Below are 55,563 nucleotides of genomic sequence, written 5' to 3'. Positions count from 1 at the left end.
CCATCAGCAGGGTCTGGTGGCTTTCGCGATTTGCGAGAAATGCGGTCAGGTGACGGAATTCTCCGACGCGGCGATCGAGAACCTTGTCAGCGCCTGGAGCCTTCAGAACGGTTTCAAGTCGCGCAAGACGACACTGGAGCTGCGCGGCCTCTGCGAAGCCTGTGGCGAGCACTGACAAACAGGAACCTGTTCAAGGTAACCATGTCCGCAAAATCCCGGTTTAAAAAGTAACGCATCGGCAATCGAAACCTGCTAGATTAGTCTCAGGGGAATAGCAGGTAAGATTTTGATATGGCACGGGTTAAGCCATCCCATGAACGTCGTAGGGAAGAGAGACAGCGTACAAGGCTGCGCTCCGGAAAGATCGTGGGGCTCGATGGGCGTTTCATCATCGAATGCCAGTTCAGCGATATCGCGCCCCATGGCGCCAAGCTGAGAACTGTCGAAGTCCCGACCCTGCCCGAACGCTTCTGGCTGTTTGACGATTATTACGGACGCGCGCTTCTGGCCCGCGTGGCCTGGCGGGATGGTCGTGAAATGGGTGTGGAGCTTGTATCCGACCCGGCCGTCGCACCGCTCGACGACGAGCGCCTCGCCCAGCTTGCAGGAAAATACTATTCGCTGTGACTGACAGGCTCTGCGTTGGCCTGCTTCTCTGACTGCTTGGCCGGTGCCGTCGGTGTCGGCGTGCCGCGCATGTTCATGGCACGGATTTCTTCCGCTGAAATATAGTTGAACTGCTCGACCAGAAGGTCCTTGATGACCGGCTCGGGGAACCGCGCATTGAGATCGGTGATGATCGAGGCACGAACGTCCTCGAAACTCACCTTCTCAACCTCTTTCGTATCCGAATAGCTGCCATAGAATTTACGGAATATCTCATCGTTGATGAAGAATTCGAGCGGCACGGTCAGCTTCTTGCGAATGTTCGAATCGACCGTATAGACAAGCTGCGTCACCACATAACCGGCGACGCCGCCATTCGAGATGATCGGCACGCTCATCACATCTGTCTTGACGTAATCCACGCCGCCAAATCCACTGGTCGCCGCCTGCGCCTCACCCGAAGATGAGACGTTCTGGCGAACCGCCAGGAAAAGCGAGCCGAAAGCGACGGCACAAATCCACAGACCGATGGCAATGATGCGGATCATCGTGCGTGACCGAGCCTCACACTCTGCATGCTGTACGTGCCGTCCGCTTCCTGCGTTTCCAGCGCACCGCGAATGAGATCAGCCAACTCACCGACGGCCCGCAGATGCAGCTGCAGCGCTTCGCAATTCTTCTCGAGCTTCTGCTTCAGGCTGTCGAGCAGCGGCTGAAGCCGCTTCATCGTCGCCGGTTCGGCAGCACTGGCCGCTTTCTTGATCGCCTTGTTGAAATCATAAAGCCCACGGCTCTTGCGGGAGTTGATTTCCGCCAGATCCGGATTGCCGCCCTCCAGAAGAAGACGCGTTTCAGTATCGATGACATCTTCCAGACGTTGGATTGCCCGCACGACCGGCTTCAATGTGGGGTTCTCGGCCGGTTCCTCTGCCAGCGCCTGACCCGGTTCGCTCGTGACAGTGACGATTTGCGAATCCTCTGGCGGCAGGCTGTTTTCAGAGTTTGTCTCGGTCATTTAGGGGTCCTCAATTATGAAGCATGGCGGACGCTATGGTTGCGGGCCAATCAGCCGCGCGCGCTGTCCGTATCGCTGTTGTTGTCGAGTTGCTTTTGAATGAGCTTGCGTTCGAAGCCATGCACAATGTCCTTCGATACGCCGTTCTGGCCCACACTTTCTCCCAGATTATTGATCACGTCTCCTAACGCTATCGTCGTCGGCGCGTCTGCCCGCCCGTTGCGCGCCGCCTGTTCCTCAAGCAACTTGGCAATGCCGACACCGCCGCCATCCGCCATCTTGTTTGCCATGGCTTCCGCCATCATGGACTTCCAGTATTCACCGGCAATCCCCTTCCCGAAGGTCGCCGTCGTGTCACTGGTGAACATCGACTGCACGAAGGATTGCAGCATGAAGGCCTCGAACTTGCGATAAGCCGGACTGGCCGCATTCTGCGCATCCGGTCGCACGCTGACCCCAGCCGCAAGGCTGTCGGAAAAGCTGGCGAAATTATCCCGCGTCAGTCCACCACCGGCGGCGGGTGCCGCCATTGTGGCTGCCCCAGTGGATGCCACCATGGTCCCGGATGCGGACGGCGCTCTCAGCCGTTCCGCCGCCATGCGATAGGCTTGCGGATCGGCGGCACGCGCCACGTCCATCACCAAATCTGACGGCGGGTTGATCGCCATGCATCTCTTCCTTCTTTTAGAGCGCGTTTCGATCTGATTGCATCAGATCGACGCTCTAAGGGCTAATTCTGCCGCGCATCCTATCCAAAAACCGCTTCGCACTTTTTGGGACGCGTTCTGATCGTCCTTGCGCGCATCTTGTCCAAAAATCGCTTCGCACTTTTTGGGATGCGCTTTGTTACTTGCACCATAATGGGTCAAACTTGACTGAAACTTGTGCGTGCGTTCAGCCTCGATTTTGCGCTCAATCAGGGTTTTGCGAGCGATTTGTCGTTTTCCGGCTAATAAATTCCTCGATCAGGCTGGAAAGTTCGCGCCGTTCGCGATCATTTTCAGCATCCGTCAGCCGCTCTTCCAGCAACCCGACACGTCTTTGTTCCTGCAAAAGTGCTTTGCGCTGTGATTCGAGACGCTGCCCGAGCTGCTGCGATTCGGCGGCATTGGTTCCAAGACGCTTGATGAGCAGCGATGGATCGATATCGAGCGTATCGCCATCATAGCGGCGATTCTGCATGGCGATGAGCGCCTCCCGCTCCTCATCCAGCGCGTCCTTGCGTGCATTGGCTGCGGCAAGAGCCTGTTCCAGCCGGGCGCTTCCGAGTTTTTGCAGTTCAATCAGCTTTTTCAGATTGCGTGGATTCGTCATGGCCACCCCTAAAACAGCTCGCGAAGCTGCGTCGCAGTTTCGTTGGTGAAGAAGCGCAGGAGTTCCGGCAGGATGAAATAGACCACCAGCAGCCCTCCCCCCAGCACGAATGGCATCGATACGAAGTAAACCGGTATGGTCGGCGTCAGCTTGTTCACCAGACCGATGGCGAAGTTGACGAGAATCGCAAAAACGATGAACGGCGCTGCAATACGCAGTGTTGCCAGAAAAGCCGCCGAAAGCGCATCGGTGAAATCGATCATCGCCGCATCGGGGCGGAACTGCCCGTCAACCGGAATGGCCACATAGGAATTGAGCAGCGCCCGGAAGATTTCCAGATGCATATCGGTAATGAAGAACAGGAACAGTGCGCTGAAGGTGACGATGGTGGCAAGTGTCGCCTGCGGTTCGCTTTCGGTGATGGCATCGGCAGGCGAGCCGGAATATCCGACTGAAACCGCCATCGTGCTGGCCATGAATTGCAGCGCCCAGAAATAGATATGCGCCAGAATGCCGATCACCGCGCCGACGAACATTTCGCTCGCCATCAGGCGGAACAGGGTCCACGGCTGCCCGGCATCGACAACGGTAACGATACGCTGCAACACCAGCGGCAGGACCGCGAATGAGCAGGCCAGTGCGATGTAGAGCCTGACCTGCAACGGAATGCGCGCACTCGAAAGCCCCGGCATCAGCATCAGGCACGCGCCAATGCGGCAGAACGCCAGAACGGCGGCCAGAATGATTTCGTTGAGCGGCAGTTGCGCGACAGGCACTCAAGGCCCTTCCATTATATGAAGCAATAACTAATCCCCTCGCCCTTCGAGACGCCAAGCCTCGACAAGCTCGGCATGGCTCCTCAGGATGAGGGGTGTGGACGCTAGAACTCTTTCCTCATCCTGAGGAGGTGTCCTGAGCGCGGGCAGGGCGTCTCCAACCCTCGCTCCCTCATCCTGAGGAGGTGTCCTGAGCAAAGCGAAGGGAACCGTCTCGAAGGATCAGAGGATCGACGAACGCTGTCCTCTTACGAAATCGCGCCGAGTGACTTCACCTCCACGCCACGTGCGATTTCGACATGGGACAAGACAGGCAGGGTGGCGAACAAGCGCTCGATAATCATGCGAATGTATGGCCGCGCTTCCGGTGACGAAACCAGCACGAAACGTTCGCCATTGTCGAAATGCTTACGAATGACGGTGGAGGCCTCGGTGCCGAACTGTTCCAGCAGGCGCGGATCGATGTCGAATTCGACGATTTCACCTTTGGCATCACGCTTGAGGCTCTGGTGGAAGACCAGATCCCAGCGATTGCCGAGACGCAGAACGTTCAGCACGCCATTGTCTGAAAGATCGCCGCAAATCTGCTGCGCCATGCGCATACGGACATGTTCCACGATCATTTCCGGGCGGCGAACGAGCGGTGCGATTTCCGCAATGGCTTCAAGGATCAGATGCAGGTTGCGGATAGAAATGCGTTCGGCGAGCAGCAGCTTCAGCACCGCCTGCAGGCCCGAATAGGAAATATGCGTCGGGCAGATATCTTCCAGAAGCTTGCGATATTCAGAGCCGAGACGGTCCAGCAGAATGCGCATATCTTTGTAGGAAAGAAGCTGGGCCAGATTGTTGCGGACGATTTCGCTCAAATGTGTCAGCAGGACTGAGAGATTGTCCACGGTCATATAGCCATCGCGGCGGAGATCGGACGCAAAGGTTTCCGGCACGGAATAGGCGCGCATACCGAAGGCCGGTTCGCGCACTTCCTCACCCGGAATGGATGGGATCGGGCGGTCGCCAAGCACGACAAGCGTTTCACCGACGCGCAGCTCGTGGCTGGCAACGGCCGTACCGTGAATCTTGATGCGATAGCTTTTCGGCGGAAGCGCGATATCGTCCGTGACCTTGATTTCAGGGATGACGAAACCGTATTCCTGCGCGAACTTGCGGCGCATCTTGTTGACGCGATGCGCCAGCTCCTGCTGCGATGCGATCAGGCGGGCGGAAAGCTGCTTGCCGAGGCAAAGCTCGATCTGGTTGGTTTCGAGCGACGCCTTGACGGAATTGCGCTCCTGCTCTTCCGCTTCGCGCTGCTTCTTGCCGGCCTCGTTGGCTTCCGCCTCACGCTGGCGCGCTTGCCGACGGGGTACGGCAATACCGATGAAAGCCATTGCGCCACCGAGCATAAAGAACGGGAAGGCTGGCAGGCCCGGCATGATGCCGAGGACGAAGAGCAGCATCGCCGCAACCAGAAGCGCCTTCGGATAGGCACCCAGCTGACCGAAGATCGCCTGATCGGCGGAGCCGCGTGTGCCGCCCTTCGACACCAGAAGACCGGCGGCAAGCGAGACGATCAGGGCCGGAATCTGCGTTACCAGACCATCGCCGACCGACAGCTTGGTGAAGACATCGGCTGCGTGCGCAATATCCATATCGTGGCGCGTAGCGCCGATGATGATGCCGCCGAAAATATTGACGGCGGTGATGATGAGACCGGCAATCGCATCGCCACGCACGAATTTCGAAGCACCGTCCATGGAGCCGAAGAAGGAGCTTTCCTCTTCCAGTTCGCGACGGCGGCGCTGCGCTTCCTTTTCATCGATCAGGCCGGACGACAGGTCGGCATCGATGGCCATCTGCTTGCCGGGAATGGCATCGAGGGTGAAGCGCGCGCCCACTTCCGCGATACGCGTCGCGCCCTTGGTGATGACGAGGAAGTTGACGATGATGAGAATGCAGAAAACGACCAGACCGATGACGAAGTCGCCGCCCATCACGAATTGCGAGAAACCGTGAATCACGTGTCCTGCGGCGAGATAGCCTTCATTGCCATGGGTGAGAATCACGCGCGTCGTCGCGATATTCAGCGACAATCGCATCATGGTGGCGATCAGCAGTACCGTCGGAAAGGCGGAAAAATCGAGCGGGCGCTGGATCCAGAGCGCAACCATCAGGATCAGAACCGAGAACGCGATCGAAAATGCCAGGCCGATATCCAGCACGACAGCCGGAACAGGCAGGAAAAGCACGGTCAGGATGATGATGATGCCAACCGCCAGCCCCATATCGCTGCCGGTCAGAAGTCCGCTTTTCATCAAGGGTTTAGCCGCTGCCTGCTGCACATCCATCTCCTGTTTCGGGACGGACCTTAGCTCGCGAAGCTTGCGCGAAGGCTACGTGCTAGAACCCCTTCTCGATACGAGAATAGGCCAGCAGCGTGAAGGAGTTGATCTGCGCACCGACGAACGGCGCGGTGAGGGCCAGCACGACGAAAATGACGATGATCTTCGGCACGAAGGTCAGCGTCATTTCCTGAATCTGCGTCAGCGCCTGGAAAAGTGCGATGCCGATGCCTGCAAGCATGGCGGCAAGCACCGCCGGACCGCTTGCCATAAGCACGGTCCAGATCGCAGAATTGACGATATCAAGCGCGTCGGCTTCGTTCACCGCATCGGTCCTAGCTGATCTTGACGCCTGCACCGATCATCAGCGTCTTGCCGTCTTCCAGTTCGGCCAACATGCCGTTTGACTGGATGGTAACGGATTTCACGACGCCCGATATGCTGCCATCGGCATTGGTCAGCGTGCGACCGATCCAGCCTTCGGCCTGTGTCAGAGACGTATTGGCGATCAGCGTTTCAAGCTTGCTGTTCATCTGCACGGCCTGCTCGACATTGGAGAAGGTCGCAAGCTGCGAAACATATTGCGTCGCGTCCATGGGCTGCGTCGGATCCTGATTTTGCATCTGGGTCACCAGAAGTTTCAGGAATGAATTGTAATCGACGCTCGCCTTGTTGGCCGCGGAATTGCTGTTGTTCGTCGTGTTGTTATTCGTCGTATTTGTGCCAATCGGCGGTGTCGTGGTCATGGGTTTGCCTCCGCAGATTTCCGGGTCGCAGCCACGGGCAAAACAGGGCTCTCAAGGCCCATCAGTTCGGCCTCGCGTGGATATTGCGCGCGAATTGTCTTGAGCGCCTCGAAAATGCGCCCGTTATGCACCAGCTCGTCGACCAGCTTCAGCGCATTCAGGATTTCCGCATCCTTGAACGTCGAGAACATGCCTTTCAGCATCTGCGCGAAAGTGGAGTGGGCCTGTTCGCGCATGGCCGGTTCGATCAGCATCATCTGCGCGGCGAAATAGAGCTGGCGCAGCGGCGTGGTTGTGTCTTCCGGCTGGAGAACATGGTTTTCCAGAAGAAAGGTCGCATCGTTCAGGAGTTCGAGCGAGACCTTGCGGTCGGCTCTCAGTACGGCACCGTTGATGAAGATTCGTTCGCCCGCGCGCAGCGAAAGGCGAATGGCCGGTTTTCCGTTTGGGGTCATCTCAAAGCCCATCCCGGATCGATTGTGTGATCTCGATCAGCGTGGCGTAATCATTGCTTTCGCCCTGACGGATGCGCTCGATTTCCTTCAGCACGAAAATACCGACGGAAATGATCGCGGCCTTCAGTTCCTTCGGCAGCACATTTTCCTCGGACCCCAGATCATCGATGATCGTGGTCCAGAGCTTTGTCGTGAAATAGGCCGCGTCAATCGCCTCACGCGAGCCGCTGCCATTTGCCTTCGCTGCCTCGAGCATTGCGATGGAACGGTCGAACAATGCCCGTTCCCGTTCCTTGGCGCTCGCCATATCGTCATTCATGACATCTTCGTAGCGCATCTGATACATGGTTTCTCCGTCTATCAGTTCGGACGGGCTCGCATCATGCTGCGTCCGTCCTCATTTCATCTCAACTATCTGAGATAGTTGAGCAGGCTCATATTCTGCAGCTGAACCGTCAGCGAATAGGACGTTTCAATCTGTGTCTTCAGAGCGTTGACGCGTGTCGCCGCTTCATAAGGATCGACTTCTTCGAGATTGAGCACAGACTGGTTCAGGATTTTTTGCTGTGCCGCGATGCGCGTGGTTGCAGCTTCGGTGCGCGACTGGGCGAGACCGAGCGTCGTCTGTTCCGAGGTGGTTTCGGTGATCGCCGTCGTCGTCGTCTGCATGGCCTGATGCGTCAGGGCTTCAAAAGCCGAGTTATTGAGGCCGATGGTTGCGAATTCGGCCACCATGACCGCCGACATGATGGTCTTGCGGAAACCGTCAGCATTGGCCGAGATCGATGTATCCGCCGTTTCTGTCGGCGAAATACGGCTCTTGATCACCGTGTCCGATGCATCCGACCAGTTTGCGGCCCAGTTGGCATCGTTGAACTCGTCAGCGAAATCACCTTCCAGAAAGGCCTTCATTTCGTCGCCGGTGATGTTCGCCACCTGCGGATCGTCGATGGCAAAACCGAAATGCGTCTGAAACGCCTGGCGCACCGCTGTCTGCGCGGCGCTGCCTTCGGTATAGTCGGCAACCGGCTTCACATCAGTGTTTACACCGGCAAAGATATATTCGCCGTTATAGCTGGTGTTGAGCAGACCGGTGACGGAGTTGAGAATAGACTTTGCCGACTTCGCAATCGTGGAGGCACTTTCGGCGGTATTGTTGGCGCCCGTCAGGTCGCCCAGAAAGTTCTGCGTGTTCTCGATGATCGTGCCGGCAGCGGTCTGCGTCGCATTCATGCGCTGCTGCACCAGCTTGTTCATGTCTGTAAGCACGCTCAGGCGATCATATTCCTTGCGCAACGATACGGTCTGGCCAGACTTGGAGCCAAGCGACAGACCAACATCGAACACGGTTCCCGTGGTCGCTTCCTGCTGCGCCTTCAACATTTCGGCCTTGTTCTTCGCCACAAGGGCTCGCAGGGCTGACGTTGCGCCATAGGTGGAAATCGATTGCGCTTTCATTGGCCTCACACCGCGTTGAGAAGATCGTCGAGCATTGCGCTGATCGTGGTCAGCACCCGGCTCGATGCCTGATAGGAATGTTCAAGATCGAGAAGCAGCGCCATTTCGGTATCCATATCGACACCATTGGCGTTGGAAAGGGCTGCGTCTGCCTGGCTGGCAATCGTCGCATTATAGGAGAATTCGCTGTTGGCCTTCTGGCGCTTGCCTTCAAGCCAGCTGATCGATGATGAGCTGTAGTCCGTCAGGCTGGAGTTTGTCGCCAGACCCGCCACCGAATTGAAAGTCATCGGCTCGGAGAATGCTTCGTTGAGCGCACGCAGGCGATCGCTGAAACCTGCCCCACCTTCGCTATTGTACTTGTAGTCAGCCCCGTTGGCCCCACCGTCGCGCAGAAGAAGTGAGCTGCCGCCTTCCGACGTAACGAAGGCCGACGACACCTTGATAGTGCCTGCAATGCCTGCCGAGACGCCCGCACCGGGAACATCCGGCGAACCGGCCCAGCTGAACAGGCCCGTCTTGTCCGCGCCAACGCCGGTCTGGTCGCTTTCGGCGAACATCGTCACCAGATTGCGCGCAATCTCATCAAGCTGCATCTGATATTGCGGGGCGATCTGGTCACGCAGCTGCAGCAAGCCGCTCAGGCGGCCCGTTCCATAAGGCTGGTCGAATGTCTCGTGGTTGAGCGGAACGCCATCCACCAGTACCGCCTTGCCGGCAATACCCGGCGCCAGCACAGTCGATTGCTCGAAGCTCACCTTGCGCGCCGTGGTCTCAAAGAGTGTCACGCCGTTCTCGGCAAAAATGACCATGTCATTATCGCCGCGCATCATGGTGGTGATGCCGATCTCGCCGGAAAGCTGCTTCAGGATCGAGTCGCGCTGATCCATATAGTCGGAGACATCGCGATTGGCGCGCGTACCCCCGACGATCTCCTGATTGATCTTTTCGAACTTGGCGAGAAGATCATTGATGTTGGCGACGGAATCCGCGATTTCACGGTCCGCATCATTGCGCAGCGACTGAACCTGCTTGGTTCCGGCATTGAGCGCATTGGCAAGCGATTGCGCCGTGGAGACAACACTGTCGCCAAGCGCGCTGTTGGACGGAGAAGCGGCAAAGGTCTGGAGTGCATCGCGCAAATCGCCGATCAGTGCCGATGGCGAACCTGAATAATTATCTGCCGAATAAAGCGACGAAAGGCGGTCAAGCCCGCCTGCGAGAATGGAAGAGGAAGAAGCCGTACTGTTGGACTGGATGAACTTGTTGAACAAGGCTTCATCCGCCGACCGGCTGATGCCCACGTAAAGAGAACCGTAGGGCCCCGATACGAGAGAAGCCGTGCGCCGGGAATAATCCGGATCGTTGGCGCCCGCAATATTGCGAGAGACAACGGAGGTCTGCTTGGACGTTGCCGCAAGCGAACTTTTGGCCGTCAGAAGAGCAGAACTAAGCGACATCTTACCCCATCCTACAAGTGCATCCCCGAAAAGCGCGAAGCGGTCTCGCGTCCGGAAATGCGGCTAAAACAAACACCTGGAAAGCCCCTGATGATTCCGCTGATATCGGAACTGCCCCATGTGCGGACCGTGTCTGTTGCCTGAACGGTCCGTATTCTCAATGCTGCAATTCCGGGGAAGACTTTTTCGCCATCCCCGGAATCGTCTCGATTTATCTCTTCAGATTGACCAGCACGTCCATCAGTTCGGAACCGGTCTGGAATACTTTCGAATTGGCCGTATAACTGCGCTGCGCCTCGATCATGTCGGTCAGTTCCTGCGCAATATCGGCGTTGGATTCCTCCAATGTGCCCGACATGACCTTGCCCATGCCGTCGCTCTGCGGGAAACCGAGGCGGACATCGCCCGAGTCCGCGCTCGGCAGGAACACGTTGCCGCTCACAACCGTCATGCGATCAGGGCTTGCCACATTGGCCAGCGGAATACGCGCCAGAACCTTCTGTGTGCCGTTTTCGTAGATGGCGACGACCGAACCGTCATTGGCCACATCCACGCCCTTGACCGCAGATGGTGCCTGACCGTTAATCTGCGCCTGCGAAATGGTGTAGTCACCTGCGCGCTGCGTGGATGCACCCAGATTGAGATTGAGATTCTGACCGCCATAGGGTCCAAGATCAACCGCAACACCACCGGCAGACGTCATGTCGCCTGTTGTCGGATCGAATGTCAGCGTCGTCGGACCACCGACCACTGCATCGTCGGCAGCATTCTTGACCGTGACGCTCCATTCATCCGCACCGGTCTTGGTGAAATAAACGTCGAGCGTGATCTTCTCGCCCTTGTCATTATAGGAAATCAGCGACGTCTTGTGATTGAACTCACCCGCCGCCGGGATCTGATCGGTAGACGGCAAATTGACCGTGAAATTGCCAGACGTGCTGGCCTCCGGCGGAAGTGCTGCACTGTTGACATTGATGATGTTCAAACCGGCCATTGTCAGCGCGCCAGCCGGGTCGTTCGGGCCCGCGCCCAACAGATAATAGCCGGCTGAGTTGACCAGATTACCGTTCTTGTCGGGAACGAAGGAGCCAGCACGGGTCAGGAAGGTCGAGCCGTCCGCCCCCTGCACCACAAAATAGCCGTTGCCGTCGATGGCAAGGTCTGTCGTGGACGATGTGGAGCGGATGCCGCCCTGGTCGGAAATGCCGTAACGAACATCAGTCAGAACGCTGCCGGAATTATACTGTCCGCCAGTGCTGGGCAGAACGAGCGACGAAAACTGGGTTTCCGCACGCTTGTAACCGACGGTGCTCGCATTCGCGATGTTGTCAGCGACCGCCGACAGGCGGTTCGCCTGCGCGTTCATTCCCGAAACACCGGTCCGCATCATACCGTAGAGGCTCATTGGCAGCTCCTGATTAGTTGTAGCAACCAGCTCAAAGTCCGAAACCATCGGGCTGGAATTCGTGAAACCGAGCGACTGAATCGGCACACCGATCCAATCATCCGCGGTAAAGCTAATGGACCACGCTTGCGTGAAACTGTAGCCTCGGGATTTTCTACGCTTTTACTGAGGGGACCGGCACGATTTCAGAAATCCGCAAATGCGCTCGAAATCGCGATACTGGGGATTATGGAGATGCAGCAATATCATTCGATATTGATGCAGTAGCCGAGGAAGCGCTTGGAATCGATCGGATCGAAACCCATCTGCTCACGCAGCTTCTTCCGCAACTTGCTGATATGGCTTTCAACGACGTTTTCTTCGACTTCACTGTCGAAGATGCCGTAGATCGCGCTGAAAATCTGCGCCTTGTTGAGGCGACGACCGCGATTGGCGATCAAATATTCCAGGATGCGGCGCTCGCGACGCGGCAGTGGAAAATCGATGCCATTGATCTGCGGATCACGACCATCGGAGAAAACACGGATCGGGCCGAGCTCAGTGCCGCTGTCGTTGGAAGCAGCTGATGCACCTGCACGGCGGCGGATCGCATTGATGCGCGCAAGGATTTCACGCACATGCACCGGTTTGCGAACAACATCGTCAACCCCGGATTGAAACAGCTCAAGTGTATGTTCAAGCGAGGGGCGATCGTTGACGGCGATGACGGGCGCCTTGCAGCGTTCACGAATCCGGGCTGGAAGGCGATGCTGATCTGCACATTCGCCGATCAGAAAAGCTTCGACAGCCATAATATCCTGTTGTGGAACGCTCTCGACCCATTCGTCGAAATCGGTAGGGGTAAAACCTGTTGTCGTGATGCCTTCGCGACCGAACCAGGAAGAGTATCCTTCAGTCACTATGTCCCTGTCGTCTACGACAACAATCATCGGCCCGCCTTCCGAATCAATATGTTAGCCCAAGCACGATAGGAATAACTGGCAGGAGGAATCAGCAACAATGGCAATTAGTTGCCCGCAATATATTGGGAGGCAATTTAGTATATTCTAATTTAATGGGAATCGCACTGATTGCAATGCGCCTACCTCTTTAGCCGTAAGAACCTTAACCAGATGTTAACGGCTCACGAACTTTTACGATTCTTTACAAGGGCTTAAAAATCCGCGTGCTAATTTAGCTTCCACCGGACCCGGCAATCACAGGTTGAACATAGACAAACCGGGTGTATCTGACGTTCTGTTACAACCTGTAAAATTCCAAGGGATCCCTGTTCAGCCGAAGCAGAAGCTTCGTGCCTGTGGCGTCCAGTTTCCGAAGCCGGTGGCGACCATATTCGTCATCACGCGACAGACATAACGCTTCTGGGCGGGGTCGTTGTTCGGGCCTGCGTGATAGCGCGCAACCGCCATCGTCCAGTTGCCTTCGCGCTGTCGAAGCTGCCGCAGAAAACGCGCCGCATAATCAACATTGAGGCTCGGCATCAGCATCGCGGCGACCGACGGAAATTCCTTGCCGTGATAATAATAGTTGATCTGCATGCAACCGAGGTCGACCAGCTTCGCACCTTCGGCCCGCACTTCCTCGAAGCGTCTCACCGCCGCCATTTGCGATGGCATAAATTCGGCACGGCCTTCAATATTCATCGCATAAGGTTGCAGCGAGTTCTTACGACCGGTTTCCGTGAGGCCGACCGCGTAGAGTATGCCAAGCGGCACATCGTAGCGGGCGGATGCCCGATGCATTTCACGCTCGCAGATATTTTCGGCGCGGGCCGGGCTGCTATCAGACAACCAGACCGCGGCCGCGGCCATCATTGCGAGAAATACCGTTCCCGTTGTCATGAGCGGTTTGCATGTCTGAACGCTCGCGTCCTGCCTGACCGGATTCGCCATTTTGCCTGCCCTCACCGCCCATAAAACCCGCCTGTGCCTCAGCACCGTTTCGCCCGTCGAAGCCCTGCTGCATGTTGAAAGCTTGCTGCTGGCCCGGTTGCTGGCCACTGGCCTGTTGCTGGCCCGCATTCTGCGATGCCTGTGCCTGCTGCACGGCACCTGCCACGTTGCGGTCGGCGACGGTCACCGAAATTTTCGCATCGTCTGCAATGCCCGCCGCTTTCAGTGCTTTCTCAATCATCGAGCGGTCAGCGGCGAGCGCTTCCGCCGCATGGGTCTTTTCAGCAACGAGATGCACCTCGATACCTTCCGACGCCACACGGATACGCGCCGTCACTGCTCCAAGCTCAACCGGATCGAGCCTGATCTGCAAGGTCTTGACCGTTCCGAAGCTGCGCTCGGAAACAACCTGAATGTCGGCTATCCGGGCTGCTGCCTGCGATGGCGTGGTGGCTGCCTTGATGTCTGCAGGCGCGTTACCCTTTGCGGGTGGCTGCTGCTGGATATCAGTTCTGTCAGGCATTTGACCCGACTGCTGCTGTGCCGACCCCTTATCAGTTTTCAGAAGGCTGGCGAGATCGTCTGGAGCGTTTTCGGCCTGATTGTCGCCGGTAGCCTTCGGTGCGTCCTGATTGATTGCCTGATCCGGTTTGGTGCTGGCCGTTGGGATTGCTGCAGCCTTCGAAGGCACTGTTTCAGGCGTGCGCTTCTTCAGATCGGCCTGCAGCTCGCCCCCCTGCCCCTCGACCTGTTTCGGATCGATGTCTTTAATTAAGGCAGAAAGCGGATCGGGGGCATTTGTGTCGTTTTTCGCAGTATTCGGCGTGGAAAAACTGTGATTTGCCCCTTTCAATTCAGGCGAAGAAGCGTCCAAAGAAAGGAGATTTTGTGGCAGGGCAAACAGAGCGACCGGCTTTGAACCTTCCTCATCCTTCGTATCTGTCTCATCCGAACCCGCATTGGCTTCGCCGTCGCTCTTCTTTTCGACCTTGCCCTGAGGCTTTTCGAGAAGCGAACTGAACAATTTTGCCGGGTCAGCATTATCCTGCGCCTCACCCTCGGCTTTTGCCTGGGAAGGACCTGAATTTCGGGCGAGCGAAGCAAGTCGGCTGGTGGAATTCAGCAAAATATCAATGCTCATTGAACGGTCTTTCCTAGCAAGGCATCGATCTCGGCGAGCTTGCGCCGCGCATCTTCCATCGTTTTCTGCAAGTCGTCTTCCGGCTGGTTCTTGACCGGCTTCATGCTAACCGCCGCCGGGGTCGGCTCAGGTTTTACGGCCTCATGCTCCTGCGAATCCGCCACTGCCATTGGCGGCACATCCCGTTCGGTGAGAGCCGGTTTTGCAGGCGGCAAAGCATCTGGAGTGCGTGTAACCACCGTGCCGACCGCTTCAGCGGCCTTCAACAATTTCCGGTCACGCTCCTGCAATTTGTCGGGTGAAATCTGCGACAGTTCACGCAGCGCGCTGCCCGCCGAATCCGAAGCCACATCGCTTGCAGCAGCATAAAGATTGGCGCGGGTAGGGTCGGCCTTCAGCCTGTCAGCAAGCTTTTTTGCCTCTGCCGACATGAAACGCGCCCGCTCCGTCTGGCCATCTACAAGCGCACCGCGCGCGATTTGTAGATAAAGCGAATATTGCATCACCGGATCGGCAGAGCCGATCAGTTTTGCCAGCTCCGCATTGCCGATACGGTCGTTGAGTTTCACCGCAGCATCGACAAATTGCGCCATGAAATCACGCATATAGGGCGAACGCGGAAAGCGCTGGAGATAGTTTCGCGACAGGAGCCTGATCTTGTCGGCATCGCCGAGCTTGGCCGCAATCGGCATCGAACGGCGGATTGCCGCCTCCTCAAACAAGGTGCCCGGCGCATCGAGTCGCACCTGATCAAGCCGCATCAAGGCCGTCGCTGGGTCGAAGGCGGTCATCTGGCTAGCGGTGACAAGCACGATGGATGCCTTCAGTTCCGCCGGAACATCAGGCGAAAGCGGGACCGAGAAAAGTTTCACCACCTCAATCGTCTGGCCGGAAGCATAGGCCAATGCGCCCTTGACCAGCTCCGGCGGCACCGCATCGGTCTTGAGGTCGGCAAGAACCTTGCGCACCGCTTCCGGATTGCCGCCGTTGAAGAGATAGATGATCGCCGCATAGACATTTTCCGGATTGCTCCAGACGTCATTCGACGCTCGGCCCATATCCGCGCTGACAAAGCCCAGAAGCTTGTTCAGCATCACCACTGCTTCCGGTTTTCCGGCGACGACCTGATCCTGCAGCATGCGCAGCGAACGCACGAGCTTGTAAGGCTCCAGCACCGGCAGCGCGCGGGTCTCAGCCAGTGCCTGCGTTTGCGCAAAGACTGGATAGGCCGCTCCCATCAGGGAGAAGCCTGCAACACATGCCAGCAAAGAGCGCATGGCGAGCTGCATCATGGAGCGGATTTCAGGAAAATATCGATGCGGCGGTTTTCAGCCGCATTCGGATCGCTGGCGTTCTTGGGCTGGCGGTCAGCATAGCCTTCAACGCGCAGCACACGCTTTTCATCGAGCCCGCCGCGAACCAGCATGTAATAAGCCATCTGCGCCCGCGCCGAAGACAGACGCCAGTTATCATAGGTCGCGCTCTTGAACGGGCGCGCATCCGTATGCCCACTGATGATGACTTCACCCGGCTGGCGGGAAATCACCTGCGCTATACGCTCCAGCATCTGCACCACGCGGGCATCCGGCTTGGCCGAGCCGATGGTGAACATGCCATAATCGATCTTGTCGGTGAGCTGGATCATCACACCGCCATCGACCGGGACGACCGTCACATCCGGCATCGGCTCGGCCTTCTTCGCCTCAACCCCGTCTTTCGCGGCTTCGCCCTCAGCCGCCTTCTTCAGGTCGGCAATGAGCTGCTCCTGCGTTTCTGCGGGTTTTGCAGCCTCTTCCGGCTTCGCCTGCGCTGCTTCTGGCTTGGGTGGCGTGGCAGGCGCAGCATCAGGCGGGGTCAGGTCATCGACAGCCTTGCTCGACCAGTAATCCGGGCTGAACGGATCGCGATAGGCTTCACCGCCTTCGGCACCCGTTGCCGGACCGGATTGCGAGGTGCCGCCATCGCCCTTGGCCGACTGGTTCTGCAGAACACCGGTTTCATGAGCCAGTTCCGAGAGGACTGCATAGGGTTCGCGGAAAAGCTGGCGCTCTTCCTGGTCGCTTGGCGGCGCAACCGTCGTATCGTTGATGACCTTCGTGCTGTTTTCGATCTTCTGGTCGCTCTCATAGCGAACCTTGCCGTCTTTTTCCTCGACGTCCTGCACGCCTTTGGAGCTTGAATGCCGGTCCATCAGCTTGACGGGGTTGAAATAGCTGGCAACCGCTGCCTTGGTTTCCTCATTGGCGGCATTGATGAGCCACATGACGAGGAAGAAGGCCATCATTGCAGTCATGAAGTCGGCATAGGCAATCTTCCACACGCCACCATGATGGCTGTCATGATCGTCGTGCCCGCCCCGGCGAACAATGATGATCTCACGTTTGGTTTCGGGATCGATGCTCATTGAACCGCAGCCTTCAATTCTTCAAGAAGCGGCGCGATGCGCGTTTCAAGCTTCCGGTCGCCAAAGGAAAAGGAAAGTTCTTCCGCCCCGGTTTCTGAAAACCGGCAACCTGACGGCAGCAGAGCCGCATGATCGCGAAGCGGCACAATCAGTCGCGCCGGACCGGAGATTTCCGGTGCTTCGCCATCGAGCGCCAGCGCCGCAATGCGCCGCGCAAATTCCGCGACCGCCTCACGCTCCATCTTTTCCGCCAGCAAAGGCATCAGGATTTCGGCGATCTGACCGGAAAAGTTTCGTTCAAGCGCGGTCAGCGCTTCGGTCAGACTACCCGCCAAGAGCAAGGCCTGCTCACGCGAAAATGCAGCGCGCAATGTCTCGATCTCGGCCTCATGCTCGCGCAAAAGCCGCGTCTTTTCAGCGTCGTAAAGCGCCTGGGCTTCCCGGTGGCCGTCCTCGCGCCCTGCTTCGAATGCCAGGCGCTTTTCTTCCTCGATGGCGATGATAGCGGCGACTTCGGCCTGCTCGGCAGCGGCGGCTTTCTCAGCCGAGACGGGGCGCTTCGCTCCATCGCCGCCTGCCTGTGGCGGGGGTGTGTCTTTCAGCGGCATCTGCGGCGCAGGCGCAGCAATGATCTCGATCGCCTCATCCTCAATATGATGGGTCGAAAAATCGGGAAGATAACGGCTGAGGGAAAGCGCGCTCATCGTCAGGCCGCCTCAAGCTCCGGCATGGCCGAAGCCTTTACGGCCGATTCCCTCAATGGTTGGGCTTCGCGGCTCGCGGCGGTTTCGTGAATCCACTGCTTGAGAATGGAGGCGACGCGCTCCTCATCCATGTCGATCATCTGCTCCAGACGTAGCTTGGCAGGCATGCGCATGCGCTGGCGAAGATCGCTGAGGCTGGTCTTCATCTGATCGGCATAGGCCTCCGGCCCACCGATGACAGCCTGCACGCCTTCACCAGCCGCCTGACCGCCGACGAAATTCGGCATTGCCACTTCACTCGTCTCGCGGACGGCCACTTCCGTGCCGGTTGGCTTGGCATTCTGGTCACGCAGCAGCGGACGCAGACCGAACCAGATCAGGAGACCAACGGCGGCAAGGATTGCAAGCGCATTGACATAAGAGCCGCTCTGGCGAAGCACAGTATCGGTCCACGGCGTGGAGACCGGCTCCATATCGGCACCGGCAGGGTCGAGGAAGTTCACCGCCGTCACATTAATGACGTCACCGCGATCCGCATTGAGACCGGCAGCCGTTGCAACGAGGTCGCGGATCTTGGTGATCTGCTGATCGACGAAATTGGCAGGCGGCGGTGTGGTACCCGCAGTTTCCAGAAGGCGCGCCTGATCGATGACCACGGCAATGGACAGCCGCTTGACGGTATAACCATCGCTGACGGTGGAGACAGTCTTGCTGTTCATTTCGTAATTGGTCAGTTCCTCGCGGCGGTCGGTCTTTTCCGTCGAGCTTTCGCCGTTGCGGTTCTGGATTTCTTCCTGCGGAATGTTCTGTTCCACACCGGTTGCATTGTCGTTACGATTGTTGCGGGAATCGCCGCTTTCACGGACAACACGTACGGAACGCTCGACGCGGGATTCAGGATCGTAGGTCGTCTCGTTGATCTGGCGGCGGTCCGTATCGAGCACGGCTTGAACGCTCGTCTGGAAATGGCCAATGCCGAGATAGGGCGCAAGCGCCTTGCGGATGCTGTCGTCTACATTGCCTGCAACCTGCTGTTCCAGCGAGGCGGTCATGAGGGCTGCGCCATTGGCAGCTTCGCCAGCCGATGCCAGCAGACGACCGTTGGTGTCAAGAACAGTGACGGCGGAAGCATCGAGCGATGGAACGGCGGCAGCGACCAGCTGGCGGATGGACTGTGCAGATTCGGCAGCAAAGCCGCCTTCGGCGCGGATGACGACCGAGGCGGACGGCTTCTGGTCGCCACGACGGAACGAGCCTTTTTCTGCCATGACTATGTGAACGCGCGCGGCTTTCACACCACGAATGGCCTGGATGGTGCGGGCGATTTCGCCTTCAAGCGCACGAACGCGGGTGATTTCCTGCATGAACGATGTGAGGCCGAGCGAACCCATATTGTCGAACAGCTCGTAACCGGCATTGTTCGAGGTCGGCAGGCCCTTTTCAGCCAGATACATGCGGGCATTTTCAGCCTTGCCGATGGGCACGAGGATGGACGAGCCGTCAGCCTTCACGTCGAAAGGAATGCCTGCTTCACCGAGCGCAAGGCCCATGCGGTTCACGTCGTCACGCGAAAGGCCGACATAGAGCGTCTCGTAGGATGGGCGGCTCAGATAGATGCTCGTATAGAGGATCGCGCCCATGAGTGCCGCGCCCACCAGTCCGAGCGCGATGAGTTTTCGCGCGCCGAGCTTGCCGAGCGTACCCTTGAGCTGTTCGATCAATTGCTGGAAATTCTGCTGCATCCACACCACCGCCATAATGATGCATGCAAACTAGCCCGCGAAGCTTGCGCGAAAGTGGCGGCTGATGAAGCAAGTGCTTCCGGAAACTGGTATTGAGCGCAAAGAATTGGGGCGCGGAATAAATCCCGCGCCCCGTTTTCCGCCCAAAGACATCCGATCCGATCAGGTCGGTTCGGATGCGAACCCCTGATTTACCTGAGAACTCGCGAGCGCCGGCAACCCGGCGCCCTTGCTGTCTACTCAGATTAGCCGCGGAACAGCGACAGGATGTTCTGGTTCGACGAGTTGGCAATCGACAGAGCCTGAACGCCGAGCTGCTGCTGAACCTGAAGAGCCGACAGACGTGCCGATTCCTTGTTCATGTCAGCGTCAACGAGCTGGCCAACGCCCTTTTCGATCGAGTCCGAAAGGCTCGAAACGAAATCCTTCTGCATGTCGATGCGTGCCTTTGCGGCACCCAATTCAGCAGCAGAAGTTGCCATCGAGCCGAGAGCGGCTTCAATGTCGGTCAGGAGGTTGTCGAATGCCGCGCCTTCGGTCCCAGCCACGTCCGTAGCGTCATAATCCGTAACGCCGGTCAGATCAGCGACATTGATGTCGAGGATCGACTTGGCAGATGCACCGCCGTTCTTGTCGAGAACGCCGGCAGCCGTGCCGGTGCCGGAATCGATAAGGCGCGTCGTGGAGTAATTCACGGAAATCGTGCCGGTCGTTACCTTGCCCGAAGCATCACGGTTGTAAGAGGTGATGACGTTGAGCGAATTGCTTTCAGCTACTGCCGGGGTGGCAGTAGGATCAGCGGTGTCCTTCGACGAATCCGAGGTCAGCAGGTTGGAGCCGGCATAGTTGGCGCCGGAAACATTGTCCTTGAGCTGAGCAACATAGGTTGCGATTTCGCTCTGAATCTTGGCGCGATCTTCCGCACCAGAAGTCTTCGCAAGAAGAACCTTCTGCTTGATCTGGTCAACAACTTCGATGGCCTTGTTCATGGCCGTATAAGCTGTGTCAACCTTGCCAGCACCGAGGCCGAGCGAATCCTGCACAACCGAGTTGGCTTTGTTGTCCGAACGCATGGTCGTTGCGATGGACCAGTAAGCAGCGTTGTCGGATGCACCGGCAACCTTGAGACCGGTCGAGATACGGTTCTGGGTTGATTCCAGTGCCTTGTTGGTCGAAGAAAGCGTCTGGAGAGCGGTCAGAGCCGACGAATTTGTAAGAATGCTAGCCATAGTTTTTTGCCCCTTGGGAAAAACAATCTGAGGGACAGGCCGGATTTTTATATTACCGGCATGGTGGAGCGGCATCATGCCTGTTGCCGCGTAACGCGCGGAAACCCACCATGAGGATCGTCGTAAGCTCGAAATATTAAGAGATTACTAAATAATCCGCTCAAATTCTAATTGAGGTTTTCTTTTTCATCAAGTGGGTTCCTGACAGATCGACGCGACCCACCGGTCCAAACTTATCCCCACTCCATATGTTCGCCTTATGTTCCACAAGTGTTAACTAATGGAAGGAAGATCATGCTTCGTTTTTCAATTCTGGCTGTTTCGCTCGTCGCCGCTTCAGCTGCATTGGCCGACAATCAGATCACAGTGAACTGGATCAACAATGCGGGCAAGTCCATCAATTATACACAAGGCGCCTGTAATCCCGACGGAAAGTGTACACGACCATCGACAATTGCGAATGGTGCAACCGGCGTCCTCACACACAAGGCAGAAGATGATACTTATCTACGTTCGATGATTGCGAGGTACCGCTATTCCGATAACACCGTTTATAAGTCGTGTCAGTTGACGGTTTATGCTGAAGGGCCAAGCTTCACCAATCCTGCACCTGGATGCAAGGCGTCGGGCTATAGTCGGCATTTCATCAAGTCCGACGGTACCGGCAGCAGCCCCACCTGTACTCTTGTGGCCGAAGAGGTCAATCATGACACCTGCGACTATAAGCTGACAGTCCGCATCAACAACTGAACTTTCGGAACGAGCTGCGGTGTGTCAGCTCGTTCCAGTCTCTACGAAAAGGATCGTATGAGGCTTCCGACCAGAATATTCCAGCCGTCGATCAGCACGAAGAACAGAATCTTGAACGGCAGCGAGATCACCGTCGGCGGCAGCATCATCATACCCATCGACATGGTGAGCGTCGCCACGACGAGGTCGATCACCAGAAATGGCAGCACGATCAGGAAGCCGATTTCAAAACCACGCCGCAGTTCCGAGATCATGAAGGCTGGAACCAGCACGCGGAAATCGACGATACCGTCATCGCCGGTGCGGAACGATGGATCAGCGAGATCTTCAAAGAGCCGCAGGTCCTTGTCACGCACCTGCCCCATCATGAATTCACGGAAAGGCTGCGATATTTCACCGAAAGCAGCTTCCTGCGTGATTTCATTGCGCATCAGGGGCTGCACGCCATTGTTCCAGGCCCGGTCGAAGGCGGGCGCCATGACATAGAAGGTCATGAACAGGGCAAGCGAGATCATCACCATGCTGGCAGGCGCGGTCTGGAGGCCAAGCCCCGAACGCAAAAGCGAAAAGGCGATGGCAAAACGCGTGAAGCTCGTCACCATGATGAGCAGGCCCGGCGCAATGGAAAGCACCGTCAGAAGTCCGAACAACTGCACGATCTGACCGCTCGCAGCACCACTGCCTGCAGGCAGCAGATTGTCGAGCGTCAGCGGCTGCTGCGCCTGTGCGGAAACGGTGAGAGCGAGCGTCAGGAGAACGCCAAGACCAAGAAGTTTTTTCATTCTACGACCAATGCCGAAATGAAAACGCGTTCGACAGCGCCTTCCGAACGCAGGCGCGCACGTTCTTCCAAATCGGAGCGCAAATAGGCAAGCCCGGCCGCGCCCTGCAATTGCATGAGGTTGACACTGCGCAGGAAGCTCAGGAAATCATCGCCGACGCTTGCCGCCACCGCCGCCGGAATTTCATGGCCCGGCTTTGCCACCAGCGAGGCTTCGAGACGCACCCAGGTGTTCTGCGGAATGCCGAGATTGGTGATGATCGGCTGCAGGGGCACGACGGTGCCGATGGAACGCGATTCGAAGTCGCCCTGCTTCGGCTTGTCTTCCTTGCCGGAAGGTTTGGCCGATGCCAGCTGATCGGCGGAAATCATGCCGCCCAGATACCAGCCGCCACCGCCCGCGATGACGGTCAGAACCGCGACAGCCGCCAGCAGCCCCGTCAGGGAGCCTTTCGCCTTACCGTCTTTTTCCGTTACCGTCGTATCACTCATGCTCAGCGCCCTAGAACGGAGAAACCTGATCGAGAATCTGCTGGCCGTAAGGCGGCTGCTGAATCTCGCTCAGACGTCCGCGGCCACCATAGGAAATGCGGGCCTCGGCAATCTTGTCGTAGGAAATCGTGTTATTGCCGGAAATATCGCGCGGACGCACGACACCGGCGACATTCAGCACGCGCAGCTCATTGTTGACGCGCACTTCCTGAGACCCGCGGATGATCATGTTTCCATTGGGCAGCGTATCGGTGACGATGGCAGCAACCTGCAGGCGGATATCTTCACTGCGCTCGATGGTGCCCTTACCCTTCGACTTGCTGTCGGAATGGGTGTTGAGCGAAGCATCCATGTCGCCGCCGGCACCGGCACCCGTGCTGCTGCTCGTGGCAAACGAACCACCGGCACCGTAAATGCCCTTCGACACACGCTCGCGATCCGTCTTGTTATCGAGATTGGCGCGGTCGTTGATTGAAATGATGACGGTCAGGACATCACCCGGCGTCGCCGCACGCGGATCCTTGAAGAAATTGGTCGAACGCTGGTCCCAGAGCGAATAGGTCGCCTTGCTCGGACGCGCCGGATAGCCGTTGGACTGCGGATTGTTCTGCATACCAAGATGGGCCGCAACCGGGGACAGATCGGGTGCCCGACCGATTTCCTCCGGCTTGGTGGCACAACCGGCCAGAAGAACCAGTACTGCTGCTGTAAGGGTTGCTTTGTTCATGCTGTTTTTCATTGAACCGTATTCCCGGACTGCGCCGCGGCGCGCTGATCCCTGCCCGACTGATCCTTCACAGCCTGCGGTGCAGTCGTCGTGCGCTGCGAACCGACGATGACGCGTGCCAGCTTGGCGGCCTTTTCCGGCGGCATTTCATTGAGGATGATGCTGGATACGCGCGGGTTGAGCTTGAGGATCAGGGCTGCCGCCGCTTCGTCGCCAATCAGCGCCATCTGCGCCGCCGCTGCATCGGGCTTCATTTTCGAGATGATGTCGACCAGCGAATCCTGCGCCTTGCTGACAAACTCGTCGCGGCGCTTCAGCCACATTTCATATTCCCGGCGCTTTTCCTCAAGCGCACGCATCCGTTCCTCGACATCGGCCTTCAGCTCGGTCAATTGCTTGGCCTGCAGCGCGTAGCGGGCGTCCGCCGCCTGATCGTCGATATTGCCGCAGAACTTGCGGATTTCATCGAGGTTGCCAAGCGGCGGCGAAGAAGCAAGCTGCTGTGCCGCCGATGCCTCTACTGGTGCTTGAGCTGGCGTCACCGCCTGCTGCGCCAATGCCGGAGCGGAGGCAGCCAGAAGCAGCGCTACTGCCGAACCATACCGGATCATTTTATGAGCCATGGTCATTGCACCACCAGTTCCGCATGAAGCGCGCCGGATGTCTTGATAGCTTGCAATATTGCGATGATGCCGGTCGGCTTCACGCCGATCTGGTTCAGGCCCTTCACCAGATTTTCAAGATTTGCGCCGGTCAGAATGCCAATCTTGGCGTTCTGCTGGTTGACGGCGATATCGGTGTTCGGTTCGACAGCCGTTACACCATCGCTGAACGGCTCTGGCTGAACGACCATCGGGGTTTCTGTTACACGAACCGTCAAGCTGCCATGGCTGATCGCCACTTTGGAGATACGCACCTTCTCGCCGATGACGACAGTTCCTGTCCGTTCGTCAACCACCACACGCGCCACTTCGTCAGTCGTGATCGGCAGGCCTTCAAGCTCTGCGAGGAAACGTGCGGCAGGCACGTTCTTCGGACGCGACAGGCGGATCGTCTTGGCGTCGCGCGCAATAGCGACACCGCGACCATAACGGCGCTTGGCGAAGACATTGATCGTGTCGGCAGCGCGCACGGCAGTGGTGAAATCAGGATCGCGCAGCTCGACGATCATTTCGGTTTCCTTGCCGAAATTACCCGCCACTTCGCGTTCGACCAGCGCGCCATTGGGGATGCGACCGGAAGTCGGCACACCCTGCGTCACGCTTGCGGCTTCACCTTCCGCCGCAAAGCCGGACACGATCATGTTGCCCTGCGCAACGGCATAAATCTGATTGTCGGCACCCATGAGCTGGGTCATGACCAGTGTGCCGCCCTGCAGCGACGTCGCATCGCCGAGTGACGATACCGTCACATCGATGCGCGAACCGGCACCGGCAAAGGCGGGCAGGTTCGCTGTCACGATGACCGCAGCCGTGTTTTTAGAGCGGGTGGAGTTGCGCGGCGCGCTGATGCCGAGATTGTCCAGCATGGCGCGCATGGACTGTTCGGTGAACGGCGAATTGCGCAGGCTGTCACCGGTGCCCTTGAGGCCGATGACAAGACCATAGCCCACAAGCTGGTTTTCGCGCACGCCCTGAATGGTGGCGATATCCTTCAGGCGCGCAACCGCGCTTCCCCGGCCAAGTTCGGCATAGGCCATTTTCGACGGATCGCCACCCGAGCCAAGCCAATCGGCATCAGCATCCACTGCGGAACCGAATTCCCGCGCATTCTTCGACGACTCGTCCGCAAATCCTGCAACAGGCTGGAAAACGAGCGCCAGGACGGCGAACAAAGTGGCGATCTGGGCGGCGCAAGTTTTTCTCACTGCATCCCCACCTGAATGCGCCCATTGGCCAGCACCGTGCCGGACACGATGATGCCGCTATCGACGTTACGAACCTTGATGAAGTCGCCAACCGCGCCGGATTCAAGCGGCGTGCCCATGGCGGTTATGGTCAGCGTACCGGCGGTAAAGACCAGCGGCGCCGGTACACCGCGTGTAACCAGAGACGGCTCCCCCAATGCGGAAACGAGGATCGGCTTGCCGGGGAGCAGCGTCTTGCGCGCCACCTTGCCTGCCGCCTGATCCGGGGACAGCACATATTGGGTCGCCGCCGGCGCATTGATGAAGAACTGCTTCTCCAGCAATGCCGTATCGCTTACGATCTGGCCGGGATAGACGGTGGCCTAAGGCACCACAAAGGCGATGCGGTCTGCCGCACTTGCACCAGCCATTGCGGCAAGCAGGAAGCCACCGGCAAGAACCAGCCTTTTCTTTTGAAAGATCGCCTTCACACAGCCCATCGCCATCACCGTCAGCGCAAGTTCTTCGATACGGTTGCCGCCATTTCGTCGGCAGCCTGAATAACCTTGGAATTCATTTCATAGGCACGCTGCGCCGTGATGAGATCGGTGATTTCCTTCACCGGATCGACATTCGACGCTTCGAGATAGCCCTGCTTGATCGAGCCGTAGCCCGGATCGCCTGGCACGCCGACCAGCGGACCGCCGGATGCTTCCGTCTCGCGATAGAGATTGCCGCCGAGCGGCTCCAGACCCGCTTCATTGGTGAAGTTGGCGAGGGTCAGCTGGCCGAGATCGACCTGATTGACCTGATCCTGCAGCTTGGCGAAAACCTGTCCCGTATCGGTGACCGTCACTTCAACGGCGTCTGGCGGAATGGTGATCGCCGGTTCGACAGGATTGCCATCGAGCGTCACAAGCTGGCCATCGGCATTCTTGTTGAACGCGCCAGCGCGCGCATAAAGCGTCTCGCCGGTCGGGCTCTGAATCTGAAACCAGCCCTTGCCGGTCAAAGCCAGATCGAATGGATTGCCGGTCTGGTTGAAACTGCCCTGCATATGGAGATTGCGCACCGCTGCCGTCTGCACGCCAAGGCCAACCAGAGCGCCTTCCGGCACGATGGACTGGTTAGCCTGATTGGGCACGCCTGCCGTACGCTCGGACTGATAAAGAAGATCGGAAAATTCCGCACGCGCGCGCTTGAAGCCCGTTGTGTTGATATTGGCGATGTTGTTGGCAATCACTTCCAGATTGAGCTGCTGGGCGTTCATGCCGGTGGCGGCGATCGTCAGGGCTTTCATGGCTTATTTATCCTTGGCTACCGCAAATCAGATGGGCATACGGCTGATTTCGAGATAGGCCTGCACGATCTTGTCGCGGATCGCGATGGCCGTCTGAAGCGACTGTTCGGCTTCCATGACTGAGCTGACCACATCGCGCACCGGCGCATCGCCCTTGATGCCCTGAATGGACGTCGCTTCAGCCGTCTGCAGCTTCTGGCCGACGGAATCCGTCATCTGAGACAGAACTTCGCCGAACGAGGCACCCGGAGCTGCCGGAACAGCCTGCGGCGCGGAAGTGGAACCCACGCCCTTTTCGGCTACGGTTTCCGAGAGGCGCGACAGGGCATTGCGCGCCGAAATGCTCATGATCGAGTCGTACATTATGTGCTCCTCAAGAGATCGATGGTCATGGAAATCAGCTCACGGGCTTGTTTCACGACCTGCAAATTGGCTTCATAGGAACGATTGGCTTCGCGCATGTCCGCCATTTCGACGACCATGTTGACATTGGGGTAACGGACATAGCCGCGCTCATCCGCTGCGGGATGGCTCGGCTCGTATTGCTCGATAAAGGGCGATGTGTCCTTGCCGACTTCGGCAATGCGAACTTCGGCGGCTCCTGTGCCCTGTTCCAGCTCGGTACGGAAGGACACCGTCTTGCGGCGATAGGGATCGGCGTCGGCAGTCTCGGCGGTGGACTGCGCATTGGCGATGTTTTCGGAAACGATGCGCAGACGCGTCGATTGGGCTGAAAGGCCCGACGCTGCGATCTTCAATGTGCTTTGCAAGGCATCGGAAGACATAACTACCCCTTCGCGACCGAAAGCATCATGCGATGGAACGCTTTGACGATGCTTGTGTTGAGCGAATATTCGCGGGCGATCTCACCGGCCTTCATCATTTCCTGTTCGACATCGACCGTATTGCCGGAATGGGTCTGCTCGGTGATGTCGTCCGGCCGCAGGCGCGCACCGGTAATCCCGTCGGCCCCGGATTCCAGATGCAGGGGGCTGGTGGCAGCCATGGTAAGCTGCGTCTTGTCCAGTACATCCGCGAAAGGCTGCACGTCCCGCGCCCGGAAATCCGGCGTGTTCGCATTAGCGACATTGCCCGCAACAGTGGCTTGTCTCACCGACAACCACTGCGCCTGCCTTGCAGCCAGATCGAAAAGATGAATGGAGCTCATGGAGTTTCCCGCCTTTACAGTTGATTAACTTAAAGGCCGGAACTTGCGTCAAGCTTGCGGGAGGATAGGGCAGGAGGGCCTTATTGCCTTCCCCCTCACCTCCGCATCTCAATCACATCGCCCGACGATGTCGTGAGCTGCCAGGTGCCAGCACCGCGACCGATTGAGACAAGGTGACTGCCATCCGGCAGCAACGAGCCTTTTTCGACGAACCAGTAGCCTGACGTATCCTCGATCATCGCCATGCCGCCGACGACTTCGCGCAGCGCGAAAACCGGCTTCGGGAACGCCTGCCCATCCCCGCTTCCATCGCCGCCATTGCCCATGCCGGTGCCCGGAAGCCCCTTGCCGTTCGACATGACCGAGCCTGTCATCGTGTTGTCCACATCGGCATTCGGCGCAACCTGCTCCGATGGTCGGAAGGACGGAAAACGACGCACCGTTTTCTGTTCCGAACGGTCCAGCGGATCGATGATCTTGCGCTCGGCCTTCTCGGGCGAACCCAGATCGACGCGCTGAAGATAGGTGACGAAAGGCAGCATCGCACTTCCGGCGGCGAGTGTGATGGCCGCGATCTTGAGGTAGCGATCCACCTTGCTCTGCGGCTTCTTCATGCCTTCCTGTCGTGCAGCGGCCTCGACCTCCGCCGTCAGATCTGCAAGGAGTTTCTCTTCCTTTGTCTTGCGAAAGCCCGTCATCATGCGTGTTGCGCCTGTCTGTCGCCGCGCAGTGCTGCGGCAAGGTCGTTATAGGGATCGTCCGATAGGCCGGTTTCCGGCGATTGCTGCAAGGCGTCGTAAATGCGCGGCACAAGATCGACCGCCTGGTCCAGAAGGCCGTCATGGCCTTTCTGGTACGCCCCGATGGCCCGCAGGTCGCGCGTTTCCTCAAAACGGGCAACCATGCCCCGCAATTGGCTGACCAGCTTGCGTTGTTCCGGCGTCCAATTGTGTTTCGCAAGGCGCGAAACCGAGCCCGGAATATCGACCGCCGGAAAGCGTCCCTGCGCTGCAATCGCGCGGTCAAGCACGATGTGGCCGTCCAGCGTGCCGCGGATCGTGTCGGAAACCGGATCATTGTGATCGTCGCCGTCGACCAGTACCGAATAGATGCCGGTGATGCTGCCTCCCGCTTCCGTGATACCCGGCCCCGCGCGCTCCAGAAGACGTGGCAATTGGCTGAAGACGCTTGGCGGATAGCCACGCGAAACCGGCGGTTCCTCAGCGGCAATCGCCACTTCACGCGCTGCATGGGCAAAGCGCGTGACGGAGTCGACGATCAGCAGGACATTCTGACCAAGATCGCGAAAATATTCGGCGATGGCCGTCGCCGTATTGGGCGCGAGGCGGCGCATCATCGGGCTTTCATCGCCCGTTGCAACCACGGTTATCGTTTTGTCCAGGTGACCTGCCATGGTCTCTTCCAGCATCTCGCGCACTTCGCGTCCACGCTCGCCGGTCAAAGCCAGTACCACCGTGTCGAAATCCGCCGCACGCGTCATCATCGCAAGCAGCGTCGATTTGCCGACACCCGATCCTGCAAAGATGCCGATACGCTGGCCGAAGCAAAGCGGCGTGAAAATGTCGATGACATTGACGCCTGTACGCAAGCCGCGATCCACCCGCCCGCGGCGCAAGGCAGCCGGTGCAAGGCTCTCGGATGCCATTGGCCGGGTACCGGGCTGCAACGCGCCCTTCCCGTCAACCGCCTCGCCCAGCGCATTGATGACACGTCCGCGCCATTCGAGTGCCGGGCGGATGCGCATCGGCCCTTCCTCGAAAACCGCAGCGCCAAGCGACGGAATGATGCGGTCATCGAAGGGTTTGACCAGCACCTGCGTGTCAGCCACCCGAATGATTTCGGCAAGGCTCTGGCCGCCTTGCGCGTGGATCGCCACCGCATCGCCCAAATGCGCATCACGCGAAAGCCCGCGCACGGCAATCGCCGAGCGTGACACGTCGCTCACCGTTCCGCCGATACCGGTGAGCGGCTTTGGCGCCACCGATTGCTGACGGGCAAAAGCGGCCAGACGGGAGAGCGGCAGATCAGGCGTCATCCGTTTCTGGAGCCCAGGGTCTTGATGGCTTCAGAGACGGTGCTTTCCTGCTGCGACAAGAGATTGTTGACCTGCTCGAAGGCGCGGCTCACGCTGATGAGGCGGGTCATCTCCGTCATGGCATCAACATTCGATCCCTCGATCATGCCCTGCACGACGCCCACGCTGTTGTCGTCGGCCACCGGCTGGGCAGGCTTGTTCGGGATCACGCCGGATGTGCCTGCATAGGTCAGGTCGGCATCGGCCGGGATAGTGTAAAGACCGATGGCACCGATCTGTGCTCCGTTCTGGTAGATTGCGCCGTCGCTTGAAATCTTCGGTGCGCCGCCGCCGGGATTGAGTACGATGGGGGCACCGCCGACATCGAGAACCGGATGGCCGGTGATGGAAACGAGATCGCCCGTCGGCAGCATGTTCATGCGCCCGTCACGCGTATAAATCTGCCCCTGCGGTGTCGAGACCGACATCCAGACATCGCCCTTGACCGCAACATCCAGCGGATTGTCGGTCTTGATCATAGGGCCTGCTTCGGTACGGATGAAGCTCTTGCCCGCCGTAGCGAAACTCACATCGTCGCTGGCCTTGTTCGAAACGATGGTATCGAACTTGGTGCCCTCGCCCCGGAAACCGACCGTTGAGACATTGGCGACATTATGAGCAATGGCATCCATCCGCCGTTCCAGCGTGATGAGCGACGAAAGCCCGACATAAATCGAATTATTCTGCATCGCCTAACGCCCGCCCGGCTTGAAGTTCTGCAAGGTGCTGAGAATATCCATCGAAATGCCGACGGACGAGGTTCCGCCCAGAAGCAGGGACGCAATCGACGCCGGGCTGCTCGCCGTTGGATTGTTCATCTCATACATGGCGGTAAAGCGCGAAATGAGCTTCGATACGTAATCGGGATCGGACATCTTGGTGAAGTCGATCTTGTCCTCGATCATCTTCGCCTGCTTGTCGACATCGGCGTTGGATATGCTGGATGGCCAGCCGAAGGTCGTCTGGATCATCGACACCAGCGCCTTGTCGCCAAGGATTTCGTAGGCATTGGTGATCGTCGGCGCCTTGCGTGCGAAATAGAGTGCCAGCCGCACGCCTTCGTTCTGGCTTCCGGCTTCCGTTTCCAGCGTCTGACGAAGATATTTGTCCACGACACCTTGTTGGGCCGCAGTGCTCTCAGTCGCCTCTGCGCCCTTGCCTGCAAAGTCGAAGACGGTTGCAAATTCCTTGTAGCGTTTGTCGGTCAGCTTGTTCGCCATGGCATCATCGCTCGTGATGCCTTCGGTCAAAATCTTGCGGACAAACGCCTTGGCGAAGGCCATGTCTTCCAGACCGAACGCCTTCATCGCGTAATTATAAAGGCGGCTATCGGCCATGAAATCATCGATGGATTTCACCTTGCCGATATTCTCCTTGTAGTAGGCGGTTTCCCGCTCCACCATCGGTTCCTTCGAAACACGCTGCAACGACCGCGCCATATCCGACGCGATCAGGCGATAGCTCGTCATCGTATCGACCATGCGCATGACCCCCTTCCGGTATTTCGATCCTTTATGAAAGACCAAGCTTGTCCGAAGCTGGCTTCCGCCCGTGCCAGTTGGCAAGCTTCGCGCAAGCCGCGATCCATAAGGTGCAATGAACGAACTTGTACGCGGGAGTCTCGAGCTTTGGGCATTATCGTCGGTCTTGTCATCACACTGGGTTGTATGCTGGGCGGCTTTATCGCCATGGGCGGACATGTCAGCGTGCTCATTCAGCCCTGGGAATTCGTCATCATTCTGGGTGCGGCACTCGGGACCTTCTTCATCGCCAACCCTTTTTCACTCGTGAAAGACACCGGCCGCGCCTGCATGGAAGCATTCAGCAATGCCGTTCCAAAACAGCGCGACTATCTCGACGTTCTGGGCGTGCTCTACAGCCTGATGCGCGAGCTGCGCGCCAAATCGCGCAACGAAGTGGAAGTCCACATCGACAATCCGAAAGAATCGTCGATTTTTCAGGCCTATCCGAGCGTATTGAAGAAAGAAGACCTCACCCATTTCATCTGCGACTATTGCCGCCTCATCATCGTGGGCAATGTGCGCTCGCATGAAATCGAGGCGCTGATGGACGAGGAAATCCACACCATCGCCCGCGACAAGCTCAAGCCCTACCACGCCATGGTCAGCATTTCCGAAGCCCTTCCGGCACTCGGCATCGTTGCCGCTGTTCTCGGCGTCATCAAAGCCATGGGCGCGCTGGACCAGTCGCCGGAAGTGCTGGGCCATCTGATCGGTGCCGCCCTTGTCGGCACCTTTGCCGGCATCTTCTTCTCTTACGGCGTGGTCGGCCCGATCGCAGCCAAGATCAAATCGACCCGCGAAAAGAACAATCGCCTCTACATCGTCGTGAAGCAGACGCTTCTCGCCTATATGAACGGCTCCCTGCCGCAGATCGCCGTGGAGTATGGCCGCAAGACCATCTCCGCCTATGATCGCCCGACCATCGATGTGGTCGAGCAGGAAACCATGGCGAGCGCGCCGACCCAGCAGGCAGCGTAAGATGACTACCCCCGACACAGCCACATTGGGGCAAAACCGCAAAAGCGATGTTCTGGCCGAGAACCTGCTGCGTGCAGCGGGTCTTTCAGGCGACGACCTGAAATCGCTTGCCCATGTGTTCAAGGATGCCTCGACCCATTTCTGTGACCGGCTGAAACATGGCTGCGCTGCCGCATTCGACGTTGAAGCAGGCCAGGTGGAAAGCACTGACGATGCTGCCTTTGCCGATATTCTCGACAAGGCTGCGATCATCGCACCTTTGAAGGCCGAGCGTTGGGGCAGCACACTTTATCTCACCGCCGATGCGACGCTCGTTTTCTCCGTGATCGAAGCCATGTATGGCGCACAGGGCCATGTCGGCTCTGTCGATGAGGACCGGCCTTTCGGCATGCTGGAACAGAAGATTTCCGCTCTTCTTGCCGGTCATCTCGCCAGTTCTCTCGATCAGGTTTTTGCCGCAAACGGGCAAGCGAACGGGCAGGCGCTTTTTGCCGCCGGTGAATGCACCGACACAGCCGAATTCGACCGTGAGAATTTCGAGCGCTCGCGCCTTTTCGCCTGCCGCATCGATGTTACTGCCGCAGGCAAAACCGGGCAGGTTCATCTGCTGCTGCCGCGCAGCACGCACAAGCCGATGCAGGATGCCGTGGCAGCCTTTTTGCGCCGTCCGATGAACCAGACCGATCCGAGCTGGGCGAAGAAGATGCGGCAGGAAGTCAGCCGTGCCCGCATCGAACTCGAAGCTTTCATCCAGCAGGGATCGATGACGCTGGACGCATTGTCGATGCTCGAAATCGGTCAGGTTCTCAAACTGCCTGTCGATGCCATGGAGCAAGTGCGCCTACGCGCCGGCGATCAGCAGCTTTTCAAGTGCACGCTCGGCAAATCGGGCATTCATTTCACAGTCAAGGTCGGCGACCCGGTCAATCAGGAAGAGGATTTCATCGATGAGCTTGTTGCTGGCTAACGTGCTTTCCACATTGATGGCTCTTGCCTCGCTTGCTGCGCTCATCGTGGTTGGCCGCAAGGCCAACGAGACGATCAAGCTTGGCAAGCTGCTGGCGCTGCGCGTTGCAGCCGCCTCCAACGGTTTGGAGCGCGCCGTCAAGGCGATCCAGAGCGAACGCACCGACCTGACGGACGAAAACAACAAGCTCGAAGCCCGTCTTGCCGAAACGCAGCGCGTGCGCCGCGAAATGGAAGAAGCCATCGAAGAACTGAACAGGCTGCGCAAGGCCCTGACCCGCGACATCCGCCATGCGCGCAACGTCGCTGACAACTCGCCGCGCACCGAAGACAAGATCGCCACTGCCACCGAACAATCGCTCCCGAAGGAAAAGAACGCGCTGCCGGTTTTCGTGCGTCGCGCGGTTCGTAAAGCTACCGTCGAACTTGCGGGGCAGGCATGAGCGCTGACAACAAGGACAAGAACATGCAGCAGGAACTGGACGAAGCCATTGAGGAACTGCGCGAGGAAAAGCCGCGCGGCACGCAGAAGGGCGCATCCAAACCCAATCTCGAACTCATCATGGGCATCCCTGTCGATGTTCAGGTTGTTCTTGGCGGCACGACCATGCCAGTTGCCAATCTGATGAAGCTTGGTCGCGGTGCGGTTATCACCCTCGACAAGCAGATCGGCGATCCGGTCGATATCGTGGTCAATGGCCGCGTCATCGCCCGTGGCGAAGTGATCGTCCTTGAAGACGATTCCTCGCGCTTCGGTGTCAGCCTCACCGAAATCATCGGCAAGTAACGGACGTGACCATGGCCGACAATGAACAGCAAGCCCTCGCGGAAGATCTTGAAGGCGGCGCTACGGGGCTCGTCGATACGCTGACCGGCCCGCAAAAGGCGGCAGCGATCCTCGTCGCCATCGGACGCCCCGCTGCCTCACGTCTTCTGAAGCATTTCAATGCCGAGGACCTGCGCAAGCTTGCCGGTCATGCCCGTACGCTGGAACCGATTTCTCCGCTCGACTTCGAACAGCTGGTCAAGCAGTTCGAGGATTCCTTTGCCGAAGGCGCGCCAGTTTCAGAAGCCGCCCAACGGTTCGAAGGTCTCTTGCGGGAAGCTCTGCCGCAGGAAGAAGTCGATGCAGTTCTGGAAGACCGCGTTCAGCCGCAGCTCGTTCAGGAATCGGTCTGGGTGCAGCTTGGGCGCCTGCCGGTTGATAACCTGCAGGCCTATCTGACCGACCAGCATCCGCAGATCATCGCCTATATCGTGTCGAAGCTGCCATCCGACCTCGCAGCCCGGCTGTTCGTCGTCTTGCCGCCTCAGCTGCGCAATGCCGTCGTGCAGCGCTCGCTTCATATTGGCAATGTGGCACCGGCGGCTGCGGAACTTCTCGAAGACGTGCTGCGGCGCGATCTTCTCGGTCGCAGCGATTCCGGTCCGGTCAAGGCGCATCACGGCCAGATCGCCAACATCTTCAACCAGCTCGACAGAAGCGAGATGGAAGAACTGATGGCGAGCCTGGAAGATCTCAACCGCGACGATCTCAACCGCATCAAGGCCAAGCTCTTCACCTTCGAAGACATCGAGCGCCTGTCGCAGCGCGCGCGCCTGCTGCTCTTCGATGAAGTGCAGACGGAACAGATCGCAACCGCACTTCGTGGAGCAGACACAAGGCTTCAGGAGCTCGTTCTCTCGTCGCTCTCGACCCGTGGTCGCCGCATGGTGGAAACCGAGCTTGGCGCCGAGCAGGGCAACATAACCGCGCAGAACATTGCCGATGCGCGCCGCACGATAGCCCGTATCGCCATCGATCTTTCCGAGCGCGGTATCATCACCCTCGACGCAAGCGAAGCTTCGTCCTGATCCTGTGTGACCCATGGCAGATGATGCTGACAAGGAAAGCAAAACAGAAGAAGCCACCGAGCAGAAGATCCGCGACGCCTTGGAAAAGGGCAATATGCCCTTCTCCCGCGAAACGCCGATCCTCGCCGGTATTGCTTCCTTTCTGATTATCGCGGTCTTTGTCGCAGGGCCTGCCACCACGAAGCTCGCCGTCTTCCTGCGCGAACTAATCGACCGCCCCGAGGACTGGCTCCTCAACAGCGCGGAAGATGCAAGCCGCCTGTTTGGCGTGCTGGCGCTGGCAGTCGGTGCAGCCCTGGTGCCAGTGTTCATCATCATTCCGCTTGCCGGTATTGCAGCCTCCGCATTCCAGAATGCGCCGCGCTTCGTTGGCGAACGCATCCGCCCGCAGGCATCCCGCATATCTCCGCTTAAAGGCTGGCAGCGGATTTTCGGGCGCGCCGGTCAGGTGGAATTCCTCAAATCGCTGGCGAAATTTCTGGCGGCAAGTGTCATCGTCTTTGTCGTCTTCTTCAACGGCAACAGTCTTTTCACAGATGCGGTCGCTTCCGACCCGAGCGCCTTGCCGGAGTTTCTGCGCGAGAACATGGTGCGCCTGCTCGTCGCCAATGTTCTGGCCATTACCGCAATTGCGGCATTCGACCTTGCCTGGTCACGCATTCACTGGCGGCAGGAACTGCGCATGACGCGACAGGAAGTCAAAGACGAACTGAAGCAGTCGGAAGGCGACCCGCTGGTCAAATCGCGCCTGCGTTCGCTTGGCCGCGACCGTGCGCGCCGCCGCATGATCAACACCGTTCCGACGGCAACGCTGATCGTCGCAAATCCGACTCATTTTTCCGTAGCACTGCGCTACAAGCCCGATCAGGATGCAGCCCCGATCGTTGTAGCAAAGGGACAGGATCTCATAGCACTGAAGATAAGAGAGATTGCAGCGCAGCATTCCATCCCGATATTCGAGGACGTTCCGCTGGCGCGCGCGCTCTATAAACAGGTCAATGTCGACCAGATGATCGCGCCCGAATTCTACAAGGCTGTTGCCGAGCTTATCCGGGTGATCAATGCACGGCACGCGATACATTGATGAATAGCCATGATTTTTATATATTTCAGAACAGTGACAGCCTGTTCCCCCAGATCGGCGGTGAAACCATGAAGAGCCTGCAATTCTCGAACGAGCGCGAGGCGATTATTGCCCAGAACCTGGTTGAGGTCGCAACCGATCTTCGTCTGGTCGATCCGGCGGATTACATTGCTTTCATACGCTGCGAGCTTTTTGCCAATATCGCCGATATCGTCAGTTCAGCTACCGAGCTTTATTTCTTTCCCGGCACGCTGGAACTCGGCCATGGCGGCGAATATCTCTGCGACTGGCAGTCGGCTCCAGCCATCGTGCTCGACATGGAATTCCGCAATCAGGGCGTCTATGCCTATTTCCGCCTGACGCTGACCGACAAGACTGCCGGAGTAGAGCTGAACCATATCGCCTTCGAAGATGCGGATGAAGACCCGGCCAAGAATACGGCGAGGCTTGCCAACGCATTCGACGCCGCACGCCTGCCGCTCAGAAAAAGGGCCTGAAGCATTTCCAGCAAAAGTGCGGAGTGGTTTGCGCAAGGCAGATGTGGCGAGAAGAATAAACAAACACCGGATGTCTCAGCATCCGGTGTCGTTATAATCAGGTCTTTATACTGCGGCTGAACTACACCAGATGGTGAACTTCCGGCATTTCGATGATGCCGAGCGACAGCGCCGTCGCGACAGCCGACGTGCGGTTGGAACAGTTGAGCTTGATCTTCGCATTCTGGAGATAGGTCACGACGGTCCAGCGCGCGATACTCAGGATTTCCGCAATCTCTCCGTCCGTCTTGCCGTTCGCGGCCCAACGCAGGCAGTCGACTTCACGCGGGGTGAGAAGGCTTGCGACCGTCGCAACATCCTTGCAGCCGCACAAGGCTGAATGAATGATCCCGGACAGACTCAGCAGGCGCGGTCGAAGCTTGGCCACAAATTGCTCGCGATCCTCGTCGGGGCTCATCTCGAACATGAACAAGGTGCATCCCACAGCACCTTTCTGGCTCCGGGCTGACACGGCGACGAAGATGTTGCCCAGTCCGTGCTTTTCCGCATCCTGCAGCAGTTCAGCAATGGACGGGCACTCATTGGCATCTTCCTGAAGATCGCGAACGATACCGCTGGCATCATTCTGGAAATAAGGCGCGTCTTCCTGAAAGATCGGATCGATGACGAAATAATTCTTGGTGGAATAACGCGCAGTCCAGGAGGTCGGCACGGTCATCACGACTGTCAGATCGGAAGAAGTGGTTTTCGTGCAGTCACCCATGCGCCCGCGATAGGTATGCATGATGTGGCGGCAACCGATCTCATCGCGAATTCGCGTCAGGAGAGCAAGGGTGTCGCTTTGGAAGGCCGTTCCAAAGAAGGTCTTTTTGAAATTCGGAAAATGAATGAGATCGAGTGTCATTTTTACAATATCCTTGGTACGCAAGTCCGAGGGTTACTTTGTTGCCGTCTTGAAATATCAGCGAATCGTGTCCCTAGAACTTTTCAATCGTTTATAAGTGACATAAAAAATGTAGTCTCTGGCAACCCGCAATTAATGGATTGCAATCCTTTACACACAAGAACAGTGCGTAAATTATGGCCCTCAAGCAAAATTTATAGATTGAGCCAAAAATAAAATTTTCTAAATCGATTTGTAAAAATCAACTGTTCTCTTTTTGAACACTTCGCTGCTCCGTGCCATAGGCACGGTAGAAAAAGTCGATGGCGAGCTCAACGTTTTTACGAATCGTTTCCGCCGATGGCGGTTCCGGCAAAACGCCAAACAGGCGAGGCCGATAGAGGCCAGACAGGAACAAATCGGAGAGCTGATAGGCCATTTTCTCGGGATCGAAAGGCTCCAGTTCGCCATTCTTAATCATATCATCGAGATACTCGGCCATGAGAACGAGGCTGCGCTTCGGTCCGCGCTCGTAGAAGCGGGCTGCAAGCTCGGGCTTGCGCTCGCTGACACCCAGAACAATGCGCTGTGCACGCACTGCCGTCGGCGAGGTTATCAGCGTGACCAGCGCCACGCCGAAGTCGGTCAACTGCTGGCGCGAATTAAAACCCTTGTCGAGTTTTTCGATCAGTTCACGAAACATTGTATCGCGGTAATGCTCGCATAGTGCGACGAACAGATCTTCCTTGCTGTTGAAGTAAACGTAGATCGTTCCCTTCGACACGCCAGCCTCGCGCGTGATGTCGTTCATGCTGGCTGCGTCAAACCCCATGCGCAGGAACACATCCTGAGCGCCTTCAAGGATTTGGCGGCGTTTTGCAGGGTCCTGACCGGCGCCGAGCCGCGTGCGACCGCATTCCGTTTCGGAGCAGGACGATTTGCTGTTTCCGGGTCGGCCGACACCTTTTTCATCATGCCGGTTCCGGTCATGCATCATCGTATCCGGTGTTCCTTTGGTGTTGCGATCAGGCTTCATTCTTCGAGACTCTTAACTTTTTTCGAACCAAGCGGTTCGATATCCTCTTGATATGCGCATCTTATTGATCTATGTCAACATCGAACCGAACGGTTCAATCCGAAGGATGTGCAGAAAGTTTCCCCTATGTCCGCCCCGAAGTCCGTTGATAAGGCCGATATTCATCCGTTCCCCAACGCCAAGAACTTCGCCTCGGCAACCCAGCCAGCGACAAGTGAGGCGCCTCTGAACGAGAGATCGCAGCCCCATACCGTACCGACCCCGCAGGAAGCCGCCCCAAAGGAAACTGCCAAAGAACCTGCAAAGAAAAAGGGCTTCGGCAAACGTGTCCTTCTTCCCGGCATTCTGACGGTCGCGGTCGCCGGAGGCCTCTGGTTTGCCTATGACTGGTGGACAGTTGGACGTTTCATGGTTTCAACCGACGACGCTTATGTGCAGGGCGATATTGCGTCCATCGCGCCGAAGGTTACGGGCTATATCGAAAACATCCCGGTGGTCGCGAACCAGCAGGTCAAGGCTGGCGACGTCATCTTCCAGCTTGACGCGGGTGATTACCAGATCGCGCTCGATGAAGCAGAAGCCAAGCTCGCAACCCAGAAGCAGACCCTCATCCGCATCAAGGCTGAGACCGATGCTGCGCAGGCCATTCTTCTGCAGGCCAATGCCGACAAGCAGGCCGCAACAGCAGTCCTGACCAATGCGCAAAACACGATTGCACGCGTGCAGAAGCTGCACGAAACGCGTTTCGTCGCGCAGGCTGATCTCGATACGGCGCAGTCCTCACTGGACCAGGCACGCGCCAAGGTCGCTGGCGGCGATGCGCAGGTCGCTTCCGCCAAGGCCAATATCGAAGTGCTCAACGCTCAATATAGCGAAGCCGACAGCACGATGAAATCGCTGGAACTTGCCCGCGATAAAGCCGCGCGCGATCTTTCCTTCACGTCGCTGCGCGCGCCGTTCGACGGTGTGATCGGTAATCTTGCTGGCAAGAAGGGTGATCTCGTTTCGCCGGGCCAGAAAATCGCGGCACTTGTTCCGGTCAATGAGCTTTATATCGACGCGAACTTCAAGGAAACGCAGCTCGCAAAGATCAGGACCGGTGAAACCGCGCATATCTATGTCGATGCAATCGACGGCACGAAATTCGACGGCAAGGTCGCGTCCATCGCCCCGGCCTCGGGTGCAGTGTTCTCGCTGCTGCCTCCGGAAAATGCAACCGGCAACTTCACCAAGATCGTGCAGCGCGTTCCTGTTCGCATCATGATCCCGAAGGAAGCGCTCGAATCCGGCAAGATTCGCGCGGGCCTGAGTGTCGTGGTTGATATCGATACGCGTACGGCACCCGACGAAAAAGCCGACTGATCGAAATCGGCAGATCCTATTGAAGTAACACATGGCGGCGCGGCGAAACGGATTTCGCGCCGCCTTTCTCTTCCATTCCGGAGTGCGCCGTCATGGCCGCAGATACGACAATGGGGCCAGTAGCCCCGGCGGATGACCGCATCGACCCGAAGAAGGCCGTAGCCTTTCTGGCCATGGTGTTCGGCATGTTCATGGCGATCCTGGACATCCAGATCGTCTCGGCATCGCTTGCTGAAATTCAGGCGGGTCTGAGTGCCAGTTCCGACGAAATATCCTGGGTTCAGACATCCTACCTGATTGCCGAAGTCATCATGATTCCGCTGTCGGGCTTCCTCGGACGCCTGATGTCGACGCGCGTTCTCTTCACCCTTTCGGCGGCAGGCTTTACCCTCGCAAGTATGCTCTGTGCGACAGCGACGAACATCGAGCAGATGATCGTCTACCGCGCCATTCAGGGCTTCATCGGCGGCGGCATGATCCCCAGCGTGTTCGCGGCTGCCTTCACCATCTTCCCGCCTTCCAAGCGCTCGATCGTCTCGCCGATGATTGGCCTTGTGGCAACGCTTGCGCCTACCATCGGCCCCACGGTAGGCGGCTATCTGAGCCACGCCTTCTCCTGGCACTGGCTGTTTCTGGTCAATGTCGGTCCTGGCATTCTGGTCACCATCGCCGCATGGAACCTCATCGACTTCGACGAAGGCGACAGTTCGCTCCTCAGCAAGTTCGACTGGTGGGGCCTTGCCGGCATGGCAGCTTTCCTCGGCTCGATGGAATATGTGCTTGAAGAAGGCCCGCGTAACGACTGGCTGCAGGATGAAGCCATCTTCATTCTGACCGGCGTCATGATCATCGGTGGTATTCTCTTCTTCTTCCGGGCCTTCACGGCTGAAGAACCCATTGTGGACTTGCGCGCCTTCAAGAACGTCAACTTTGCCTTTGGCTCACTGTTTTCGTTCGTGATGGGCGTCGGCCTCTATGGCCTTACCTATCTTTATCCACTCTATCTCAGCAGCATACGCGGCTACGATGCCCTGATGATTGGTGAAGCGCTGTTCGTCAGCGGCCTTGCCATGTTCTTCACCGCGCCATTGGCAGGCTTCCTGTCAAACCGCATGGATCCGCGTCTGATGATGATGATCGGCTTCCTCGGCTTTGCGGCAGGCACATGGATGGTGACCGGCCTCACTGCAGACTGGGATTTCTACGAACTGCTGCTACCGCAGATCCTGCGCGGTTGTTCACTGATGCTTTGCATGGTGCCGATCAACAATCTGGCGCTCGGCACGCTTCCGCCTGCTCTGCTGAAAAATGCGTCGGGTCTTTTCAACCTGACCCGTAATCTGGGTGGCGCTGTTGGCCTTGCCGTGATCAACACGATTCTGACCCGTCGCGGTGACATGCACTATGAGCGTCTGGCGGAGCATGTCCGCTGGGGCAATGCCGAAGCGGAGAAAATGATCGCCAGTCTGACAGCCAAATACAATGCGGCTGGCATGGACGGCGCAACAATCGCCATTGCCAAGCTTTCCGGCATTGTGCGCCAGCAGGCTACCCTGCTCTCCTTCATCGATGTGTTCTTCATTCTCACGATGATGTTCTGCTCGCTTGCTGTCTGCGCCGTTATGCTGCGCAAACCGAAGCAGGTCGCCGGTGGTGGTGGAGGGCATTAAACCTTCCACCTCACAACTTCATACGAAACCCGCAAGGGTTCATTCAACTTTCGGAAGTTTTCGTTTATCCCCGATATCCGACATTGATGCCGCGCTGGGACAAACCCTTGTCGCGCAGGGAAAAGCCTCTCGCAGAATTGTGACAGCGGTGAATTTGCTGTCACATTTCCTGTCATAAAAATGCTGCTCCCGCTAACGGATGAATTGCTAAGTCCCTGAAAACGTGTTTCACTTTCCACCGCTGACAGTTTGTGACAATCCATAAACTGTCATCCAACCGTCATGTAGGGCGGGTATCGGGAATGCGCGAGCACCGGAATCGACCGGGGGCGTTCGCCGGACCTTAAACAGGGGAGTCAAACAATGCTTGCTTACACAGCGCGTCTGCTGTCGCTTTCGACGGCAATCGCCGTTGCCGGGGTTTCCATCGCCGCTGCTGAACCGTCAGCCGAACTGATCGCCGCTGCCAAGGCAGAAGGCGAACTGACCACCATCGCACTCCCGCATGACTGGTGCGGCTATGGCGAAATCATCAAGAGCTTCAAGGACAAGTACGGCCTCAAGGTCAACGAACTGAACCCGGACGCCGGTTCGGGCGATGAAATCGAAGCCATCAAGGCCAACAAGGACAACAAGGGCCCGCAGGCTCCTGACGTCATCGACGTCGGCTTCGCCTTCGGCGCATCGGCCAAGAAGGACGGCCTCATCCAGCCTTACAAGGTTGCAACATGGGACGAAATTCCGGACAGCGCCAAGGATGCTGAAGGCTACTGGTACGGCGATTATTACGGCGTTCTGGCCTTCGAAGTGAACAAGGACATCGTCAAGGACATCCCGCAGGATTGGGAAGACCTTCTCAAGAGCGACTATGCCAACTCTGTTGCGCTTGCAGGCGATCCGCGCGTTTCCGCACAGGCCATCCTCGGCGTTCATGCCGCCGGTATCGCCCGTGGCGGTGAACCGGGCGAAGCTGCAGGCAAGAAGGGCCTTGAATTCTACAAGGAACTGAATGCCAACGGCAACTTCGTTCCGGTCATCGGCAAGGCTGCCTCGCTGGCACAGGGTTCGACCCCGATCGTCGTCCGTTGGGACTATAACGCTCTCGCCGATCGCGACACGCTCAAGGGCAACCCGGAAATCGAAACCGTCATTCCGAAGTCGGGCGTCATCGCTGGCGTGTATGTTCAGGCAATCAGCGCCTACGCACCGCATCCGAACGCTGCGAAACTGTGGATGGAACACATCTATTCGGATGAAGGCCAGCTCGGCTATCTGAAGGGCTACTGCCACCCGATCCGCTTCAATGCAATGGCGAAGGCTGGCAAGATCCCGCAGGAACTGCTCGACAAGCTGCCGCCGGCAGAAGCCTATGAAAAGGCTATCTTCCCGACCCTGGAACAGATTGAGGCCGCACAGACCACGATCACCAAGGAATGGGACAGCGTCGTGGGCGCAAACGTTCAGTAAGGACCTGTAAGCGCCAAGTACACACTTGTCGCATCGAACACATATCGCGTCGGCCTTAGAGCGCATCCCGAAAAGTGTGAAACGGTTTTCGGAAAAGATGCGCGGTGCAGAACAAAAGTTGAGATACATTGATCTGGTTTATTCAGATCGGCGTATCTCAACGGTCGGCGCGATATCAAAGCGGCTTTCATCTGAGCCGCCGGTCCTCTTTTCCAAACAGCGTCTCGCTCTTTGGCAAACAGGATGCGCAGTTCAAAAAGAATACTAGCTATTTCCGGCAGGGGCGAATGGCAGCCTGCCGATCGCAAAAAACAAGAACAAAAGTCGAAACGGTTCTGTCAGTTCCGTTCTGGCGGGAACCGGTCTAAAGAAAGAACGTATGAGTTCAATAGCCGAAACATCAGCCCCCAGCGGAGTGCGCAAGCGCCGACTTCCGTTGTCATGGCTTGGCGTGACACCGTTTTTCATCTTCGCCATTTTGTTCCTGATCTGGCCGACGATGTATCTCATCATCGGTGCATTTCAGGACCCGGCCGGAAACTTCACGCTCCAGAACATCCACGATCTGTTCCAGCCGCAAATCATGAGCGCGTACTGGGTATCGATCAAGGTCAGTCTCGCATCGGCCATTGGCGGCGCGATCATCGGCTTCTTTCTGGCCTGGGCGGTCGTTCTCGGCAACCTGCCTTCGTGGCTGCGCCCGACGGTATTGACCTTTTCAGGCGTAGCATCGAACTTTGCAGGCGTGCCGCTTGCCTTCGCCTTTCTGGCGACACTGGGGCGAACCGGCTTTGTGACGATCCTGCTCAGGGAGTGGTTCGGTTTCAATCTCTATTCGACAGGTTTCAACCTGCTCTCCTTCTTCGGCCTGACGCTGACCTATCTGTTCTTCCAGATACCGCTGATGGTGCTCATCCTGACGCCCGCGCTCGACGGTCTGAAAAAGGAATGGCGGGAAGCCTCATCCATTCTGGGTGCGACTACCGCGCAATACTGGCGCATGGTGGCCTTCCCGATCCTGTGGCCGAGCCTGCTCGGCACGACGCTTCTGCTGTTCGCCAATGCCTTCGGCGCAATCGCAACCGCCTACGCTCTGACGGGTTCCTCGCTCAACATCGTGCCGATTCTGCTCTATGCGCAGATCCGCGGCGACGTTCTGCATAACCAGAACCTCGGCTACGCGCTGGCACTTGGCATGATCGTCATTACGGGTGTTTCGAACCTCATCTATATCTGGCTGCGCATTCGCGCCGAGAGGTGGCAGCGATGAAAAAGAAAGGCATTAATGCCCAGAAGATTGGGGCCTGGATCGCCTTCCTGATCGGCGCAATCTACTTCCTCGTCCCACTGATCGGCACGTTCGAATTCTCGCTGCGTATGCGGCGCGGCGAATATTCCTTCGATGCCTATCGGGTCGTGTTCTCCGATCCGAACTTCCAGGCCACCTTCGGCTATTCGATTCTGCTTGGCTTGCTCACCATCGTTTTCGGTGTTCTCCTGGTGGTGCCTACGGCCTATTGGGTGCGCCTGCGCCTGCCGCAACTGCGCCCGGTGATGGAATTCATCACGCTGATGCCATTGGTCATTCCGGCCATCGTCATCGTGTTCGGTTACTTGCGCATCTACAACTCGTCATCGTGGCTGCCGTTCACGGCATCCACCCGCGCGACCGACCTGCTCCTGATGTTCGGCTATATGACGCTGTCGCTGCCCTATATGTATCGCGCTGTCGACACAGCGATGCGCACGATTGATGTTCGCACGCTGACCGAAGCAGCCCAGAGCCTCGGCGCGGGCTGGGGCCGCATCATGTTCAAGGTGATTTTCCCGAACGTCATCTCCGGTGTGATGAGCGGTGCCTTCATCACATTCGCCATCGTCATCGGCGAATTCACGCTAGCTTCGCTTCTGAACCGTCCGGCCTTCGGTCCCTACCTGCAGCTGGTCGGCGCAAACCGCGCCTACGAACCGTCAGCGCTGGCGATCATTTCGTTCGGCATCACGTGGCTCAGCATCATCATGCTGCAGCTCGTCTCGCGCCTCAATAAATTCAAGACAACCGCCGGGTAACATTCATGGCTTTTCTCAACATCAAAAACCTGAAAAAGAGCTTCGGCGCCAATACCGTCGTCCACGATTTCAACCTCGCCGTGAAAAAGGGCGAATTCGTTTCTTTCCTCGGTCCATCGGGCTGCGGCAAGACAACCGTTCTTCGCATGATCGCCGGTTTCGAAGCACCCGATAACGGTGCCATCGAAATCGACGGCAAGGATGTGGTCGATCTCAAGCCCAACCAGCGCAATATCGGCATGGTGTTTCAGGCCTATGCGCTCTTCCCGAATATGACGGTGGCGCAGAATGTTTCGTTCGGCCTGCGCGTTGCCGGAAAGCCGAAGGCGGAAATCGACGCCACCGTGCAGGAGATGCTCGGCCTCATCCGTCTCGACCATCTGGCGGATCGTTATCCCTATCAGATGTCCGGTGGCCAGCAGCAGCGCGTGGCACTGGCCCGCGCGCTTGCCACCAAGCCGCAGGTTCTTCTGCTCGACGAGCCTCTATCGGCGCTGGATGCGAAAATCCGTATATCCTTGCGCGAAGAAATCCGTGCCATCCAGCAGAAGCTTGGCATTACCACCGTCTTCGTCACCCACGATCAGGAAGAAGCGCTGTCGATTTCCGACCGCATCGTGGTCATGCACGAAGGCCGCGCCGACCAGATCGGCTCGCCGTTCGACATCTATAACCGCCCTGCCTCACGCTTCGTGGCATCTTTCGTCGGCACACTCAACATGCTGGAAGCCTCGGTTAGCGAACCCGGCAAGAACAGCATCGAACTCGACGGCCGCACCATCACCGTGCAGGAAAAGCTCGACCATCATCCGAAGGGCAAGCCTGTCACATTGGCCTTGCGCCCGGAAGCTGTCAGCCTCGAAGCACGCAAGAGCCACGATACCTCGCTGGATGCGACGATCGAGGACGTGCACTTCCTCGGCTCTGTCATCCGTACACGTGTGGCACTTGGCAAGAACCGCCTGTCGTTCGACACGTTCAACGACCCCACCCAGCCTCCGCCGCAGCGCGGTGACAAGGTGACGGTGCATTTCGCCTCGCATGATCTGCTCGTGCTGGCAGATTAAAATAAAAAAGCCGCCCGATGGGTGGCTTTTTCAATTATAGCGAATTTTATTCGCCCCAGGGACCGTGGAAATCACCATCCTTATCGATACGCTTGAAGCCGTGCGAACCGAAGAAGTCGCGCTGGCCCTGAATGAGATTGGCCGTGCCGAGCGCCTGCGTGAAGCTGTCGAAATAGCTGAGCGCTGAGCCAAGCGCTGGCAGAGGCAGGCCAGCGAGTGCCGCCTTGGCGACGATCTGGCGAAGGCCCTTGGAAGCCTTGCTCATGCGTTCGACAAAAGCAGGTGCCAAAAGCAGGTTGCGGCTTTCGCTGTCTTCAAAAGCATGGGCGATATCGTCCAGAAGCTGCGAACGAATGATGCAGCCTGCGCGCCAGATGCGCGCCGTTTCGGCAAGCGGAATGTTCCAGCCATGCTCCTGCGAGGCGGCTTCCATCACCGCGAAGCCTTGAGCATAGGCAGCAATTTTGCCAGCAAGCAGGCCCTGCTCCAGATCGGCAAGGAATTTAGCCTGATCGGAAATGTCGAGGCTGCGCGAACCCGGCTTGTAGGCCTTTGCGGCAAGCTCACGCGTAGCCTTCAGCGAGGACAGCGAACGCGCGGCAACAGCGGCTTCGATTGCCGTTGCCGGAACGCCAAGCATCTGCGCTTCGATGGCCGCCCAGCGGCCAGTGCCCTTCTGACCGGCTTCATCGAGGATCATGTCGACCATCGCCTTGCCGGTTTCCGGATCGGTCGCTTTCAGCACCTTGGCGGTGATTTCGATCAGATAGGAGTTGAGCGGGCCTTCGTTCCACTTCTCGAACACATCACCGATGGCCGGAGCCGAAAGCCCGAGGCCGTCCCGCAGGATGCCGTAGATTTCGGCGATCATCTGCATGTCGGCATATTCGATACCATTGTGGATTGTCTTGACGAAATGACCGGCGCCATCCGGGCCGACCAACGCGCAGCAGGGCTCGCCCTTATATTTGGCGGCGGCAGCAAGCAGGATCGGTGCGATGCGCTCATAGGCTTCCTCAGTGCCGCCGACCATCATCGACGGGCCATGGCGTGCGCCTTCCGCACCGCCGGAAACGCCCATGCCGACAAAGGTCGGGTCGTTGGGGCCAAGTGCCTTCAGACGGCGCACCGTATCGCGGTAATCGGAATTACCGGCGTCGATCATGATATCGCCCTTCTCAAGATAAGCCTTGAGGCGGGTGGTTTCGGCATCCACGGGAGCGCCTGCCTTGATGAGGAAGATGATGGGACGCGGCTTGCGGATATTGGCAGCCAGATCCTCGAAAGTGGGGCAAGGGATGATCTTGTCGCGCAGCGGGCCAGCCTTTTCCATGAAGGCTTTGAGCACAGGCTCATCACGGTCATAGACGGCTACCGTGTAGCCTTTCTCGGCTATGTTCAGCGCCAGGTTGGAGCCCATGACGCCAAGGCCGACCATTCCGATATCTGCTTTTTCCATTTTGTGCCCTTCAGAAATGCAACCGACCGGCCGTCGTCTAGACACATGCAGAACATCGAACGCCGACAAGCCGAACCGATAAGAATAGGCTGCAGCCGGATTTCGGCAGCAGCGCATGTCAATCTGTATCCTATTGTGGGATGATCTAGGGCATATGACGCAAAGTTGATAGACCTCCCATGACGAAAATCACCGGTTTTGCCCGTGGAAGCGTCTGGTTAAATCGGTTAGCTCACCCCAAAAACCTGTATTTCACGCACTTCACACCCGTTCCAGCTTGCGATGCGGCAGCGGCGGCAATTCGACAATTATCGCGTCATCCGCCTTCACCGTGCCGCCTGCAAGAACGACGGTCATGATGCCGGACTTGCGAACAAGTTCGCCATCGGGCGTGCGATCCAGCACAGCATCGAGAAGCCCGGTCTGGAAATTCTCTATCTGGGAGCAAGGGTTGCGCAGGCCCGTTGTTTCCAGAACAACCTCGTCGCCAATTCGGATCAAAGCGCCCTGCGGCAGCCCCAGCAGATCGACCCCGCGCGTGGTGACGTTCTCGCCAAGATCTGCGGGCGCGACATCAAAACCCTTTTCCGCAAGCTCGTCGAAAAGCTCAGCATGAATGAGATGCACTTGCCGCAGATTGGGTTGCGTCGGGTCGGCCCGCACGCGTGAACGGTGCTTCACCGTCACGCCTTGATGCGCGTCGCCTTCGACGCCGAGTCCTGTGACGATGCGGATTTCCGGCACAACCTGCTTTGAAAAACGATGCTCGCCATCCCGCGCCACAGCCACGACAAATCCACGCATCACGTCCACCTCCCCTGACAGGATAAACAAACTTCGTTAGCCGCATTAGGGGCTGTCGGGTATTAGGTTTCGGGCGTGGCGTGAGACGGATTTTGTTCCTGAACAGGAGGACAGACCGCGGTGGAGTAATTCTCCACAAGGGCTGTTCGACGCATTCAGGGAGAAAATCCGCCACGTCCCGAAGGGATATGGTGAAAATGGCCCAGTTTCGCGTCGCAAAACCTTGATGGAGAACTACTCCACCTTCGGTTTTGCTCCTAAACCTGTGCAATTTTCATCCATACCGCGCTCCAAAACTAATACTCGACAGCCCCTACATGGGTTATATAGCACCTGTATGAAGCGGTGGGGCAAGCACGTGAATCGCGACAAGCAGGTAAAAACGGATTTCCGCTGGGGCATTTGGGGCACAGGCACGATAGCCGCCGCCTTTGCTGCCGATATTCAGGCAAGTACCGGAATGCGCGTTACCGCAGTCTGCTCGCGAGCATCAGAGACCGCCGGAACATTCCGGCGACGTATCGGCGCCGACAAGGCGTTTGGCGATTCAGGTGAATTTCTTTCCGACGCCGATATCGATGCCGTCTATATCGCGACCCCGAGTGCCATGCATGTGCTGCAGGCCATGCAGGCAATCGCAGCGGGCAAGCCCTGCCTGATCGAAAAGCCGCTCTCGCTGGATGCCGCTGGTGCACGCCAGATCGAAGCTGCGGCAAAAGCAAAAAACGTCTTCGCCATGGAAGCCATGTGGAGCCGTTTTCTGCCAGCGATCCGCGCTGCCAAACAGCATATCGATAATGGTCGCATCGGCACCGTGACGCGCATCGAAGCCGATCTTTCCTATATCCGTGCCTACGACCCGCAAAGCCGCTTCTTCAGCCCGGACCTTGGCGGCGGCGCAGCATTCGATCTGGGTGTGTATCCGGTTTCGCTTGCATTGTATTTTCTCGGTCTGCCGGATCATGTCGATGGCCGCTGGCAGCGCGCCAAAAGCGGCGTGGACATGCGCACCGAGTTCCAGCTTGGCTGGCAGGGTGCCACGGCCAGCCTCTCCTGCGGCTTCGACCGCGACGGCGACAATCGCATGCTGATCGAGGGAACCAGGGGCACGATCCTGATCCACGCGCCGTTTCTGAAAGCCCAGAGGCTGACCCTGTTTTCAGCCTTTGCGGCGCGGTCGTCGCTCGGGCCGAATGGCGGCAAAGGCTTTGTCGGCAAGGTTATGAACCGCCTGTCTCTGCCGGGCCGCACAATCGAAACTTATGCCTTTTCCGGCAACGGGCTGCAGTTTCAGGCCGAAGCGGTCCGCGATGCGGTGCGCAGCGGCCAGATTTCCAATGCGATCATGCCACTCGACCAGAGTGCAGCCGTTGCCGATATCGTCCGCAAGGTGCTGGCTAGAGCATGATTCCGAAAAGTGGGAACCGGTTTTCGGATAAAATCATGCTCAAACAAAAGTTTAGAGCGGGATAACAATTCAACTTAAAAACATCACGCTCTAAAGGCTAGAAGCTGCTTCTCATCCTGTAAGGCTGTGCATTTTCGCCAGCATTGTTCAAGGCAAGTGCGATTTCAGTGATATGCAACGCCACATCACCGGAAAAGAATGCTTTGTCGCCGGTTTGGATAGCCCGAGCCTGATCGGCAATACCGCGCACGAAATCGATCTGCGAAGGATACATCGGCAGCGACCGCTTGTCGGCCTTCGGATAGGAGAGCTTTTGACCGACGGTCGGTTTCCATGACAGGAACTTGCCGATGCGCATTTCCAGAATACCGAACAGGCGCGCCAGAAAACGGCGTTTTTCTTCCGTGCGCTCAAGACGGACAGCCGAGCGATTATCCCAGAGATCATCCACCACAATCGAGCCCTTGTCGGCAACGATTGTCAGGCTGCGATCCTTCGGCATCGCAAGCCCGGATGTGAGGCGTGCCACCAGCCCCGACCTGAAAACAAGACAGCCAACCGAAAAATCGGGCGCCATATGCAGATGTTCGGTCCCCGGCCCCTTGTTGGGAAAGGTTATGGCGGAAAATGCCGAAACGCTCTCGACCGGGCCGAACAGCGACACCAGCCATGACAGCGCATAGCCTGCATGCTCCAGCGTACAACCGATCTCGAACTCGTGCAGGCCCGGCCATGGCGCACCAGACTGCGAACGCCAGGTCGACCATTTGTCACGAAACACCGGGCCATCTTCCATTTCGGCATAAACCAGCCGCGGCATGCCGATGCCGTTGATCACGCTTGCCACCAGACGATAGGCTTCGCTGAGGCCATTTGCCGGGGCTGCCGCCAACGTGAGGCCGGCTTGCCGTGCAAAAGCGACCAACGCTTCCGCATCCTCATAATTCATAGCCAGCGGTTTTTCGGAATAGACATGTTTTCCGGCGGAAAGCGCTGCATGCGAGATTTCAAAATGGCTTTCAGGTGTTGTCAGATTGACGACGATCTGCACGTCTGGATCGGCCAGCACGGCCTCGAAACTTTCATAGGCGCTAACTGAATAGTGCGCGCAGAACGCTTTCAGTCGCTCAGGTGACCGATCATAAACCCCGCGCAGCTTCAGCTCGGGATAATTGCGCAGCGTGGTCATGTAATAGTCGGCAACAAACCCGGTCCCGACGATTGCGATATTCATGAAGTGGCTCCGGCTACCCTTTTAGGAATGATAATTTTCGCAATCAGTCTGAGGCCGAAAATCGCAAAGACGAGCGTAAGCCAGACCGGGTCCATGCGGCGGAAGAAAAAACTTTCCAGCATGGCATTCAGCGTTCCGAAGAACACGATCATCAGGAAGAAATCGGCAAGCAGCAGATTTTCGCGAACCGGACGGCACCGCACATAATTGACCAGCGGCATCACGATGATGACCAAGATCGCGCAGATCAGCGCCGGAATCCCCATCGATACCGCAATATCGAGATAGCCATTGTGTCCATGCACGATGCCGCGCACATCCCAATCCAGATAATAGGGATTCGCCGCCTCTTTCACGATTGGCGTGCCCCAGAAGCTTTCATAGCCGAAACCGGTCCAAGGGCGATGGGAAAGCGCCTCAACGGCAAAGGCCCAGATGGAAGTGCGTCCGGTGAAGGTCGGATCAACATCAAGCTGCAGAACGAGCTGGTGCATCGGCTCGAAAAGAATCGTACCGAAGGTGAACAGCGCGAGCAGAAACTGGATCGTGAAAACTGCCACTGGCGCAAGAAAACGGAGACCAAAAATGCCGGGGCCGATCACGAGCAGCATGGCGAGCGGCACCAGTGCCGCAGTGGTTTTCGATCCGGTCTGCGAAACGAAGATCAATGCAGAAACCGCAATCAGAAAACCGCTTACGCGCCAGCCGCGCCGCCACAGATAGACACCGGCAAAGGCAAAAGCGGCCATGACCGGACCGGCAATGTTCTTGTGCGTGAAGACACCGCGCCAGAGATAGGCGTTTTGCGGCTCCAGAGCGTCGGCGCCGTGTGTCCCGAGATTTGGCAGGAGGAGGACGCCCGCATAGGAAATGACAATCACGACCGAAGCCACCGCGACCAGCATCGACGAATAGGCATCGCCATCCTGTGGCAGGCTCAAAACAGCGATGACGGTCAGAATGCCGATCATCGTCAAAAGCACGCCGCGTATGGCGGTTGACGGATCGGGGCTTGCGAAAACCGATGCGAACAGGAAGGCGAACATCAACAGCCATCCGGGGCTGACGATTTTGACCACTTTTTTCGGGTCGGCAAACATCGCAAGCGACAGAAGCGCCACCGCGCCGAGGCAACCGAAACCAAGCTGATTGATGACGTCGCCGCCGCCCGATGCGGCACCGTCGGCTGCGGCACTCAGCGGATTGAACGGGCGGAATGAAATCAGAAGGATGCAGAACGTTATCGTGGCGATAACAAGCGCAATCGTACGGATCGTCGCCCGCATATCGGTTTGCGCTGCAACGTCGGAGCGGGTGTCAGTTCTTGTCCGGGTTGCGATACTGCTCATTCAGATATCCAAAATGGGCCATGACCCGGCCCAACCCGATATGGATGAAATAGGTCCCGACCGGCACGAAGCGCGCCGCGAATCCGCGCCGCAGCGCCTTGATTGGAGAATAACCCAGAAGTGCAACGCTTTTCAAAAAGACACGGACCTGACCGAAAGGCTCGTCCTTGCGCTGGCGCTGTTCGATCAGTGTCGACAGAACACCGTTGCGCAAGCCGCGCGCCGTGATCCAGTCGCTCTCCAGCCGCCGCGCCGGAATGGTTTCACGGACAATGCCTTCATTGCACCATGCGATATTAAAGCCCTTGGCCCGTGAACGATTGATGAAATCTGAATCGCCGCCGCCGGTGAAGTTGAACTTCAGGTCCATGAACGGATAGCCAATGGCTTCCAGAACCGGACGCGCAATGAGCAGATTACCGGATGAATAGATGATCGGAACCGGGCCGGTCTTGTTATAATGCGGCAGGAAGACAGGATGTCGCGCCCATTTTTCTGCGCCCGGCTTTTCAAAGATCGGATATTGCGGGCCACCGACGAGGCTGGCGTTATAACGCTCGGCAGTGGCTACCATGTTTTCGATCCAGGCCGGATCAGCCAGTTCATCGTCATCGATGACGATGACATATTTGAAGTTCGGAAAGTAGGTCATCGCCGTCAGCCAGCCCGCATTATATGCGTTGCAGTTGCCGCGATGGGATTCGACAATCAGCATGCCGGTATATTTTCCGGCCTCGAACTGAGGCGCCGCAACCTTGGCGCCTTCCTGGTCCTCCGCCTCGTTCTCGATCACCACGACCGCGAAGCGGCGACTCGTGACCTGAGCATTCAGCGTATCCAGCGTCCGGATGACATGCTCCGGACGGCGGAACGTCGGCAGCGTTACCACCACCTCGACTTCATCGAAACGAAGCCCAGGAGTTTTAGCAATTACTTGTATATGACTAGGTAAATCAGACATAAACGCTACCGGATATTTCGAACTTCTATATTTGTTTATCCGCCACTATTGAAAAACATTTAAAGAAAAGTTCACCGCAGGACTATAAACACTGGTCAAAACTATCATAGAGCATACCGACCCGAAATGTTAAGGGTTTTAAGATGAATAATGCATTAGGAAAAGCTTGAGCGCGCACCATTATTTTTGATGCTGCCAGCGCGAAAATGATTGTTCAGGAGTTGAATTGCCGTCCCCTCACCTTGTTTTCGTGACATCGATTGTTCCGCACGGAGTACCGACCACCGGCTATGAAGTGGCAAACGCCGCCGTGGTCGACGGCTTGCGTCGTTCGGGAGCAAAGGTGACCGTCCTTGGCTTCACATGGCCGGGCGTGAAAGCCGATGCTGCAGATACTGTCGTTCTGGGCGAAGTCGAAGTACGGACCGAAGGCGCGGGTATCAAGCGCAAGATCGGCTGGGTGCTGAAATCCTTCCTGACCGGCCTTACGGTTTCCTCGGCGAAGCTGCGGGTGATACCAGCTGAGACACTGCGCGCGGCCATCGCCAAGATCGGCCCGTTCGATGCCTATGTGCTGAACGGCGTGACCTTGCCCGGTGCATTTGAAGACATCTTCAAGGACAAGCCCTCGCTGTTCGTGGCGCATAATGTGGAATATCGCTCTGCGGAAGAAAACGCCGCCGACGCAGGAAGTTTCATCCAGAAATTCCTGTTTGGTCGCGAAGCCCGTATTCTGAAGGGATTGGAAAGCCGTCTCATCGGGAATGCCCGCTTCGTTTTCACTTTCGCCGAAGATGACGGACCGGCGCTCGGCCTCGGCCCTGATCGGTTTGCGACAATGCCGCTCGTCACGCCGGGCGGAATGCAGGCCGCGCAGCAACGCCCGATGAAATACGACCTTGCCCTGATCGGCACATGGACATGGCACCCGAACCGCATCGGGCTCGAATGGTTCCTGCGCGAGGTAAAGCCGCAACTTCCAAACGATATTTCCATCGCGATTGCAGGCAACACGCCCGCCGATCTGATTGCTACATGGTCGGGTGTGGGGTCCAATATCAATTTCGTCGGCAAGGTGCCGGACGCGACTGAATTTGTCGAAAGCGGCGCGCTTGTACCGCTCATCAGCCGTGCGGGAACCGGCGTGCAGCTCAAGACCATCGAGACATTCGAACTGGGCATGCCAAGTGTCGCGACATCGCATTCCGTGCGCGGTATCGGCAATATTCCGGACAATTGCACCATTGCCGACGACCCGAAGGCATTCGCTGCGGCAATCGTCGAGCGCATTGAAAAGATAAGGTTGGGGGATCGCCAGAGACTGGACGGCAAAGCCTTTACAGGGTCACAAATCGAAGGCATGGACCGCGCAGTTGCCAGAGGTCTGCAAGCACTTCATGGCGAAGAGAAAAATACGGACCAGGCATGATGCATACCGAAAATGTCACTTACCGGAATATCCTTGGCGTGAAGGTCGCCTGTTTCGACTGGGCCGGCGCCTTTGCCTTTTTCGAGAACCGCATCAATGAAGGCCGGTTCATGAAACAGGGTTGGCTCAATGCCAACAATTCCAACATTACGGATACCGACCCAGCTTACCGCACTGCATTGCAGGATTTCCTGATCCTGCCCGACGGTGTGGGCGTCGATATTGCAAGCAAGGTCGCCTATGGCAGCAAGTTCCCTGCAAATCTCAACGGAACAGACTTCATTCCGGGCCTTCTGCAGCATATGAAACGCCCGCTGAAGGTTGCACTTCTCGGTGGCGGTCCGGGCGTTGCCGCCGATACCGCGCAGCTCTTCATGCAGCAGATACCGCACCATGAATATCGCGTCATTTCCGACGGCTTCTTCAAGCCCGCAGATCTCGACAGCATTCTCGGTCAGCTCAAGGAATTTCATCCCGATATCCTGCTCGTCGCCATGGGCGTTCCGCGCCAGGAACTCTTCATCGACAAGCATATCACGGCGGAGCATTGCACGGTGGCGAGTGCGGTCGGCGCGCTGTTCGATCTGCACACGGGTCGTGTGCAACGCGCCCCGCAC

The 55,563-nt window shown here is 57.6% G+C and carries 60 protein-coding genes and 1 pseudogene (2 of these 61 cut by a window edge); 19 read left to right on the top strand and 42 right to left on the bottom strand.

Annotated elements, in window-relative coordinates; all coding sequences use genetic code 11:
- Both KWJ32_RS12410 and KWJ32_RS12405 read left to right on the top strand, forming a co-directional pair.
- On the top strand, positions 1–175 hold the 3' portion of the coding sequence (locus KWJ32_RS12410; RefSeq protein ID WP_010660758.1) for a Fur family transcriptional regulator. The gene continues 242 nt to the left of window position 1, outside the view; only the last 175 of its 417 coding nucleotides appear in the window; its start codon lies off the left edge, out of view; its stop codon occupies positions 173–175.
- Between the two features lie 116 nt (positions 176–291).
- Positions 292–627 (top strand): PilZ domain-containing protein, encoded by a 336-nt coding sequence (locus KWJ32_RS12405; protein WP_010660757.1) that lies wholly within the window; start codon positions 292–294, stop codon positions 625–627.
- Here the strand turns inward: KWJ32_RS12405 and KWJ32_RS12400 are convergent.
- The 21 genes from KWJ32_RS12400 to KWJ32_RS12300 form a co-directional block, all read right to left on the bottom strand.
- Positions 615–1,154, bottom strand: coding sequence for a hypothetical protein (locus KWJ32_RS12400; RefSeq protein ID WP_010660756.1), 540 nt, complete (start codon positions 1,152–1,154; stop codon positions 615–617). The two genes, KWJ32_RS12405 and KWJ32_RS12400, sit on opposite strands and share 13 nt — an antisense overlap.
- Complete coding sequence (locus KWJ32_RS12395) at positions 1,151–1,621, bottom strand: flagellar protein FlgN (RefSeq protein ID WP_151610395.1); 471 nt, start codon at positions 1,619–1,621, stop codon at positions 1,151–1,153. The genes KWJ32_RS12400 and KWJ32_RS12395 overlap by 4 nt, the downstream gene beginning before the upstream one ends.
- Positions 1,622–1,671: 50 nt before the next feature.
- Entirely contained in the window at positions 1,672–2,289 is a 618-nt protein-coding gene (locus KWJ32_RS12390; RefSeq protein WP_012093492.1) for a rod-binding protein, read from the bottom strand.
- A gap of 244 nt (positions 2,290–2,533) precedes the next feature.
- Positions 2,534–2,935 carry a hypothetical protein gene (locus tag KWJ32_RS12385; RefSeq protein ID WP_125334556.1) on the bottom strand — a complete coding sequence of 134 codons (402 nt, stop codon included), beginning with the start codon at positions 2,933–2,935 and terminating at the stop codon, positions 2,534–2,536.
- Between the two features lie 8 nt (positions 2,936–2,943).
- Positions 2,944–3,711: a flagellar biosynthetic protein FliR gene (gene fliR, locus KWJ32_RS12380; protein ID WP_012093494.1), complete on the bottom strand. Its 768-nt coding sequence runs from the start codon at positions 3,709–3,711 to the stop codon at positions 2,944–2,946.
- 248 nt (positions 3,712–3,959) lie between these two features.
- Positions 3,960–6,056, bottom strand: a complete 2,097-nt coding sequence (gene flhA, locus KWJ32_RS12375) for a flagellar biosynthesis protein FlhA (RefSeq protein ID WP_181834088.1) — start codon at positions 6,054–6,056, stop codon at positions 3,960–3,962.
- Positions 6,057–6,108: 52 nt separating this feature from the next.
- Entirely contained in the window at positions 6,109–6,375 is a 267-nt protein-coding gene (gene fliQ / locus KWJ32_RS12370; protein WP_006469393.1) for a flagellar biosynthesis protein FliQ, read from the bottom strand.
- Between the two features lie 10 nt (positions 6,376–6,385).
- Positions 6,386–6,796, bottom strand: coding sequence for a flagellar hook assembly protein FlgD (flgD, locus tag KWJ32_RS12365; RefSeq protein ID WP_010660750.1), 411 nt, complete (start codon positions 6,794–6,796; stop codon positions 6,386–6,388).
- The gene (gene flbT, locus KWJ32_RS12360) at positions 6,793–7,251 is read right to left on the bottom strand and encodes a flagellar biosynthesis repressor FlbT (RefSeq protein WP_012093496.1); all 459 of its coding nucleotides are present in this window, start codon (positions 7,249–7,251) and stop codon (positions 6,793–6,795) included. The genes flgD and flbT overlap by 4 nt, the downstream gene beginning before the upstream one ends.
- A 1-nt stretch (position 7,252) precedes the next feature.
- Positions 7,253–7,597: a flagellar biosynthesis regulator FlaF gene (flaF, locus tag KWJ32_RS12355; RefSeq protein WP_012093497.1), complete on the bottom strand. Its 345-nt coding sequence runs from the start codon at positions 7,595–7,597 to the stop codon at positions 7,253–7,255.
- A 65-nt stretch (positions 7,598–7,662) separates the two neighbouring features.
- Positions 7,663–8,709, bottom strand: coding sequence for a flagellar hook-associated family protein (locus KWJ32_RS12350; RefSeq protein ID WP_012093498.1), 1,047 nt, complete (start codon positions 8,707–8,709; stop codon positions 7,663–7,665).
- Between the two features lie 5 nt (positions 8,710–8,714).
- Positions 8,715–10,169: a flagellar hook-associated protein FlgK gene (gene flgK, locus KWJ32_RS12345; protein WP_012093499.1), complete on the bottom strand. Its 1,455-nt coding sequence runs from the start codon at positions 10,167–10,169 to the stop codon at positions 8,715–8,717.
- Between the two features lie 211 nt (positions 10,170–10,380).
- Complete coding sequence (locus KWJ32_RS12340; protein ID WP_040128577.1) at positions 10,381–11,574, bottom strand: flagellar hook protein FlgE; 1,194 nt, start codon at positions 11,572–11,574, stop codon at positions 10,381–10,383.
- A 245-nt stretch (positions 11,575–11,819) separates the two neighbouring features.
- Complete coding sequence (locus KWJ32_RS12335; protein WP_010660744.1) at positions 11,820–12,503, bottom strand: response regulator transcription factor; 684 nt, start codon at positions 12,501–12,503, stop codon at positions 11,820–11,822.
- A 342-nt stretch (positions 12,504–12,845) separates the two neighbouring features.
- Positions 12,846–13,388, bottom strand: coding sequence for a transglycosylase SLT domain-containing protein (locus KWJ32_RS12330; protein WP_012093501.1), 543 nt, complete (start codon positions 13,386–13,388; stop codon positions 12,846–12,848).
- Positions 13,357–14,607, bottom strand: a complete 1,251-nt coding sequence (locus KWJ32_RS12325) for a flagellar hook-length control protein FliK (RefSeq protein ID WP_256885990.1) — start codon at positions 14,605–14,607, stop codon at positions 13,357–13,359. Before KWJ32_RS12325 ends, KWJ32_RS12330 begins: the two co-directional genes overlap by 32 nt.
- The gene (locus tag KWJ32_RS12320) at positions 14,604–15,899 is read right to left on the bottom strand and encodes a chemotaxis protein (RefSeq protein ID WP_256885989.1); all 1,296 of its coding nucleotides are present in this window, start codon (positions 15,897–15,899) and stop codon (positions 14,604–14,606) included. The genes KWJ32_RS12325 and KWJ32_RS12320 overlap by 4 nt, the downstream gene beginning before the upstream one ends.
- Entirely contained in the window at positions 15,896–17,011 is a 1,116-nt protein-coding gene (locus tag KWJ32_RS12315; protein ID WP_151610391.1) for a flagellar motor protein MotB, read from the bottom strand. Before KWJ32_RS12315 ends, KWJ32_RS12320 begins: the two co-directional genes overlap by 4 nt.
- Entirely contained in the window at positions 17,008–17,715 is a 708-nt protein-coding gene (locus KWJ32_RS12310) for a hypothetical protein (protein WP_012093505.1), read from the bottom strand. The genes KWJ32_RS12315 and KWJ32_RS12310 overlap by 4 nt, the downstream gene beginning before the upstream one ends.
- Positions 17,716–17,717: 2 nt before the next feature.
- The gene (gene fliF, locus KWJ32_RS12305) at positions 17,718–19,472 is read right to left on the bottom strand and encodes a flagellar basal-body MS-ring/collar protein FliF (protein WP_040128575.1); all 1,755 of its coding nucleotides are present in this window, start codon (positions 19,470–19,472) and stop codon (positions 17,718–17,720) included.
- 230 nt (positions 19,473–19,702) lie between these two features.
- Entirely contained in the window at positions 19,703–20,686 is a 984-nt protein-coding gene (locus KWJ32_RS12300) for a flagellin (protein ID WP_012093507.1), read from the bottom strand.
- 294 nt (positions 20,687–20,980) lie between these two features.
- Here KWJ32_RS12300 and KWJ32_RS12295 point away from each other — a divergent pair, with 294 nt between their 5' ends.
- Entirely contained in the window at positions 20,981–21,436 is a 456-nt protein-coding gene (locus KWJ32_RS12295) for a hypothetical protein (protein WP_040128573.1), read from the top strand.
- Between the two features lie 41 nt (positions 21,437–21,477).
- Here KWJ32_RS12295 and fliP read toward each other — a convergent pair whose 3' ends face one another.
- The 14 genes and pseudogenes from fliP to KWJ32_RS12225 form a co-directional block, all read right to left on the bottom strand.
- Entirely contained in the window at positions 21,478–22,218 is a 741-nt protein-coding gene (gene fliP, locus KWJ32_RS12290; protein ID WP_010660736.1) for a flagellar type III secretion system pore protein FliP, read from the bottom strand.
- Complete coding sequence (locus KWJ32_RS12285; protein ID WP_012093509.1) at positions 22,215–22,709, bottom strand: flagellar basal body-associated FliL family protein; 495 nt, start codon at positions 22,707–22,709, stop codon at positions 22,215–22,217. The genes fliP and KWJ32_RS12285 overlap by 4 nt, the downstream gene beginning before the upstream one ends.
- 10 nt (positions 22,710–22,719) lie before the next feature.
- The gene (gene flgH, locus KWJ32_RS12280) at positions 22,720–23,448 is read right to left on the bottom strand and encodes a flagellar basal body L-ring protein FlgH (protein ID WP_012093510.1); all 729 of its coding nucleotides are present in this window, start codon (positions 23,446–23,448) and stop codon (positions 22,720–22,722) included.
- The gene (locus KWJ32_RS12275; protein ID WP_012093511.1) at positions 23,445–24,065 is read right to left on the bottom strand and encodes a MotE family protein; all 621 of its coding nucleotides are present in this window, start codon (positions 24,063–24,065) and stop codon (positions 23,445–23,447) included. Before KWJ32_RS12275 ends, flgH begins: the two co-directional genes overlap by 4 nt.
- Positions 24,062–25,303, bottom strand: coding sequence for a flagellar basal body P-ring protein FlgI (locus KWJ32_RS12270; protein WP_012093512.1), 1,242 nt, complete (start codon positions 25,301–25,303; stop codon positions 24,062–24,064). The genes KWJ32_RS12275 and KWJ32_RS12270 overlap by 4 nt, the downstream gene beginning before the upstream one ends.
- Positions 25,300–25,782, bottom strand: a pseudogene (flgA, locus tag KWJ32_RS12265) (flagellar basal body P-ring formation chaperone FlgA). The gene KWJ32_RS12270 and the pseudogene flgA overlap by 4 nt, the downstream one beginning before the upstream one ends.
- Before the next feature lie 11 nt (positions 25,783–25,793).
- Positions 25,794–26,582 carry a flagellar basal-body rod protein FlgG gene (gene flgG / locus KWJ32_RS12260; RefSeq protein WP_012093514.1) on the bottom strand — a complete coding sequence of 263 codons (789 nt, stop codon included), beginning with the start codon at positions 26,580–26,582 and terminating at the stop codon, positions 25,794–25,796.
- Positions 26,583–26,609: 27 nt separating this feature from the next.
- Positions 26,610–26,945 (bottom strand): flagellar hook-basal body complex protein FliE, encoded by a 336-nt coding sequence (locus tag KWJ32_RS12255; protein WP_010660729.1) that lies wholly within the window; start codon positions 26,943–26,945, stop codon positions 26,610–26,612.
- Positions 26,945–27,367, bottom strand: a complete 423-nt coding sequence (gene flgC / locus KWJ32_RS12250) for a flagellar basal body rod protein FlgC (RefSeq protein ID WP_012093515.1) — start codon at positions 27,365–27,367, stop codon at positions 26,945–26,947. The genes KWJ32_RS12255 and flgC overlap by 1 nt, the downstream gene beginning before the upstream one ends.
- 2 nt (positions 27,368–27,369) lie before the next feature.
- Complete coding sequence (flgB, locus tag KWJ32_RS12245; protein ID WP_012093516.1) at positions 27,370–27,750, bottom strand: flagellar basal body rod protein FlgB; 381 nt, start codon at positions 27,748–27,750, stop codon at positions 27,370–27,372.
- Between the two features lie 95 nt (positions 27,751–27,845).
- On the bottom strand, positions 27,846–28,451 hold the full coding sequence (locus KWJ32_RS12240; protein WP_012093517.1) for a hypothetical protein: 606 nt from the start codon (positions 28,449–28,451) through the stop codon (positions 27,846–27,848).
- Positions 28,448–29,806, bottom strand: a complete 1,359-nt coding sequence (fliI, locus tag KWJ32_RS12235) for a flagellar protein export ATPase FliI (protein ID WP_012093518.1) — start codon at positions 29,804–29,806, stop codon at positions 28,448–28,450. Before fliI ends, KWJ32_RS12240 begins: the two co-directional genes overlap by 4 nt.
- Positions 29,803–30,534, bottom strand: a complete 732-nt coding sequence (gene flgF, locus KWJ32_RS12230) for a flagellar basal-body rod protein FlgF (protein ID WP_012093519.1) — start codon at positions 30,532–30,534, stop codon at positions 29,803–29,805. Before flgF ends, fliI begins: the two co-directional genes overlap by 4 nt.
- Before the next feature lie 3 nt (positions 30,535–30,537).
- Positions 30,538–31,326, bottom strand: coding sequence for a DUF1217 domain-containing protein (locus KWJ32_RS12225; RefSeq protein WP_040128818.1), 789 nt, complete (start codon positions 31,324–31,326; stop codon positions 30,538–30,540).
- Positions 31,327–31,473: 147 nt separating this feature from the next.
- Here KWJ32_RS12225 and motA point away from each other — a divergent pair, with 147 nt between their 5' ends.
- The 7 genes from motA (at position 31,474) to KWJ32_RS12190 (ending at position 36,747) form a co-directional block, all read left to right on the top strand.
- Positions 31,474–32,346 carry a flagellar motor stator protein MotA gene (gene motA / locus KWJ32_RS12220; protein ID WP_010660722.1) on the top strand — a complete coding sequence of 291 codons (873 nt, stop codon included), beginning with the start codon at positions 31,474–31,476 and terminating at the stop codon, positions 32,344–32,346.
- Between the two features lies 1 nt (position 32,347).
- Positions 32,348–33,313 carry a FliM/FliN family flagellar motor switch protein gene (locus KWJ32_RS12215; RefSeq protein WP_151691224.1) on the top strand — a complete coding sequence of 322 codons (966 nt, stop codon included), beginning with the start codon at positions 32,348–32,350 and terminating at the stop codon, positions 33,311–33,313.
- Entirely contained in the window at positions 33,294–33,755 is a 462-nt protein-coding gene (locus tag KWJ32_RS12210) for a hypothetical protein (protein WP_151691223.1), read from the top strand. The genes KWJ32_RS12215 and KWJ32_RS12210 overlap by 20 nt, the downstream gene beginning before the upstream one ends.
- Positions 33,752–34,099: a flagellar motor switch protein FliN gene (fliN, locus tag KWJ32_RS12205; RefSeq protein WP_012093523.1), complete on the top strand. Its 348-nt coding sequence runs from the start codon at positions 33,752–33,754 to the stop codon at positions 34,097–34,099. The genes KWJ32_RS12210 and fliN overlap by 4 nt, the downstream gene beginning before the upstream one ends.
- A gap of 11 nt (positions 34,100–34,110) precedes the next feature.
- On the top strand, positions 34,111–35,166 hold the full coding sequence (locus tag KWJ32_RS12200; RefSeq protein ID WP_010660718.1) for a flagellar motor switch protein FliG: 1,056 nt from the start codon (positions 34,111–34,113) through the stop codon (positions 35,164–35,166).
- Between the two features lie 13 nt (positions 35,167–35,179).
- Complete coding sequence (gene flhB, locus KWJ32_RS12195) at positions 35,180–36,250, top strand: flagellar biosynthesis protein FlhB (protein ID WP_010660717.1); 1,071 nt, start codon at positions 35,180–35,182, stop codon at positions 36,248–36,250.
- Positions 36,251–36,318: 68 nt separating this feature from the next.
- Positions 36,319–36,747, top strand: coding sequence for a hypothetical protein (locus KWJ32_RS12190; RefSeq protein WP_012093524.1), 429 nt, complete (start codon positions 36,319–36,321; stop codon positions 36,745–36,747).
- A 121-nt stretch (positions 36,748–36,868) separates the two neighbouring features.
- Here KWJ32_RS12190 and KWJ32_RS12185 read toward each other — a convergent pair whose 3' ends face one another.
- The gene (locus KWJ32_RS12185) at positions 36,869–37,651 is read right to left on the bottom strand and encodes a LuxR family transcriptional regulator (RefSeq protein ID WP_010660715.1); all 783 of its coding nucleotides are present in this window, start codon (positions 37,649–37,651) and stop codon (positions 36,869–36,871) included.
- Between the two features lie 241 nt (positions 37,652–37,892).
- On the bottom strand, positions 37,893–38,666 hold the full coding sequence (locus tag KWJ32_RS12180; RefSeq protein WP_029929827.1) for a TetR/AcrR family transcriptional regulator: 774 nt from the start codon (positions 38,664–38,666) through the stop codon (positions 37,893–37,895).
- Positions 38,667–38,792: 126 nt separating this feature from the next.
- Here KWJ32_RS12180 and KWJ32_RS12175 point away from each other — a divergent pair, with 126 nt between their 5' ends.
- The 6 genes from KWJ32_RS12175 (at position 38,793) to KWJ32_RS12150 (ending at position 46,302) form a co-directional block, all read left to right on the top strand.
- On the top strand, positions 38,793–40,028 hold the full coding sequence (locus KWJ32_RS12175) for an HlyD family secretion protein (protein ID WP_012093526.1): 1,236 nt from the start codon (positions 38,793–38,795) through the stop codon (positions 40,026–40,028).
- Between the two features lie 92 nt (positions 40,029–40,120).
- A complete protein-coding gene (locus KWJ32_RS12170) occupies positions 40,121–41,698 on the top strand; it encodes a DHA2 family efflux MFS transporter permease subunit (protein ID WP_010660712.1) in 1,578 nt (525 codons plus the stop codon).
- A 363-nt stretch (positions 41,699–42,061) separates the two neighbouring features.
- Positions 42,062–43,165 carry an ABC transporter substrate-binding protein gene (locus KWJ32_RS12165; protein WP_010660711.1) on the top strand — a complete coding sequence of 368 codons (1,104 nt, stop codon included), beginning with the start codon at positions 42,062–42,064 and terminating at the stop codon, positions 43,163–43,165.
- A gap of 379 nt (positions 43,166–43,544) precedes the next feature.
- On the top strand, positions 43,545–44,435 hold the full coding sequence (locus KWJ32_RS12160) for an ABC transporter permease subunit (RefSeq protein WP_010660709.1): 891 nt from the start codon (positions 43,545–43,547) through the stop codon (positions 44,433–44,435).
- A complete protein-coding gene (locus KWJ32_RS12155) occupies positions 44,432–45,235 on the top strand; it encodes an ABC transporter permease (protein WP_010660708.1) in 804 nt (267 codons plus the stop codon). The genes KWJ32_RS12160 and KWJ32_RS12155 overlap by 4 nt, the downstream gene beginning before the upstream one ends.
- 5 nt (positions 45,236–45,240) lie before the next feature.
- A complete protein-coding gene (locus KWJ32_RS12150; protein ID WP_010660707.1) occupies positions 45,241–46,302 on the top strand; it encodes an ABC transporter ATP-binding protein in 1,062 nt (353 codons plus the stop codon).
- 46 nt (positions 46,303–46,348) lie between these two features.
- Here the strand turns inward: KWJ32_RS12150 and gndA are convergent, their stop codons facing one another.
- Together gndA and KWJ32_RS12140 are read right to left on the bottom strand one after the other, a co-directional pair.
- Positions 46,349–47,761, bottom strand: coding sequence for an NADP-dependent phosphogluconate dehydrogenase (gene gndA, locus KWJ32_RS12145; RefSeq protein ID WP_012093528.1), 1,413 nt, complete (start codon positions 47,759–47,761; stop codon positions 46,349–46,351).
- 261 nt (positions 47,762–48,022) lie between these two features.
- The gene (locus KWJ32_RS12140) at positions 48,023–48,565 is read right to left on the bottom strand and encodes an MOSC domain-containing protein (protein WP_012093529.1); all 543 of its coding nucleotides are present in this window, start codon (positions 48,563–48,565) and stop codon (positions 48,023–48,025) included.
- 358 nt (positions 48,566–48,923) lie between these two features.
- Here KWJ32_RS12140 and KWJ32_RS12135 point away from each other — a divergent pair, with 358 nt between their 5' ends.
- A complete protein-coding gene (locus KWJ32_RS12135; protein WP_040128569.1) occupies positions 48,924–49,973 on the top strand; it encodes a Gfo/Idh/MocA family oxidoreductase in 1,050 nt (349 codons plus the stop codon).
- A gap of 97 nt (positions 49,974–50,070) precedes the next feature.
- On the opposite strand, the gene KWJ32_RS12130 is transcribed toward KWJ32_RS12135, so the two are convergent.
- Genes KWJ32_RS12130 through KWJ32_RS12120 form a run of 3 tightly spaced genes read right to left on the bottom strand, consistent with a single transcriptional unit; the run spans position 50,071 to position 53,517 of the window.
- Positions 50,071–51,207: a Gfo/Idh/MocA family oxidoreductase gene (locus tag KWJ32_RS12130; protein ID WP_012093531.1), complete on the bottom strand. Its 1,137-nt coding sequence runs from the start codon at positions 51,205–51,207 to the stop codon at positions 50,071–50,073.
- Positions 51,204–52,556: an O-antigen ligase gene (locus KWJ32_RS12125; protein ID WP_125334571.1), complete on the bottom strand. Its 1,353-nt coding sequence runs from the start codon at positions 52,554–52,556 to the stop codon at positions 51,204–51,206. Before KWJ32_RS12125 ends, KWJ32_RS12130 begins: the two co-directional genes overlap by 4 nt.
- Positions 52,525–53,517 carry a glycosyltransferase gene (locus KWJ32_RS12120; RefSeq protein WP_010660701.1) on the bottom strand — a complete coding sequence of 331 codons (993 nt, stop codon included), beginning with the start codon at positions 53,515–53,517 and terminating at the stop codon, positions 52,525–52,527. Before KWJ32_RS12120 ends, KWJ32_RS12125 begins: the two co-directional genes overlap by 32 nt.
- Positions 53,518–53,743: 226 nt before the next feature.
- On the opposite strand from KWJ32_RS12120, the gene KWJ32_RS12115 reads away from it, so the two are divergent.
- Both KWJ32_RS12115 and KWJ32_RS12110 read left to right on the top strand, forming a co-directional pair.
- On the top strand, positions 53,744–54,946 hold the full coding sequence (locus KWJ32_RS12115) for a glycosyltransferase family 4 protein (RefSeq protein ID WP_012093533.1): 1,203 nt from the start codon (positions 53,744–53,746) through the stop codon (positions 54,944–54,946).
- Positions 54,943–55,563 carry the 5' portion of a WecB/TagA/CpsF family glycosyltransferase gene (locus KWJ32_RS12110; protein ID WP_114048172.1) on the top strand. It continues 138 nt past the right edge of the window, so only the first 621 of its 759 coding nucleotides appear in the window; the start codon lies at positions 54,943–54,945; its stop codon lies beyond the right edge, outside the window. Before KWJ32_RS12115 ends, KWJ32_RS12110 begins: the two co-directional genes overlap by 4 nt.

Source organism: Ochrobactrum sp. BTU2 (assembly GCF_024539785.1).
GTDB lineage: Bacteria > Pseudomonadota > Alphaproteobacteria > Rhizobiales > Rhizobiaceae > Brucella > Brucella anthropi.
This window is presented reverse-complemented; position numbering and strand designations above follow the sequence as displayed.

Excerpts from the sequence above, each read along its gene's own strand:
- KWJ32_RS12335 (WP_010660744.1), bottom strand. The coding sequence starts at position 12,503 with ATGATTGTTGTCGTAGACGACAGGGACATAGTGACTGAAGGATACTCT.
- KWJ32_RS12215 (WP_151691224.1), top strand. The coding sequence starts at position 32,348 with ATGACTACCCCCGACACAGCCACATTGGGGCAAAACCGCAAAAGCGAT.
- KWJ32_RS12310 (WP_012093505.1), bottom strand. The coding sequence starts at position 17,715 with ATGAGCGCGCTTTCCCTCAGCCGTTATCTTCCCGATTTTTCGACCCAT.
- gndA (WP_012093528.1), bottom strand. The coding sequence starts at position 47,761 with ATGGAAAAAGCAGATATCGGAATGGTCGGCCTTGGCGTCATGGGCTCC.
- KWJ32_RS12255 (WP_010660729.1), bottom strand. The coding sequence starts at position 26,945 with ATGTACGACTCGATCATGAGCATTTCGGCGCGCAATGCCCTGTCGCGC.
- KWJ32_RS12210 (WP_151691223.1), top strand. The coding sequence starts at position 33,294 with ATGAGCTTGTTGCTGGCTAACGTGCTTTCCACATTGATGGCTCTTGCC.
- KWJ32_RS12275 (WP_012093511.1), bottom strand. The coding sequence starts at position 24,065 with ATGACCATGGCTCATAAAATGATCCGGTATGGTTCGGCAGTAGCGCTG.
- KWJ32_RS12125 (WP_125334571.1), bottom strand. The coding sequence starts at position 52,556 with ATGAGCAGTATCGCAACCCGGACAAGAACTGACACCCGCTCCGACGTT.
- KWJ32_RS12180 (WP_029929827.1), bottom strand. The coding sequence starts at position 38,666 with ATGAAGCCTGATCGCAACACCAAAGGAACACCGGATACGATGATGCAT.
- KWJ32_RS12240 (WP_012093517.1), bottom strand. The coding sequence starts at position 28,451 with ATGATGACGGGCTTTCGCAAGACAAAGGAAGAGAAACTCCTTGCAGAT.
- KWJ32_RS12165 (WP_010660711.1), top strand. The coding sequence starts at position 42,062 with ATGCTTGCTTACACAGCGCGTCTGCTGTCGCTTTCGACGGCAATCGCC.
- flbT (WP_012093496.1), bottom strand. The coding sequence starts at position 7,251 with ATGACCCCAAACGGAAAACCGGCCATTCGCCTTTCGCTGCGCGCGGGC.
- KWJ32_RS12315 (WP_151610391.1), bottom strand. The coding sequence starts at position 17,011 with ATGAGCATCGATCCCGAAACCAAACGTGAGATCATCATTGTTCGCCGG.
- fliI (WP_012093518.1), bottom strand. The coding sequence starts at position 29,806 with ATGACGCCTGATCTGCCGCTCTCCCGTCTGGCCGCTTTTGCCCGTCAG.
- KWJ32_RS12285 (WP_012093509.1), bottom strand. The coding sequence starts at position 22,709 with ATGAGTGATACGACGGTAACGGAAAAAGACGGTAAGGCGAAAGGCTCC.
- KWJ32_RS12200 (WP_010660718.1), top strand. The coding sequence starts at position 34,111 with ATGGCCGACAATGAACAGCAAGCCCTCGCGGAAGATCTTGAAGGCGGC.
- KWJ32_RS12130 (WP_012093531.1), bottom strand. The coding sequence starts at position 51,207 with ATGAATATCGCAATCGTCGGGACCGGGTTTGTTGCCGACTATTACATG.
- flhA (WP_181834088.1), bottom strand. The coding sequence starts at position 6,056 with ATGGATGTGCAGCAGGCAGCGGCTAAACCCTTGATGAAAAGCGGACTT.
- KWJ32_RS12350 (WP_012093498.1), bottom strand. The coding sequence starts at position 8,709 with ATGAAAGCGCAATCGATTTCCACCTATGGCGCAACGTCAGCCCTGCGA.
- KWJ32_RS12300 (WP_012093507.1), bottom strand. The coding sequence starts at position 20,686 with ATGGCTAGCATTCTTACAAATTCGTCGGCTCTGACCGCTCTCCAGACG.
- KWJ32_RS12330 (WP_012093501.1), bottom strand. The coding sequence starts at position 13,388 with ATGATGGCCGCGGCCGCGGTCTGGTTGTCTGATAGCAGCCCGGCCCGC.
- flgF (WP_012093519.1), bottom strand. The coding sequence starts at position 30,534 with ATGCAGAATAATTCGATTTATGTCGGGCTTTCGTCGCTCATCACGCTG.
- KWJ32_RS12320 (WP_256885989.1), bottom strand. The coding sequence starts at position 15,899 with ATGATGCAGCTCGCCATGCGCTCTTTGCTGGCATGTGTTGCAGGCTTC.
- KWJ32_RS12185 (WP_010660715.1), bottom strand. The coding sequence starts at position 37,651 with ATGACACTCGATCTCATTCATTTTCCGAATTTCAAAAAGACCTTCTTT.
- KWJ32_RS12395 (WP_151610395.1), bottom strand. The coding sequence starts at position 1,621 with ATGACCGAGACAAACTCTGAAAACAGCCTGCCGCCAGAGGATTCGCAA.
- flgD (WP_010660750.1), bottom strand. The coding sequence starts at position 6,796 with ATGACCACGACACCGCCGATTGGCACAAATACGACGAATAACAACACG.
- fliN (WP_012093523.1), top strand. The coding sequence starts at position 33,752 with ATGAGCGCTGACAACAAGGACAAGAACATGCAGCAGGAACTGGACGAA.
- KWJ32_RS12190 (WP_012093524.1), top strand. The coding sequence starts at position 36,319 with ATGAAGAGCCTGCAATTCTCGAACGAGCGCGAGGCGATTATTGCCCAG.
- KWJ32_RS12120 (WP_010660701.1), bottom strand. The coding sequence starts at position 53,517 with ATGTCTGATTTACCTAGTCATATACAAGTAATTGCTAAAACTCCTGGG.
- KWJ32_RS12400 (WP_010660756.1), bottom strand. The coding sequence starts at position 1,154 with ATGATCCGCATCATTGCCATCGGTCTGTGGATTTGTGCCGTCGCTTTC.
- flhB (WP_010660717.1), top strand. The coding sequence starts at position 35,180 with ATGGCAGATGATGCTGACAAGGAAAGCAAAACAGAAGAAGCCACCGAG.
- KWJ32_RS12175 (WP_012093526.1), top strand. The coding sequence starts at position 38,793 with ATGTCCGCCCCGAAGTCCGTTGATAAGGCCGATATTCATCCGTTCCCC.
- KWJ32_RS12155 (WP_010660708.1), top strand. The coding sequence starts at position 44,432 with ATGAAAAAGAAAGGCATTAATGCCCAGAAGATTGGGGCCTGGATCGCC.
- flgB (WP_012093516.1), bottom strand. The coding sequence starts at position 27,750 with ATGAGCTCCATTCATCTTTTCGATCTGGCTGCAAGGCAGGCGCAGTGG.
- flgC (WP_012093515.1), bottom strand. The coding sequence starts at position 27,367 with ATGTCTTCCGATGCCTTGCAAAGCACATTGAAGATCGCAGCGTCGGGC.
- KWJ32_RS12405 (WP_010660757.1), top strand. The coding sequence starts at position 292 with ATGGCACGGGTTAAGCCATCCCATGAACGTCGTAGGGAAGAGAGACAG.
- flgH (WP_012093510.1), bottom strand. The coding sequence starts at position 23,448 with ATGAAAAACAGCATGAACAAAGCAACCCTTACAGCAGCAGTACTGGTT.
- KWJ32_RS12160 (WP_010660709.1), top strand. The coding sequence starts at position 43,545 with ATGAGTTCAATAGCCGAAACATCAGCCCCCAGCGGAGTGCGCAAGCGC.
- KWJ32_RS12340 (WP_040128577.1), bottom strand. The coding sequence starts at position 11,574 with ATGAGCCTCTACGGTATGATGCGGACCGGTGTTTCGGGAATGAACGCG.
- fliP (WP_010660736.1), bottom strand. The coding sequence starts at position 22,218 with ATGAAAAAACTTCTTGGTCTTGGCGTTCTCCTGACGCTCGCTCTCACC.
- fliF (WP_040128575.1), bottom strand. The coding sequence starts at position 19,472 with ATGGCGGTGGTGTGGATGCAGCAGAATTTCCAGCAATTGATCGAACAG.
- flgK (WP_012093499.1), bottom strand. The coding sequence starts at position 10,169 with ATGTCGCTTAGTTCTGCTCTTCTGACGGCCAAAAGTTCGCTTGCGGCA.
- flaF (WP_012093497.1), bottom strand. The coding sequence starts at position 7,597 with ATGTATCAGATGCGCTACGAAGATGTCATGAATGACGATATGGCGAGC.
- KWJ32_RS12390 (WP_012093492.1), bottom strand. The coding sequence starts at position 2,289 with ATGGCGATCAACCCGCCGTCAGATTTGGTGATGGACGTGGCGCGTGCC.
- KWJ32_RS12325 (WP_256885990.1), bottom strand. The coding sequence starts at position 14,607 with ATGAGCATTGATATTTTGCTGAATTCCACCAGCCGACTTGCTTCGCTC.
- KWJ32_RS12225 (WP_040128818.1), bottom strand. The coding sequence starts at position 31,326 with ATGGTCGATACGATGACGAGCTATCGCCTGATCGCGTCGGATATGGCG.
- KWJ32_RS12170 (WP_010660712.1), top strand. The coding sequence starts at position 40,121 with ATGGCCGCAGATACGACAATGGGGCCAGTAGCCCCGGCGGATGACCGC.
- KWJ32_RS12385 (WP_125334556.1), bottom strand. The coding sequence starts at position 2,935 with ATGACGAATCCACGCAATCTGAAAAAGCTGATTGAACTGCAAAAACTC.
- KWJ32_RS12295 (WP_040128573.1), top strand. The coding sequence starts at position 20,981 with ATGCTTCGTTTTTCAATTCTGGCTGTTTCGCTCGTCGCCGCTTCAGCT.
- KWJ32_RS12150 (WP_010660707.1), top strand. The coding sequence starts at position 45,241 with ATGGCTTTTCTCAACATCAAAAACCTGAAAAAGAGCTTCGGCGCCAAT.
- flgG (WP_012093514.1), bottom strand. The coding sequence starts at position 26,582 with ATGAAAGCCCTGACGATCGCCGCCACCGGCATGAACGCCCAGCAGCTC.
- KWJ32_RS12140 (WP_012093529.1), bottom strand. The coding sequence starts at position 48,565 with ATGCGTGGATTTGTCGTGGCTGTGGCGCGGGATGGCGAGCATCGTTTT.